This window comes from Brevibacterium sp. (genome assembly GCF_031179145.1).
Taxonomy (GTDB): Bacteria; Actinomycetota; Actinomycetes; order Actinomycetales; family Brevibacteriaceae; genus Brevibacterium.
Map to the genome: position 1 here is coordinate 56,602 of NZ_JAPSIB010000012.1, position 57,671 is coordinate 114,272.

The window sequence follows — 57,671 nt, forward strand, 5'->3', positions numbered from 1 at the left end:
CCCCGCGCTTCCAGAGAATCGAGCAGGGTTCCTTGCTGCGGCTCCCAGCCGAAGCCCGACCCGGACCGCTCAAGGGTCACCTCGGCGGGGGCGAATCGCGCGATCGCCTCACCGAGGTCCGGCCCAGGCGACGCGAACGTCTCCCGGTGGACGTGCTCCACTCCGGCCTCGACGGCGGCGGCGAGAACGGCACCGGTGAACCCGGCAGGCCCACAGACCATGACGCTGTCACAGCCGCGCAGCCATCCGACCAGGTCGGCATGCCTCGGCCGGCCCAGCTCTCCGGTGTCGTGGTGGTGCGCGTCGACCGGAACCCGGAGCTCTGCCCGTGCGCGATCGACCGCGCGGTCCCACAACGCTGCCGTGCGACTGCCGCGATCGACATGGAAGAGCCTGACCCCGCTGACCGCCTTGCCTGCAGTCCCCCGCAGCAGGCCGAGGCTGGGAGTGACGCCGATTCCGGCGGTGACCAGTGCGGTCATCCCCTGGAAGACGCGGTCCGCGGTCATCGTTCCGTGCGGTCCGGAGGCGAGGATTCGGTCCCCGATCTCCAGCCCGCTCATCACCTGCGAACCCCGCCCCTGGGTGCGCACCGCGATGGAGACGACGTCGCCTGTGACAGCGATGATCGTGTAGGTCCGCCAGAACAGGCCGTCGCGGTCGAGGTGGACGCGCAGGTTCGTTCCCGGCTCATCGAACTCGCCGATCCACCCCTGCTCATCGCGCAGGGAGATCTCGGCGATCTCCTCACCGCAGCGCGCGCTGCGCACGACGGTCATATACCTCGGCGTCCGGTCTCTGCGGACCAGGTCCGCTGGCGCGTCACCCTCGATCTCGATCTCGTCCCCCTCCCTGACGACGCCGGAGTCGAGGATCCGACCGTAGACCCCGCAATGCAGGTGCCCGCACGAGGCGGCGAGGAGCCGCGGGACGTTGACGTCAGCCTCGGCGGTGGTGGGATTGACGGTGGTGGCCGGGCACCGTTCGATCGCCTGGGTGATGGCGAGACGGACCTCGCCGAGGCGGACGATCTTCCCGATCAGGGCGAACTCCGCGTAGGGCTCAAGCCCGTCGACGAGGACGTTGCCGCGGAAGCGCAGGGGGTCGAGAGTGGGATCGAGCGCCGCGACCGTGGCCGGGTTGATGATCGAGATCCCGGCTCGCCGCGAATCGAACATGCCCTGGTCGGCGACCACCAGCGCCCGCGGGAAAGGGCCCTGGGCGGGTATGCGCCGGGCCAGGAACTCCGCCGAGGTGGTCCGTGCGCCCCGATCAGCGGTGCGAAACGTCGTGGACTCGCCGTCCGGGGCGGTGAGGGTGATGGTGACGGCCGAGTCTTCGCCCGAGTCGGAGCCTTCGCTCGAGTCGGAGTCCGTGCTCACCCGCCACCCCTGCAGCCCGGTGTCGTTCTTGAGCACGGTGAACGCCGAGTACTTCTGCCATCTGTCGTCGGGGACGGCGCTGCTGCCGTTGGAGAAGGCGGCGGCGCGGTCTCCGAGGATCCCCTGGTCTCGGCGGAGGTCTGCTGCGCCGATCCGCTCGGCGGGGAATCCTTTGACGGGGAAGCGGAAGAGACCGGCGATGCGCATGGTTCGATTGTAGGAGGGAGCCGCACATCCGGCATCGATCGCATCCCTTGACTCATACCCTCAGGGGGTATAGAGTATCGACATGACTGAGCATCATGGATACACCCCGCAGAAAGACGCCCTTGCTCGGCGGATGAAACGGATCGAAGGACAGGTCCGTGGGATAGCCAGGATGATCGATGACGACAAGTACTGCATCGACATCCTCACCCAGGTCTCCGCCGCAACGGCCGCACTGCACGCGGTCTCCATCAACCTCCTCGAAGAGCACATCGCGCATTGCGTGGTCGACGCCGCCTCCTCCGGTGGGGACGAGGCCCGCAAGAAGATCGAGGAGGCCTCAGCCGCCATCGCTCGACTCATCAAGAGCTGACAGGCCCTCGAGGTTCGCCGCCCCCTCCCCGGGCGCGGACCCACCCGGTCCTCGACTCTCAAGTCATGTGTCGGGCGACCTCGACCGCATCCCCGCGGCCGAGTGAGCTGAAGAAAGCAGGAGACATGACCACCACCACCACCATCACCGTTGCAGGAATGACCTGCGGCCACTGCGCAGGCTCCGTCAAGGAGGAGCTCAGCGCGCTTCCGGGAGTCACCGACGTCGAGGTCGACCTCGTCACCGGTGGAGACTCGCCCGTGACGATCACCTCGGCGGATGAACTCGACGACGCCGCGATCCGCGCCGCCGTCGACGAAGCAGGATACGAGGTCAAGTGATGACGCGCGAGGTCGAACTCGACATCACGGGAATGACCTGCGCGTCCTGCTCGGCACGGATCGAGAAGAAGCTCTCGCGGCTGGACGGGGTGAGCGCCGAGGTCAACCTCCCGCTCAACTCCGCCCACGTCATCGTCGAATCCGACCTCAGCGACGACGACCTCACCGCCGCCGTCGAGAAGGCCGGCTACGGCGCCATCGTCCGCACCGACTCGGCGCGGGGACCGGAGATCGTCGACTACGATCCCCGCCGGCTCCGTCCGCGCTTCATCGGCTCCCTGCTCCTGGCCATCCCGATCCTCGTGATCTCCATGATCATGGACCTGAAGTTCCCGGGCTGGCAGTGGATCGTCGCCGCGCTCGCGCTGCCCGTCGTGACGTGGGGTGCGTGGCCGTTCCACGCGGCGGCGTACAAAGCCGCGCGCGGAGGCTCGACGACCATGGACACCCTCGTCAGCGTCGGGATCATCGTCGCGGGCGGCTACTCCTACGCCACCCTGGTCCGCGCAGTCGTCGACGGACACCGGTGGGCGATCCCCGAGGATTACCACGTCTGGTTCGAGGCCGCGGCCGCGATCACGGTGTTCCTCCTCATCGGGAAGCTCACCGAGGACCGCGCGAAGACCCGAGCGACGGCGGCGCTCAAGGCGCTGCTCGACCTCGGCGCGAAGTCGGCGACCGTGCTGCGCGACGCTCCCGCTCAAGACGCAGGTGCCGAGCACGCACGTACCCAGGATTCGCGCTTCGAGACTCAGGTGCCGATCGACGAGCTGGTCGTCGGCGACGTCTTCCTCGTCCGCCCCGGTGAGAAGATCGCGACGGACGGCGAGGTGCTCGCCGGCCACTCCGCCGTGGACGAATCCATGCTCACCGGCGAATCCGTTCCCGTGGAGGTCTCCGCCGGCGACCACGTCACCGGGGCCACGATCAACACCTCCGGAGTCCTCGAGGTCCGGGCCACCCGGGTGGGAGCCGACACCACGCTGGCCGCGATGGCCGACCTGGTCACCCGCGCTCAGACCGGCAAACCCGCCGTCCAGCGCCTGGCCGACCGGATCTCCGCGGTGTTCGTGCCGATCGTCTTCGGCATCAGCATCCTCACACTCCTGGTCTGGGGGTTCGCCACCGGCGAGTGGGCGCTGGGCCTGCACTCGGCGCTCACGGTCCTCATCATCGCCTGCCCCTGCGCCCTGGGCCTGGCCACGCCCACCGCGCTGGCCGTGTCCTCGGGACGCGGGTCCCAGCTGGGAATCCTCGTCTCCGGGCCCGAAGCGCTCGAGTCCACCCGGTCCCTCGACACCGTGGTCCTCGACAAGACGGGCACCCTGACCACCGGGGTCATGAGCCTCCTCAACACGCAGCTGACAGGGCCGGACTTCGACGCCCTCGTCCGGCTGGAGTCGCAGAGCGAACATCCGGTCGCCCGAGCGATCGTGGCTGCCTCCGAGTCCCGGCTCCCGGCCGCTGACCGAACCGGCGAGCAGGCTGCGGCCCCCGGCGGTGCGCAGAGGCGTGATGGGGTCGAGGACTTCGTCAACATCCCCGGCGGCGGTCTGCAGGCGACGATCGACGGCGCCGAGGTGCTCGCCGGGCGGCCGGATCTGCTCCGCGAGCGGGGAATCGAGGTCTCGTTCTCCCCCGCCGAGGTACCGGCCGGAGCCACGATCGTGGCACTGGCGCTCGACTCGGAGTTCCGGGGCCTGACCTTCGTCTCCGACGAGATCAAGCCCGGCGCCGCCGAGGCGGTCTCCGAACTGCAGGCGCTGGGGCTGAACACTGTCCTCCTCACCGGGGACAACGCCCAAGCCGCCGAGGCGGTCGCGGGCAAAGTCGGCATCACCGAGGTCCGCGCCGACGTCCGCCCTGAGGGTAAGATCGCCGTCATCAACGATCTGCAGGCCGACGGGCAGGCCGTGGCGATGGTCGGCGACGGAATCAATGACGCGGCGGCTCTGGCCGGAGCGGACCTGGGCATCGCCATGGGATCGGGAACGGACGCCGCGATGGCTGCCTCCGACATCACGATGGTGCGCTCCGACCCGCGCCAGATCCCGCAGGCGATCCGGCTGTCCCGGAAGACGCTCGGACTGATCAAGGGCAACCTGTTCTGGGCCTTCGCCTACAACACGGCGGCCATTCCGATCGCGGCCCTCGGCCTGCTCAGCCCGATGATCGCCGGCGCGGCCATGGCATTCTCGTCGGTGTTCGTCGTCCTCAACAGCCTGCGCCTGCTCCGGTTCAAGTAGGAGCGACCGCACGGTCCGGGCCACCCGGACCGTGCGGGGCTTCAGCGGAATTGACACCGGCATTGCAACGCTGAGCGGAATTCATGACGCTGGCACTGTTGAGATGCGCATATTGTCGATACGGTCGTACATGTGACCAGATTTTCAGCGATGCCCAGCCCCGACAGCCGACGGCTGCACTACGACCGGATCGTCATCACCGACGTGCAACCCGTGGTCGAAGGCGGTGCCTTCCCTGCGAAAGCCACCGTGAACGAGGACATCCCGGTTGCCGCGACGGTGTTCCGCGAAGGCCACGACCTCATCGGCGTCAACGCGGTCCTGTTCGATGAGGCCGGAGACGAAGTCGACCGGATCCGGCTGGTGGAGCCGATCGCGGGCACCGACCGCTTCGTCGGAACCATCCGGCCGACGCAGGTCGGCCGCTGCAGCTTCGTCATCGAAGCCTGGGCGGACCTCTACGCGACCTGGGAGCATGCGGCATCGCTGAAGGTTCCGGCCGGCGTCGATGTCGACCTGATGCTGGCCGAAGGGCTGCAGCTGCTCTCTGCCGCGGAACAGCAGCGCGACCGGCCCGTCGAGCATCGAGCCGTCCTGACCGATGCGATCACCGCCCTCGGCTCCGCCGAACTGCCCGCCGCGGAGCGGCTTGCCGCCGCGACCACTGCGCAGGTGGGATCGGCGATCGCCGCACATCCGCTGCGCGAACTGGTCAGCGTCAGCGAGCGGATGCCGTTGAACGTCGAACGCGAGCTCGCCGGACGGGCCGCCTGGTACGAGTTCTTCCCCCGTTCGGAAGGTGCGCAGCAGGACGAGGAGACCGGCCGATGGATCTCCGGCACCTTCCGAACAGCGGCAGAACGGCTCCCCGCGGTCGCCGACATGGGCTTCGACGTCATCTACCTCCCGCCCATCCATCCGATCGGCGAAGTCAACCGCAAGGGGCCGAACAACACGCTGAGCCCCGGGCCTGAGGACCCGGGTTCACCGTGGGCGATCGGCTCTCGGCACGGCGGTCACGACGCAATCCACCCCGACCTCGGCGACTTCGCCGACTTCGACGACTTCGTCGCGCGCGCGAATCAGCTCGGCCTCGAAGTGGCCCTGGATCTCGCCCTGCAGGCCGCGCCCGACCACCCATGGGTCAAGAGTCATCCCGAGTGGTTCACCACCCAGCTCGACGGCACCATCGCCTACGCGGAGAATCCGCCGAAGAAGTACCAGGACATCTATCCGCTCAACTTCGACAACGACTTCGTGGGCCTCAGCCGCGAGGTGCTGCGGATCGTCGAACTCTGGATCGACCACGGCGTGAAGATCTTCCGGGTCGACAATCCGCACACCAAACCGGTGAGGTTTTGGGAATGGCTGATCGGGACCGTGAATGAACGGCATCCGGACGTCATCTTCCTAGCCGAGGCGTTCACCCGGCCGCCGATGATGCATGCGCTGGCCAAGCTCGGGTTCCAGCAGTCCTACACGTACTTCACCTGGCGCAACACCCGGGAGGAGCTCGAGGAATACCTGACCGAGCTCCGCGACGACTCCGGCGCGTTCCTGCGGCCGAACTTCTTCGTCAACACCCCGGACATCCTCACCGAGTACCTGCAGTTCAGCGGCCCGGCCGGGTTCAAGATCCGTGCCGTCCTGGCCGCCACGTCCAGCCCGCTGTGGGGCGTCTATGCCGGCTATGAGCTGTACGAACACGTGCCGCGTCCGGGCGCGGAGGAGTACATCGACAACGAGAAGTATGAGTACCGCCCTCGCGACTTCGATGCCGCAGAGGCAGAAGGGCGTTCCCTGGCGCCGTACCTCCGGCGGCTGAATGCGATCCGGAAGGAGCACCCGGCTCTCGGCGATCTTCGCAACATCCGGCTGCACAGCGCCGATGACGAATCGATCCTGGTGTATTCGAAGCGCAAGGATGACGATGCGCTGATCGTGGTCATCAACCTGGATCCGCACGCCACCCGGGAGACGACCGTGCACCTCGACCTCGAGGAGCTGTTTCCCGACGCAGGGTCCGAAGGCTCGGCCCCAACCGAGTTCGAGGTTCACGATCTGCTGTCCGAACAGACCTGGTCCTGGAGCGAACACAACTACGTGCGGCTCGACCCGCGCAGCGAGCCGGCGCACATCCTGCAGGTCAGGAGTCGTCCTTGAGCGTGCCGGCCGGCACCCAGCACACTGAGAAGGGACGAATATGACTGTCAGCGGAGAACTTCAGCGGCTTCTGCACTCCTGGCTGCCTGCGCAGCGCTGGTTTCCGGCGAAGGGACGTGGGATCTCGATCTCCGGATTGTCGTCGGTGCAGGTCTTCGATGAGCGCCGAGCCGACGACGCCGTCACCGGCAGGAACCACATCCTGATGCTCGATTCGGGCGACCGGGTCGACATCATCCAGGTACCGCTGACCTTTCGCGCCTCGAAGCTCGACGCTCCGGACTCCGCCTATCTCGGTGAAGTCAATGACATGATCCTGGGCCGGCGCCACGTCTACGACGGCGTTCACGATCCGGAATTCGTCCGGGCGATCGCCTCACTGATCACCGGCGAGCGCACCCATCCCGACCGGAGACTCGCAGGCCGCACCGTGGACGGGATCCGGCAGCCGGACGTCACCGGTGCGCCGACGAGAGTCTTCTCGGGTGAACAGTCGAACAGCTCCGTCGTCATCTCGGATCCCTCCGCACCCGCCATCCTGAAACTGTTCCGGGTGCTGTCAGCCGGAGCGAACCCCGACGTCGAGGTCACCGCAGCGCTCAGTGCCGCCAGCTGCACCGCCGTCCCGCAGACCATCGGATGGTTGGAGGGCATCTGGTCGAATCCGGTGTCGCTGACGGAGGAGTCCGGGCATTTCGCCGTGCTCTCCGAATTCATCGCCGACTCCACGGATGCCTGGGCCGCAGCCGTGCACGCTGCTCGGCATGACCTCGACTTCAGCGAACCTGCACACCAGCTCGGGACCGCGGTGGCACGCATCCACAGAACGCTCTCCGAAGTCTTCGGCGCCCATCATCCGGGCCCCGAGCAGACCGCTCATATCGTCGCTGATCTGCAGAAGCGAGTGCGGTGGGCGATCGCGGAGGCCCAGGATGTGCTGGCGCCCTACACGAAGGCGCTCGGCGAGCACATCGGCCGGCTGGAGGAGATCGACGACGTCGGTCCGGTGCAGAGGATCCACGGCGACCTGCATCTCGGCCAGGTGCTGCACTCCGACGAGCGCGGCTGGGTGGTGCTGGACTTCGAAGGCGAGCCGTTGCGGCCATTGTCGGAGCGCTCGCACCCGGACGTTGCGCTGCGCGACGTCGTCGGCATGCTTCGGTCCTTCGACTACGCGGCGAACTTCGCAGCGCTGGAGGACCCGGATCCCGCGTCACGGGACGCGGTGTCCGAACGAACGTCGGCGTGGTCTCGGAGCGCCACGGCGGCATTCCTCGACGGGTATGCTCGAGAGTCCGGTCAGCCGACGATCGGGTCCGACCCGCTGCTGCGGGTCTACTGGTTGGACAAGGCACTGTACGAAGTCGTCTATGAGCTGCGAAACCGGCCGAACTGGCTCCAAGTTCCATTCCGTTCACTAGGAGCGATATTGAATCACGAATCCGAAGTCACCGGTCCCGAGCAGGAATCCGACGCCACCGGCGGGCGCGAACCGGAATCCGCAGTCACCGGCGGTCCCGCGCAGGAATCCGCGGACGTCCCGGCGAAACCGGCGACGGCTCCCTCTGCCGGTTCGGTCGGCCCGCGCCCGGTCTCACAGGAAGTCCTGCAGCAGGTCTCCGACGGCAGCTATCACGACCCGCACTCCGTTCTGGGCGCGCACCAGGACGCCGACGGGACAGTCACGATCCGCGCATGCAGGCACTTGGCGAAGTCCGTTGTGGTCCGGACGGCCACTGACACGATCCCGCTCACGCATGAGTACGGCGGCATCTTCAGCGCCGCGTTCCGTCCCGCCGACGGGCTGATTCCGGAGTACCGTCTCGAAACCAGCTACACCGGCGACGACCTGCACGTCACGGACGATCCCTACCGGTTCCTGCCGACCCTGGGTGAAACAGACCTGCACCTGATCGGCGAAGGGCGCCATGAGGAGCTCTGGACCGTACTCGGCGCCCATCCGCGACGCTATCCCGGCGGTCAGGGCGACATCACCGGGACGAGCTTCGCGGTCTGGGCGCCGGATGCCCGGGCTGTCCGGGTGATCGGCAACTTCAACAGCTGGAACGGAGTCGGCCACTCGATGCGCTCCCTCGGCTCGTCCGGGGTCTGGGAGCTGTTCATCCCCGGCGTGGGCGAGGGTGAGGTCTACAAGTTCGAGATCCTCAGCCGCCACGGCCAGTGGCTGCAGAAGGCCGACCCGATGGCGTTCGGCACCGAGGTCTCGCCCGCCACCGGCTCGGTGGTCACCGAATCGCGGTACACGTTCCACGATGACGAGTGGATGGCCCGGCGCTCATCGACCGACCCGCACGACGCTCCGGTCAGCGCCTACGAGGTGCACCTCGGGTCGTGGCGACTCGGTCTCGGGTACCGTGAGCTCGCCACTGAGCTGGTCGACTACGTGGTGGAGCTCGGCTTCACCCACGTCGAATTCATGCCGGTGGCCGAACATCCCTTCGGCGGTTCCTGGGGCTACCAGGTCACGTCCTATTACGCGCCGACCTCGCGCTTCGGTCACCCGGACGAGTTCCGCTTCCTGGTCGACTCCCTGCACCAGGCCGGAATCGGAGTCATCCTCGACTGGGTGCCTGCGCACTTCCCGAAGGATGAGTTCGCTCTGGCGAAGTTCGACGGCGAGGCTCTCTACGAACATCCTGACCCGCAGCGCGGCGAGCACCCGGACTGGGGCACGCTGATCTTCGACTACGGGCGGCGGGAGGTCCGCAACTTCCTGGTCGCCAATGCCCTGTATTGGTTCGATCAGTTCCATATCGATGGGCTCCGGGTTGATGCCGTGGCGTCCATGCTCTATCTCGACTACTCGCGGGAAGACGGCCAATGGAGCCCCAATCAGGAAGGTGGCCGCGAGAATCTTGAGGCCATCGACTTCCTGCAGGAGGTCAACGCCACCGCCTACCGCCGATTCCCAGGCATCCTGATGATTGCCGAGGAGTCGACGGCCTTCCCTGGCGTCACCGCACCGACAAGCGGTGGTGGGCTGGGGTTCGGCCTCAAGTGGAACATGGGCTGGATGCACGATTCCCTCGGGTACATCTCCACCGATCCCCTGTTCCGTCAGTATCAGCACAATCAGCTGACGTTCTCCATCGTGTACGCATTCAGCGAGAACTACCTGCTGCCGATCAGCCACGACGAAGTCGTGCACGGCAAAGGATCGCTGCTGCGCAAGATGCCCGGCGACCGCTGGCAGCAGCTCGCGAACGTCCGGGCCTTCCTGGCCTACCAGTGGGCGCACCCGGGCAAGCAGCTGATCTTCATGGGCACCGAGTTCGGCCAGGAAGCCGAGTGGTCGCACGACCATGGCCTGGACTGGTGGCTGACCGATGATCCCCGGCATTCCGGTGTGCAGCGGCTGGTCAGTTCGCTCAACGACGTCTACCGGTCCACGCCGGCGCTGTTTGCGCGGGACAATGAGCCGGCCGGTTTCCAATGGCTCGATGGCGCGGACGCGGCACGCAACGTGGTGTCCTTCGTGCGCTGGGATCGCGACGGAAAACCTCTGGTCTGTGTGGCGAACTTCGCCGGGACGACGCAGGAAGACTACCGGCTGGCCCTGCCGTCCACGGGCATCTGGATCGAGCGGATCAACACCGATGCCGAGCAGTACGGCGGATCAGGCGTCGGAAACATGGGGCAGGTCACCGCGGTCGCCGGACACCATATGGGTCAGCCGGCGCACGCCGAGCTGCGTCTGCCGCCACTGGGCGTGCTCTACCTGACGCCGGAGGAGTGAGCCACCCCGGCAGCGCCTGCACAGAAGAACTGCCGGTCGGGCCAGGGCACATCTGCCCGGGCCCGGCCGGCAGTTCTCTCTGTCCTACTCCGGAGCTTTCTCGGTGCCGGCAGTCGGGCCAGCCGTCTGCTCCGCTTCGTCTTCGGCCGGTGGCGGCGACACCAGGAGTGCGGTCCCCTGATAGGCCGGCAGGCTGATGAAGAAGCTGTGCAGGTCGTCCACGACCCCGATCTCCTCGCCGGTGAAGGCATCGGTGACGAGGGCGCCGCACTCCAGGTGAGCCGAGTTGACGCTGCCGGTCACATCCTGCGATGAGAAGTTGAGCACCGTGAGCTGGATCGAGCCGGACTCCTGCCGATGCACCATGACCAGCAGACCCCGGTTGGAGACATCCGGCACGTCGATCAGGACGCTGGCCGCGATGCCGTGGGCGTCGCGGACTGCCAGGATGCCTGCCAGCCGACGTGCGAAGGAGTTCTCGTCCGCGAGCTGGTCCGGAACACTGCCGTACAGCGAACGGGCCGCAGGCATGCCGGATGCGGACACCTCGGTGCCGGGGTTCACCCCCATCAGGTCGTGGGCTCCACGGTTGATCCACCGGGTGTCTCCGCGGGCGATCAGCGTCGACACCTGTGACTTCTCCAACGGCAGGATGCCGCACAGGTCCCACCCGGAGAGCGCGAAGACACCGGGCTGCAGGGCGTTGTACATGGCAAGCAGCAGGTGCACCTGGCGGACCTGCTCGACCTGACCGTCGGTGATGGCGTCGAGATCCGTGATGCCCAGGGCCGCGGTGATCACGCTGGCCGTGGTGCACGCAATGCCATTCGTCGTGAAGACCAGGTTGTAGGGGGCGGCCTCCCCGGTGATTCCCCGGCGCAGGGTCTCCTGGACGTTCTCAGCCAGTTCGGCGCCGGTCAGCTCTTCGCCCCCGAGTTCGAAGACTTCGTCCTTGTGCCGGGTGGCGAAGTGCACGAGCTCGTAGGTGAGTTCGTCGTGGTTCTGCAGTGCGTGCACCAGGCTGGCCTGGTCGATGCCGATGTCCATGGCCAGACGCAGAGTGAGCCGGAGGAATTCGGTGTCGCCGGTGACGAGAGCGTGGTGGTACGCCGGTCGGGTGACGAAGTCGTAGGAGAGGTCGGGGCCCGCCTCGGAGGTGTCCTTGATGTCGTCGATGGTGAGGTTGAGTTCCTGGAAGGTGAACCCGCCGACCTTGCGCACCATCGAACCGATCAGCTGATTCGCCACCTCAGACAGCGGATGGCCCTCCGACCACCCTGCCATCTCCTCGGCGCCCTTCTCGACCCCGAGGAACCCGTTGGCGTCCAAGCGCAGCGCGCCCGTGCCGAGGTCCACGAGGGAGTGCAGTGCGTCGCCCATGACCAGGCGCATGCCGGAGAACGTGGGGTCGAGCCAGTTGAGCGAGGGCTGCCCGGCCTTGAAGTAGTGGAGGTAGACCCACCGGCGGAGCTGGCCGTTGGGATCCATCACGGCGCGGGTGGCACTCCAGTTGGTCTCCTTGACCATGGGCTCGTAGAAGATCACCCGCTGCAGCTGGCCGATGATGTAGCCGGCGTCCTGCAGAGCGCGTTCCGTCGCGGCATCGATGTTCACCGAGTCCTCGCCGTCGGGAACGTCAGGCAGAAGGTGCCAATCGGACTCGGGGATGTCGATCATGTGGTAGAGCCCCGGGTAGTCCCGGTAGTTCATCTCGGCCAGCCGGAAGTCGGCGCCCTTGCCGGTGTGCCCGGGGATGATGTCATCGATGATGATGCCGTCGTGGTCTTTGGCCACCGCGCACATCGAGCGGAACTCGTCCTCGGTGCCGAACAGCGGGTCGATGGCCATGCTGATCCGGTCGAAGTGACCGTCCACGCTCGGCGTGTACTCCCACCCGGTCAGCCCGCCGGCGCGCTTCACCGGACCGGTGTGGATGGCGTCGATGCCGATCTCCCGGAAGGCCTTCCACAGCTCCAGATCGCCCAGCGCCGCCAGGAATGACTGCCCGGGACGAGTGATGAGCGACAGCGGGTAGGCGGTGAACCAGACGGAGGCCGTGTCCAGGGCTGCTCTCGGATTGGGGTGGGCGTAGGGGTTCTGCCACATGCTCGCCTGGCCCGAGAGCTGCCGGCCCAGCGTTTTGGCATCTCCGAGCATCGACTGGTTGCGCAGCCACTCGACGTAGGCCTTGTTCCGCCCGTCTGGTTCGAACGGCGGTTTGGCGTTCCCGTACTCCTGGTTCCGTCGTGCCCGCGGCCGCAGGGCCCGCGGTCGGGCGGGGTAGAACGCCTCGTCGAAGGTGATGTCGGGGGCGGCAGCCTGGTCAGCGCCGGGTTCCGCCGTTTCGGATTCCTGACCGCTGCCGGAAGTGGAACGGATGTCGCCGCCGCTCTTCCGAGGGAGTGAGTCAGACATAAGTGGGCTCCTTCGTCGGTACCGTCAGGCGTGGTCGCGCTCTGTCACTCTATTTGATCATCCGCCGTGGCGGGGGCGAAGACCGCCGCGGAGCGAGCCGCCACAGTCACCAGCCGTCCAGCGGAACGTCGACCGCTGTCCGCCGGCGTCTCTGCCGGTTCGCCTGCGGTGGCCAGCAGCACGCCGCCGGAGGGCAGCGGCAGTGGCACGTCGACCGGTACGGTGCCGAAATTCAGCGCGATCTGCACTCCGCCCCGGCAGAGCACCAGCCAGCGCTCGTCCTCATCGAACCGGACGTCGACGGTCGAGAACCGCTGGTCGCGCAGTTCGGGAAGTTCCTTCCGCAGCCGGCCGAGCTGCCGGTAGAGATCGAGCAGTCGACTGTGGCCGTCGGCGTTCGTCTCCTCCCAGTTGAGCTTCGAGCCCGTGAAGGTCGTCTCGTCCTGCGGGTCCGGTACGAGCGATTCGTCCCAGCCCATGTCGGCGAATTCGCGCAGCCGGCCTTCGGCGGTGACTGCGCCGAGCTCCGGCTCGGGGTGGGAAGTGAAGAACTGCCAGGGGGTCGATGCCGCCCATTCCTCGCCCATGAACAGCATCGGTGTGAACGGCCCGAGCAGGTTGAGCGTCGCGGCGATGGCGAGTCCGCCCGGGTCGACCATCGCACTCAGCCGGTCGCCTGCTGCCCGGTTGCCGATCTGATCGTGGTTCTGGGTGCAGACGACCAGTTGCCAGGCCGGGGTGTGCGCCGTGTCGATCTCCCGGCCGTGGTGTCGGCGGCGGAAGGACGAGTAGGTGTTGTCGTGGAAGAAACCATGGGTGAGCACCTTGGCGAGCGCGGCCAGCGAATCGAAGTCGGCGTAGTAGCCCGCGGTTTCACCGGACACGGCCACGTGCACCGCATGGTGGAAGTCGTCGCTCCACTGCCCGGTCAGGCCATAGCCGCCGGCAGCGCGTGGGGTGAACAGCCGGGGGTTATTCATATCGGATTCCGCGATCAGGATATGCGGCTTCCCGAGGTGGGCCGACAGCTCGTCCGCGGCCGTCGCCAGCTCTTCGAGAATGTGGATCGCGCGGTTGTCGACGAGCGCGTGCACGGCATCCAGTCGCAGTCCGTCGACGTGGTAGTCGCGCAGCCACATCAGCGCATTGTCGACGATGTATCGGCGCACCTCATCCGAGTCCGGACCGTCGAGATTGACCGCTTCGCCCCACGTGTTCACGGCGGCGGTGTGCAGATAGGGCCCGAAGTTCGGCAGGTAGTTCCCGCTCGGTCCCAGGTGGTTGTAGACGACGTCCTGGATGACGCCGAGCCCGTTCCTATGGCAGGCGTCGACGAACCGCTGGTAGCCTTCCGGGCCGCCGTACTGCTCGTGGACGGCGTACCAGAGCACTCCGTCGTAGCCCCAGTTGTGGGTGCCGTTGAAGGCGTTGACCGGCAGCAGCTCGACGAAGTCGACGCCGACAGATCTCAGGTGTCCAAGCTTGTCGATGGCGGCGTCGAAGGTGCCCTCGGGGGTGAAGGTGCCGATATGCAGCTCGTAGATGAGGCCACCTTCGAGTTCGCGACCCGACCAGGCCGAGTCGGTCCAGGGGAATGCGGCGGCGTCGAAGGACCGGGAGAGCTCATGCACTCCTGCGGGCTGTCGTCGCGAGCGCGGATCGGGGAGCGGATCGGAAGCGCCGTCGAGCAGGTAGCCGTAGTCGACCTCGGGCAGCGCGAGCAGACGGGCGGCGGTCTCCGGGTCCTCAAGGCTCCACCAGCCGTCGGCGGCCTGCCGCATCGGGTGCGTCGTGCCATTGGCGAACAGCGACACCGTGTCGGGCTTCGGCGCCCAGACGGCGAACGGCGAATGGTCGGTGCGGTGGGTCATGGCGCCCCTTTCGGTTGCGGTCGGGTCTGGTTCGAAGATGCCGGTGGTCGGGAGGCCGATGGGTCGTGCCGGCCTAGGATCCGGCCGGTGCCAGCAGTGCGACCGGGTAGTCGGCGAACACCTCGGCGAGTGCGGCCCGACCGGCGAATGTGCGGCCGGTCAACGTGTCGATGAAGGTCCCTGGCGGCAGCGCCACGGTTGTGGTGCCCCAGGCATCGGCCACGCTCGCGGTGTCGGCCTCCGCGGTGCTCGCCCCCGGGGCCTGGATCCGCGCGGCGAGACCGGCGGGCAGCCGCGTTGCCAGGGTGAGGGCTCCGCCGCGGTCGAAGCCGATGAAGTGCTCGCGGGCAGGGCCCTCGGCCTCCAGTGGGCGGTAGCCGGAGAACAGCTCGGTCCGGTCGCGTCGCAGGCGCAGCGCCCGCGAGACGACGAGAAGCTTTGCCGCCCCGGTCTCGTCGATCGCCGGGAGTCTGCCCGCATCGATCTCGGCCAGCAGGGCGCGCCGTGCCTCGAAGTCGACGGCCCGGCGATTGTCCGGGTCGACCAGGGACGTCTCCCACAGCTCGCTTCCCTGGTACACGTCGGGCACGCCGGGGGCGGTGAGTTGGATCAGCTTGGCGCTCAGTGAGTTCGACCAGCCGAGAGGCTCGATGCGGTGCACGAACGCAGTGAGCGTGCTGTTCAGTTTCGGGTTGTCGTAGCAGGCGTCGATCAGGGCGTGCAGGGTGTCCTCGAATTCGGCGTCCGGCGCTGTCCAGGCGGTGGAATCTCCGGCTTCGCGGGCAGCCTTCTCCGCGTATGCGTGGAGGCGGTCGCGGCTGATCGGCCAGGCGCCGACGACTGCCTGCCACATCAGGTTCGAGAGCGGACCGTCCGGCAGCGGGGCGAGCTCCGAGAGCTCCGCGAGCACGCGGGCCCATTCCTCGGGCAGTTCGGCGAGCACGTCGATCCTCGCGCGCACGTCTTCGCCGCGTTTGGTGTCATGGGTGGACAGCGTCGTCATCGCCGCCGGAGTCTGCTGCTGACGTTCCCGTTGCCGCCGGTGGAACTCGGCGGGGGTGATCGCGAACTCGCCCGGGTCGCCGCCCACCTCGGTCAGCGAAGTCAGCCGCGTGTAACGGTAGAACGCGGTGTCCTCGACACCCTTGGCCATCACCATTCCCGACGTCTGCTGGAATCGCAGAGCGAGCGGATCTTCCGGGTCGGAGAGCCGAGGGACCAGGGCCTTGAGCGTCCCATCCAGCTCAGGCCGGCGCCGCAGCGTTTCCTCCACCGCCTCCTCCAGGTGCTGCGCACCGTCCGGGAGGTAGCTGCGGTAGACCGGGAAGTTCGCGATCACCTCGGCGAGCGCATCAGCTGCGTCATCGACCTCCGGGGCGAGCCGGGCGAGTCGCAGCACTTCGGAACGGAGAATCCCATCCGCGATCCCCCGCTTCGTGCCGTGGATGAGGTCCGCCCATGGCTCACGCTCGCCGCCGCAGAGCCGCGCGTCGAGCTCGTCGAGCGTCTGCTGCCCATTGCCGTCGATCAGCACCCGGTCGATGTCAGCCAGTGCATCGTAGCCGGTGGTTCCCGCCGTCGCCCAGCCAGACGGCAGGGCTTCGCCGGATTCCAGGATCTTCTCCACCAGCACGTAGGGTCCACCGGTCGCCTCGGCCAAGCGGTCGAGGTAGCCCTTGGGGTCCCGCAGACCGTCGGGGTGGTCGACGCGCAGCCCGTCGGCGAGGCCCTCGTCGAACCAGCGGACGATCTCCTGGTGGGACTCGTCGAAGACCCAGGGGACCTCGACCCGGATGCCGGCCAGGGTGTTGACGGCGAAGAAGCGCCTATAGTTGAGCTCGGCGTCGGCGCGCCGCCAGTTCATCAGCTCGTAGTTCTGCCTGGCGTGCACGGCGACCGGATCGATCTCGGCGCCGTCGCCGGGCAGGGTTCCGGCAGCGATCGGGAAGCGGTTGTCGTAGTAGCACAGAACCGGAGTGCCGTCGTCGAGAGTCTCGATGGTCAGCTTCGCCAGTTCACTGCCCGGGTCGTCATCATCGCCGAGGACCGGAACCCGGACCTTGCCGTTGCCGAACTCCCAGTCGACGTCGAAGGCTTGCGCATACCGGGAGTCTCGACCGTGCAGCAGCAGATCCCACCACCAGACGCTGAGCGCCGGCGTCTGGATCCCCACATGGTTGGGCACGATGTCGATGAGCACACCGAGACCGGCATCGTGTGCAGCCTCGGCCGCTGCGGCCAGGCCGTCCCGCCCTCCCCGGCTGGGATCGAGCCGGGAGTGGTCGATGACGTCATAGCCATGGTCGGAACCCGGTTCGGCCGCCAGCAGCGGGGAGAGATAGACCCAGTCCGCGCCGACGGCACGGAGGTAGTCCACCTGCCGGCTCACCTCATGCAGGTCGAACGACGGGCGGACCTGGATGCGATAGGTGGACTGGGGAATCTTCATGCGTGCTCCTCGAGACTGGCTATGCGTCGGAATCGATCGCGGCGAGGTTGACGGTCCGGCCCGCCAGCGATGCCTCCACCGAATGATCGGCCTCGGCGATCTCCTCGGCGTGTGCCCGGAGGACGACGAGCGACTTGGCATCGACCGTGAGCCCGCTTCCGGCTTCGCAGCGGTCCTCGTCGGTGTTCCGGCCGCCGGTGTCGATGACGACGGTCCAGGCCGGACCGTACTCCTCGTTCGGGAGGGTGAAATTCACCTCGTCGTCGTTGGCGTTGTAGAACATGATGAAGTGAACGTCGGTGATCGGTTCGCCCCGGTCGTCCACGCCTCGGATGCCTTCGCCGTTCAGCCAGACGCCGATCGAACGACCGAAACCGGAGTTCCAATCATCGGTGATCATCTCTTCGCCGTCATGGTTGAGCCAGACCAGATCGGGCAGCGGATCCTCAATCCCGGTGCGAACGGGATTCCCATCGAAGAAGCGGCTGCGCCGGAATGTCGGATGATCCTTGCGCAGTCTCCCGATGGCAGCGGTGAATTCGATCAGCGGCTCGTCGGCGTTCTCCCAATCGATCCAGGTCAGTTCGGAATCCTGGCAGTAGGTGTTGTTGTTGCCCTGCTGGGTGCGGCCCAGCTCATCACCGTGCAGCAGCATGGGCACGCCCTGGGAGAGCAACAGGGTGGCGATCAGGTTGCGCTGCTGCCGGGCCCGCAGGCCGAGCACCTCGGGGTCCTCGGTCGCGCCCTCAACTCCGCAGTTCCACGATCGATTGTGGGATTCGCCGTCGTTGTTGTCCTCGCCGTTGGCGTCGTTGTGCTTGTCGTTGTAGGACACCAGGTCGCGCATCGTGAAGCCGTCGTGAGCGGTGACGAAGTTGATCGAGGCGAAGGGACGGCGCCCGGAGGTCTCGTACAGGTCTGCGGAGCCGGAGATCCGGGAGGCGAATTCGCCGATCGTCGAGGGCTCGCCGCGCCAGAAGTCGCGGACGACGTCGCGGTACTTCCCGTTCCATTCGGTCCACTGCGGGGGGAAGTTCCCCACCTGGTAGCCGCCGGGGCCGACGTCCCAGGGCTCGGCGATGAGTTTGACCTGCGAGACCACCGGATCCTGCTGGACGAGCTCGAAGAACGTCGACAGCCGGTCGACGTCGTAGAACTCGCGGGCAAGGGCTGAGGCCAGGTCGAAGCGGAAGCCGTCGACATGCATCTCCTGCACCCAGTAGCGCAGCGAATCCATCAGGAGTTGCAGCGCGTGCGGCTGCCGGACGTTGAGGGTGTTGCCGGTGCCGGTGTAGTCCATGTAGTACTCGGGATCGTCCTCGACGAGACGGTAGTAGTGCGCGTTGTCAATCCCGCGGAACGACATCGTCGGGCCCAGGTGGTTGCCCTCCGCCGTGTGGTTGTAGACGACGTCGAGGATGACTTCGATGCCCGCGTTGTGCAGGGCGCGAACCATCGATTTGAATTCCTGAACCTGCTGACCGATCTCCCCGGTGGCCGCGTACTGGTTGTGCGGCGCGAAGAAGCCGATCGTGTTGTAGCCCCAATAGTTCGACAGGCCCTTCTGCAGCAGCGTGTGGTCGTGCACGAACTGGTGCACCGGCATCAGCTCGATCGCGGTGACGCCGAGACGCTGCAGATGGCTGATGATCGCCGGATGCGCGACGCCCGCGTAGGTTCCGCGCTGTTCCTCCGGCACCTCGGGATGCCGGGCGGTCAGTCCCTTGACGTGGGCTTCGTAGATGACGCTCTCATAATAGGGAGTCTTCGGGGCGCGGTCTCCCTGCCAGTCGAAGTACGGGTTGATGACGACGCCGTGCATCATGTGCTTGGCGGAATCGGCATCGTTGCGGGTCTCCGGCGAGCCGAACTCGTACGAGAACATCGCCTGGTCCCAGTCGATGTCGCCGGCAACCGCCTTCGCATAGGGGTCGAGCAGGAGCTTGTTCGGGTTGCAGCGCTGACCCTGTTTCGGATCGTAGGGACCGTGGACGCGGTAGCCGTAGCGCTGGCCCGGCTCCACCTGCGGAAGGTAGCAGTGCCAGACATAGGCATCGGCCTCGGTGACCGGGATGCGGGTCTCGGTGCCGTCTTCGTCGAACAGGCACAGCTCCACCGATTCGGCTGCTTCGCTGAAGAGCGCGAAATTCGTTCCTGAGCCGTCGTACGTCGCGCCCAGCGGATAGGGGTTGCCCGGCCAAACCTGCATAAATTCTCCTGTGTGGTGTTCGGCTCGAGGCCTCGTTCGTTCAACCCTACTGGGCATGTGCTCATGGGCAGGTGCTCACTGGTGCGTCACGTCCCTGCGGCCGGGACCGATGGTCACCGCCGCAGCGGGAGTCGCTCATCGGCTGCTGCCGGAGCTGCTCGCGTCGCAGGGACAGAAGCCGGTTCGCTCCAGTCGGAGCGAACCGGGTCCGTCACTTGAGGACTGGGAAACTCTGGTCGTTCTGCTTGTCGTTGCGCATGACCCAGTTGAGGACACAGGCGGTCAGGCTGACGGCGACGAAGGCGATCGCCGCGTAGAGGAAGCTGTGGCCGAACGCAGACGCGTCCTGCCAGGCCCGCGTGACGATGATGGAGAGGATCAGCACCGCGACGCCGCAGACCAATCCCACCCGCAGCGCGTCCTTGTATGACACCACGCTGGAGGACTTCTTGGATGATTTCGACGTAGCCATGACTCCAGCGTACCGAGTCCAGCTGAGAATCACTCCAGCGCACACCCAGTGCCTCACCCATCCCCGCGCAACTCGCCGCATCCGGCCCGCAGGTGGACTCCCTGCACGGGACAGGCGAAAATGGCAGCGTGACCCTCCCCTTCCGGCGGACCTCCGAGGAGGCGCCGCGTCCGCTCAAGACGCTCGTCGCCGCCTTCCTCATGGCCGCTTCGCTCCTGGTCCTGAGCCTGGTCCTGAGTTCGTGCGGTCCCGACGAGGGCCTGCGGGTCGAGCCGGTCGACGACACCTCTCCGACTGCCTTCGAACAGCCCTCCGGCAGCGCCGGCCCTCCCGACGAGCCGTTCAGTCTGAAGCAGATCCGCAAGGCGATCGAGCGGAGCTCGGGGAAAGCGGTGACCGGCAATGCGCCGGAGACCGAGACCGTCATCGCCGGCTGCAGCGATTGCCTGGCATTCGCCAAGCCGTTCACCGGCGGGGATCAGAAGTTCCAGGTCGTGACGGTGGCCAATCCGAAGCAGAGGAGTGAGACCATCGCCGCCGTCGTCGTCAGCGCCGACGACGACGAGCCGAAGCTCGAACTCATCGCGACCGGCAATCAGCTCACCCTGACTCCAGGAAGGAATGGGACACTGGTAGTGCAGGAGGCGATGTACGTCGACGGTGACGATTCCTGCTGCCCATCTGGCTGGTCGGTGCAGGTTTTCCGCCTCCATGACGGTAGGTTTGAATCGGGTCAACGCTTCACGCGTCTTAATGGAGAAACATAATGCATATTGTGCTGGTCGAGGATGACGAAGTCATCCGGGAGACAACCCAGATCGGGCTCGAACGGTTCGATTACACGGTGTCTGCATTTGCCGACGGCCGGGAGGGCTACGAGTTCGTCGCCGCCCACGGCGCCGACGTGCTGCTCCTCGACCTCATGCTGCCCACCATGAACGGCGCCTCGATCTGCCGCGCCATCCGTGAACGCTCGACCATCCCGATCATCATCATCTCCGCCCGCTCGGACTCGATCGACATCGTCCAGGCCCTCGAGGCCGGCGCCGACGACTATCTCACCAAGCCCTTCGACATGCAGGTGCTCAACGCCCGCATCCGCGCCGTGGTCCGGCGCTTCATCACCACCGGCACCGACTGGCTCGGCTACTCCCCGACGACGGGGACCTCCTCGGCCCACGAGACCGTGATCGGCCCCGGGGGAATGATCACCGGTGACGGAATCCCCGAGGTGCTCGGGCCCAGCCCCGGGATGGACAACCACGATCGCCTCCGCGCGCAGCTGAGCTCCGATGACACCTACCTCGGCGAGGGCGGGAGGTTCACCTCCGCACCCGAGCCCGATTCCGAGGAATACCTCGGCGATGTCAGCGTCCTGCCGCGCACCGAGGACCCGGTCGGCGGTCCCGCTCACCGCGGGCAGGCGTATCAGAGGCCCCGGCATGGTGCCGCGGTGCCCGGCAGGTCCACCGGGGCGACCGCCGGTGGAGCCTCCCACCAGGCGGCGGACAGCGGAGAGCTGGGACCGTTCCGGACCCGTCTGGGCTCCCTCGTCCTCGATACCGGCCGCCTCACCGTCGAAGTCGACGGCGAAGAGGTCCACCTGACCCCGACCGAGCTGCGCGTGCTGCTCCTGTTGACCGAACAGCCCGAGCACGTCTACTCCCGCGAGAAGATCGCCTTCACCGTCTGGGGCTACGAGTGGGCCGGGGACTCGCGGGTCGTCGACGTCCACATCCAGCGCCTGCGGAAGAAGATCGGTGCCCACATGATCGAAACCGTGCGCGGATTCGGATACCGATTCGCGGGCTGATCCGATGTCACTGCGCTGGAAGATCTCCCTCCTCATCGTCGCCTCCGTGATCATCGCGGTGCTCTCCTGCAGCATCATCCTGCGCCAATCGGCCGCCCGCGCCGAGGACGACAGGATGCGCGAAACCGTGACGGAGCAACTGAGCAACGCGGTGACGATCTTCTCCGAGACCGGGGTGCTCACGCTCAACGCCCGCATCGACGACCCGGAGCTGCCCGCCGACGCGCGCGCCGCCGCGCTCAAGGGCCAGAGCGTGACGATCCGGTCCGAGGTCGACGGGGAGGAGATCGTGTGGGCGGCCGCCCCGATCGAGGTCGGCACCTACACCGAGGTGATCTCGGTGCGCGCGTCGACCGAGGACAGCCAGGAGCTCATCGGCCGCATCGACCAGGCGCTTCTGGTCGGGATGATCGGCTCCGCCCTCGTCGTCGGCGGCATCGGCTCGCTGGTCGCCGGGCGGATCTCGCGGAGGCTGACCCTCGGCGCGCAGGCCGCACGGAAGATCGCCGCCGGTGACACCTCGATCCGGATCGCCGACGTCGTCGACGAATCCGACCAGGAGGTCGCGGCCTTCGCCTCGGCGGTCGACACCGCCGTCAGCCGCCTGACCGAGCGCATCGACTCCGAACAGCGCTTCACCGCCGACCTCGCGCACGAGATGCGCACGCCGCTGACCGGGCTGGTCAATGCCGCGAACCTGCTGCAGGAGGACTCGCGTCCGGCCGAGCTCGTCAAGGACCGGGTGCAGCGGATGCAGGTCCTCGTCGAGGATCTGCTCGAGGTCTCCCGCCTCGACGCCGGCCGGGCGAACCCGGAGTTCACCCGCGTCGACATCGATCAGACTATCCGCTCCCTGCTCGGGACCATGACCGCCTCCGGGGCACTGGCCGGGCACCGGATCGACACCCACCTGGCGGCGCTCAACTCGACCCTCGTCACGGATGTCCGCCGCTTCGAACGCATCGTGTCCAACCTGCTGGTCAACGCGATCAAACACGGCGCGGACCCGATCCGGTTGGAGACGAGCACCCGCAGCCTCACCGTCACGGACTCGGGACCCGGCTACCCTGCCGACATCGTCGACACCGGACCGACCCGCTTCGTGTCCGCCGGCGGAGGCGGAATGGGGCTGGGCCTGGTCATCGCTCAGGGCCAGGCCAGGCTGCTCGGCATCCGCCTCGTGTTCAGCAACGACCCGATCACTTCAGGTGCCCGCACCGAGGTGATCTTCCCCGATCAGGAAGCCCAGGAGCAGGCGCTGCGGCAGTACCTAGAATCGCGCTGAGGACGAGGGACCCAGCCGCCGAGGAGGCTGAACCGCGCCGCTGAGGACGACGAACGCCCGCTCAGGACGGGCGGTGAGCGTCGAGGAGCTGCGCGGCGCGGATGTAGCCCAGATGCGAGTACGCCTGCGGGTGATTGCCCAGGTGCATCTCGGCGACCGGGTCGTACTCCTCGGCCAGCAGACCGGTCGGTCCCAGCAGGTTGTCGAGCTGCCGGAACAGGTCCCAGGCGTCGTCGATCCGACCCACCTTGATGAATGCCTCGATCAGCCACGTGGTGCAGATGTGGAACCCGCCCTCGAGCCCGGGCAGACCGTCGTCGTAGCGATAGCGGAACACGGTCGGCCCGACCCGCAGGTCCCGCTCGATCGCGTCGACGGTGGAGATGAAGCGGGGATCGTCGGGCTCGAGGAGCCCGCTCAGGCCCACGAACAGGCATGCCGCGTCGAGGTCCTTCTCCCCATAGGCGACGGTGAAGGCCCCGACCTCTTCGTCGTACCCGTTGGTGAGCACATCGTGCGCGATCTCCTCGCGCAGCTGCCGCCACGCCCCGATGGGCTCCCGATCGAAGCGCTCGGCGATCCGCAGTGCCCGGTTCACGGTCACCCAGCACATCACCCGGGTGTAGACGTTGTGCTTGGGCGGGCGCCTGGCCTCCCAGATCCCGTGATCGGCCTCCAGCCACCGCTTGCTCACGGCTTCGACCATCTGACAGGTCAGGGTCCAGTAGTCCTCGGGCAGTTCGCCGAGGTGTTCGGTGATTTCGTCGAGGAGCTCGGTGATCGGTCCGAAGACGTCGAGCTGGACCTGGTGCTCAGCGGCGTTGCCCACCCGCACCGGGCGGGACCCGGCGTACCCGGGCAGATGCGCGAGCACCGCCTCGGTGGTCAGCGCCGAGCCGTCCACCGCGTAGAGGGGATGGAGCTGTTCGGGAGCCGCGGTGTGGGCGAGGATGCCGGTGAGCCAGGACAGGAATCCCTCCGCCTCGGCGGTGGATCCGAGCGAGAGCAGCGCCCGCGCGGTCATCGAGCCGTCCCGCAGCCAGGTGTAGCGGTAGTCCCAGTTGCGGACGCCGCCGATTCCCTCCGGCAGCGAGGTCGTGGGGGCGGCGAGGATGCCGCCGGTCGGTTCGTGGCACAGCGCACGCAGGGTGATCGCCGACCGGATCACCTCCTCGCGGTGGTGGCCCGGGAGGGCCAGGGTGTCGACCCAGTTGCTCCAGAAGCTCAAGGCGCGCTCACGGATGAAACGCTCCCCGCCGGTGGCCATGTACCGGGCGTCTCCGGAGGCGTTGCCGCAGGCGAGGACGAGCACGACCACTCCGCCCGGCTGCTCCGAGGGGACGACGACCGCCTCGGTGGTGTGGGACTCCCCCGCCTCCTGAAGGTCGAACGTCAGCCCCGGGGCGTAGAGCTGGATCGGCTCGGAGGTCCCGAGGACGCTGACGCCGTCGGGCGTGGTCACCATCCGCGTCGACACGGTCCCGTAGTCGAGGCGCGGCGCGAACTGGATCCGTGCTTCAGCGTCGCCGGTGAGCACACGCACGAGGATCGTGTCGTCGCTGTTCGACTCGACCGGAGCCAGGTAGTCGATGCAGCTCAATCCCGCCCACCGGGTCTCGAGCATCGTCGAGTGGGTGATGTAGCGCTGGGTCAGCGGCGCGGCGCCGGACGCGGCTTCGACGGCGAAGTAGCCGGCCGCCTCGGATCCGAGGATCTCGGAGAACATCGATGCCGAATGGGGCAGCGGATGCGGCATCCAGCAGATGCTGCCATAGGGGTCGACGAGGGCCGTGGACTGGCCGTTGCCGAGCAGGCTGTGCCGGTGGATCGGCGTCGCCTCCCGTCCGAACAGCCACGCCTTGCGCATCTCGAAGATCGCGGACAGGACGATCGAGACCTCTTCGGGGGAGCTCAGACGGAATTCGGCATGAGTCTGCACCGGCTCGGGCCCGACCTTGAGACCCAGGTCGAGTTCGCCGAGTGTCTCCAGCGCCTTCTCATCGGCGATATCGTCGCCGATGAAGACGACCACCTCGGCGCCGACCTGCTCCCGCAGACGCATCAGCGCCTCAGCCTTCGACGACGGCACGACGGCGAGGTCGATGACCTGCTTTCCACGGGTGACGTAGATCCTGTGCCGGTCCGCGAGGTCGTCGACGACGCCTTCGATGCGGTGCTGTTCGTCGACCGGCAGGCCGCGCAGGTGCACGGCCGCACCCGTCGTCTTGTGCTCGATCAGCCCCAGCGGCAGCGCGTCGACGAGGTCCCGGCGGAAGTCGGTGAGGACAGAGAGCTGAGCCGGGCTCAGCGCATCGAGGGCAGCCGTGTCCGTCTCACCGCCGTGCGACCCGAACAGGTGGACCTCCCGGGGCAGCCGCGACATGGCCGCGAGGTCGCGGAGACTGCGGCCGGAGATGACCCCCGCCGAGGTGGACGGCAGGGTCGCGAGCGCCCGCATCGAATCGACGGAGGCGTCGAGCGGGTAGGCCTGGCTCGGGTGATCGACGATCGGGGCGATGGTGCCGTCGTAGTCGGTGGCGACGAGCAGGGACGGTGAGCGTGAGACTTCGAAGAGCCTCCGGAACAGTTCGGAGGGGAGTTCGCGGCTGGCTTCGGCCAGATCGCCGAGGAGTCCCGACGCGGGGACCGAAGCGGCCACGGGGATGAGCGGGGAAACGTGATCGTAGTCGTGCTCGACAGTACTCATGTCACCTCGGGCTTCTTGTCTCAGGAGTCTTCTTCGGTTCGGGGTGTGGAGTCCGGGTCGGTCTCGGAGGAGCCGGCGTCGGCGGTCACGGCCTGCTTCGCCCGGCTCAGTCGGGAGTAGCCGCCGATGATGAAGATGACGCCGGCGATGAGTGTGGCGGCCCCGGTGAACCCGAGGATCGCCAGCGCCTGGAAGTCATCGCCGAAGATCAGGATGACGCCGAGCAGGCCATGGCATCCGGCCGAGATGAGGAAGTCCGACGCCATCGGATGGTCTTTCAGCTGCCGGTGGTTCCACAGCTCGATGAGTCCGTGCAGCAGCGCCCAGATGCTCAGCGCCGCCCGCAGCTCGGAGGGCTGATCCGCGAGGAACAGGAAGACGATCGCCGGGATCGTGATCACCGCCTGCCCGAACATCGCCGTGCGCACGCTCAGCGGTGCGCGCAGGGCCTGGTAGACGAGGGCGAGCGCGAACAGCACCAGGTAACTGATGCTCAGCAGGTCGACGACGTCGACGCGCAGGGACAGCTGGGTGGGATTGTGGGAGTCCCGCGGCCAGAAGACGGTCGCGAAGCCGAAGAGCACGCCGAGGACTCCACGGATGATCATGGGCGTCCCGAGTGCCCTCGCTTCGGCGAGGGGCCGGGTGAGCGCTGTGCGCGGTTCGTCGGTACTCATCACGGGTTCAGTCTAGTGACTTCCCGGCAGCTCTGTCCGACACGCTCGGGCCCAGAGTTGCGAATTTCACGCCGAACGACAAGGCGCCTTTCTTCTGTTGCGGCGCCCTCGTGCCCGATCGGTCAGGAGATCGTCAGGGTCCCGCCCGACTCCTCCACGGTGAACTTCTGCAGGGGATCGGTCGCCGGCCCGGTGATCACCTCACCGGAAGTGGTCGAGAACTGCGAACCATGGCACGGGCAGGTGATCTTGTCCTCTGTCACGGTGCGCACCTGGCAGCCCTGGTGGGTGCACACCGAGGTGAACGCGTGGAACTCCCCCGCCTTGGGCTGGGTCACGACGTAGGTCTCGTCGACGACGGTGCCGGAGCCGACCGGGACATCGTCTGCCGGGACGCTCGCCCCAGCCCCTCCGGACTCCTGCCCCGAGCCCTGCTTCTGGTCGTCGGTCCCGCACGCCGAGGTGAACGCCGCCGTGCCGCCGATCACGCCGGCCGCGCCCGCTCCCTTGATGATGGTGCGTCGATTCGCTTCCATACCCGCTCCTGAGTTCTGGTCGGCAGTCCCTGCTTCACAGACTAGCGCGTCCGGCAGCGCTCCAGCGGGGTCAATCGCGCCTGCGCCGGGTCGGGGGCTTGGGGGCGTGTCAGCTGCGTCCACTAGGCTGAAGGCATGACCACAGCCGCCACGACCTCCCCGCTCGACGTGCTCCGCGATGTCTTCGGTTATGAGGAGTTCCGCGGGCAGCAGGCGGCCGTCGTCGACCACCTCGTAGGGGGCGGGGACGCCGTGGTCCTCATGCCCACCGGCGGAGGCAAGTCCCTGTGCTATCAGATCCCGAGCCTCGTGCGCCCCGGGACGGGCGTCGTCATCTCCCCGCTCATCGCGCTCATGGCCGATCAGGTCGCTGCCCTGGACAACCTCGGCGTCCGGGCCGCCTACCTCAACTCGACCCTCGACTTCGAGCAGGCGCAGGATGTCGAGCGCAAGCTCCTCGAGGGAGAGCTCGACCTGCTCTACCTCGCACCCGAACGACTCGTGCTGCCGCGGACGATGGCGCTGCTCGAGCGCGCCGAGGTCGCACTGTTCGCCATCGACGAGGCGCACTGCGTCTCCCAGTGGGGCCACGACTTCCGCAGCGACTACCTCGGCCTCGGGGTGCTGGCGCAGCGGTTCCCGACCGTCCCGCGCATCGCCCTGACCGCCACGGCGACCCCGGCCACCCACGCCGAGCTGACCGCCCGCCTGCATCTCGCGGACGCTGAGCATTTCGTCGCGAGCTTCGACCGACCAAACATCACGTACCGGATCGAACCGAAGAACTCCGCCCGTACGCAGCTGCTCAATTTCATCACCACTGAGCATCCCGGGGACTCGGGGATCGTCTACTGCCTCTCCCGCCGTGGGGTCGATCAGCTCGCCGAGGCGCTCGTGGCCAGGGGCATCCCCGCACTGCCCTATCATGCGGGTCTGCCCGCCGGGGTGCGCGCCGACCACCAGGCCAGGTTCCTCCGCGAGGACGGCCTGGTCATGGTTGCGACGATCGCCTTCGGCATGGGCATCGACAAGCCGGATGTCCGCTTCGTCGCCCACCTCGACCTGCCCCGCAGCGTCGAGGGCTACTACCAGGAGACCGGCCGCGCCGGGCGGGATGGGCTGCCGGCGGATGCGTGGATGGTCTACGGGCTCGGCGACGTCGTGTCCCAGCGTCGGCTGATCGAATCCGGTGAGGGCGATCAGGTGTTCAAGCGCCGGGCGATGTCCCACCTCGACTCGATGCTCGCCCTCTGCGAGACCGTCGACTGCCGACGAGTGCAGCTGCTGCGCTACTTCGATGAGGAGTCGGGGCCGTGCGGCAACTGCGACACCTGCGCCACCCCGCCGGCGACCTGGGATGCGACGGTCGCGGTGCAGAAGCTGCTCTCGGCCGTCATCCGTCTCGACCGCGAACGAGGCCAGCGTTTCGGCGCGGGTCAGATCATCGACGTCCTGCGCGGCAACGACAATGAGCGGTCGCGGGCGAGCGCGCACCAAGAGCTCAGTGTCTGGGGCATCGGCGACGACCTCAGCGAAGCCGAATGGAAGACCGTGATCAGGCAGGTGCTCGCGCGCGGGCTCCTCGAATCGCATGGGGACTACGGAGTGCTCGTCCTCGGCGAGGACACCGGTCCCGTCCTGCGGGGAGAGTCAGCGGTGTTCCTGCGGGTGGATCCGGTCCGGAAGCCGGGATCGAGCGCGAGGAAGAACGGCTCGAAGCTCCGAGGTGACCCGGCTGAGTCGCTCGACGCCGCGGACTCCGCCCTGTTCGAGTCGCTGCGCACATGGCGTGCGGAGCAGGCGAAGGAACAGGGCGTGCCCGCCTATGTCGTCTTCCCCGATGCCACGCTCTACGGGATCGTCGAGGCCAGGCCGTCGTCGATCGCGGAACTCGGTGGAGTCAGCGGTGTGGGGCTGAAGAAGCTCGAGCGCTACGGGCCTGGCGTCCTCGAGATCATCGCCGGCCGGGGCTGAGCCCTGGGCGCTCAGCCCTGGACGCTCAGCCCTGGGCGCTCAGCCCTGCACGGTCCTCAGCCCTGCGCGGTCCTCAACCCTGGGCCTGCTCGGCCATGAAGGCCTCGGGGCCCTGCTCGGCAGCCTTCGGGTCCATCCACATGAACTCGAGGATGTTCCCGTCCGGATCGGTCATGCTGATCGAGTACATGAAACCGTAGTCCTGCGGCTCCTTGTTCTCTCCTCCACCGGAATCGAGGATGGTCCGGCGCATGGCGTCGACCTCCTCCCGGGACTGTCGGCTCAGTGCGGTGAGCACCTGAGCGGTCGACTGGGGATCGGCGATCGGCTTGTCGGTGAACGACCCGAGGTACTCCTTCGTGAGGATCATGAAGAAGATGTTCTCGTCCCACTTCACACAGGCAGCATTGTCATCGGTGAATTCGGGCACGATCTCGGTGCCCAGCGCGGTGTAGAAGGACTTCGCCTTCTCCAGGTCGGTGGTCGGCAGATTGACGAAGATCTCGGTCATGATGGCCTTTCACAGAGTGCGCGGAGGCGCAGGGATGGGGATTGGATGAGAATCGACCTCGACCGCGAGACCGATGTGACTCATATCACTACCATCGTCCCAGGGAGACCGCTTGTCAACGGTGCCCTTGACGGACCGAGCCCCCGCACCGGAACAGCAGACCGAGATTTCCCAGGGAGAAGATGGTCGATTTTCGGTATCGAGTTCGACCATCTCCTCCCTGGAAATCCTCACAGGTCCTGCCGAGGCCGGCTTCATTACGCGCACGATCCCTGACACGATGAGCACATGAGTGAAGACACATACGGCATCGAGCTGACCAGAATCGCAGAGAACCACTATCGCGCAGCCGCCCCGAGCGGTGCCAGCATCGAGTTCGGGCGGGGCGAGGGCCTGATGACTCCCGTCGAGCTGCTGCTCGCTGCAGTCGCCGGCTGCTCCTCGATCGACGTCGACACCGTGACCAGCAGGCACACCGAGCCCCTCCGGTTCGACGTCTCGGCGACCGCGAAGAAGCTCGACGAGGATGGCGCCTCACGTCTCGACGACGTCCACCTCGACTTCGATCTCGAATTCCCAGACGACGAGGCCGGCCGTCGCGCTGACTCGCGAGTGGAGAAGCTCGTCGGCCTCTCGCACGACAAGTACTGCACCGTGTCCCGCACAGTCGAGCACGAGACGGGAGTCGACTTCACCATCCGGCGCTGACAGAAGCACACAGCGCTGATCCTCAGGTGGCGATCCTCAGGTGGCGAGCAGTCGCCTCTTCTCCGCCTCGACGTCGAAGTCGGCCTCCGGCCACTGAGGGCCGATGTCCTCAAGAGCCTCCTGCAGCAACCGCTGGACTGCCAGTCGCGAGTACCATTTCCGGTCCGCGGGCACGACGAACCAGGGAGCCGCCTCGGTGGACGTGCGGTCGAACACCGTCTGGTAGGCCTCCATATAGTCCGGCCACAGTCGGCGTTCGTCAACGTCCCCGGGGTTGTACTTCCAGTGTTTGTCCGGGCGGTTCAAGCGTTTGAGCAGACGGTCACGCTGTTCGTCTGGAGAGATGTGGAGCATGACCTTGACGATCCGCACACCCGCCTCGGCGAGTTCGGCTTCGAAGTCGTTGATGGCCTGAAACCGCTGCTCGATCTCCTCGGGGTTGGCCAGTTCGCGGACCTTGCCGATGAGCACGTCCTCATAGTGGGACCGGTCGAAGACGCCGATCATTCCCGGGCCGGGCACCCGGCGACGGATCCGCCACAGGAAGTCGTGGGCGAGCTCCTCGGCAGTCGGCTTCTTGAACGCCGCCAGCTCGATCCCCTGCGGGTCGACCGCACCCACGACGTGGCGGACGATCCCGCCCTTGCCCGCCGTGTCCATGGCTTGGAGCACGAGGAGCACTGAGGGTCCAGAATCAGCTTCATGGTGAGCGGCGTAGAGGCGCTCCTGGAGGTCGCCGAGCTCGCGAGCACAGGCAGCCAGCCCATGATTCGCTGCCCTCTTGTCGCCCTGATAGCCGGGAGTAGCTCGAGTGTCGACGGCGTCGAGTCGGAACCCCTTCTCCACTCGCAGCAGACCTGTCGGATTCTGCGTCCATCGACCGCTGCTCGGTGCTTCGTCGGTCCTTGTCTGTGTCATGCGTTCATACTCGCAGTCACGCATCGGCTCGTCCAGAGCCGCCGATCACTCACACCGCCGCGGTCAGGGTTTCTTCAACGCGGCGCGGGCAGTGCGACGCGCGACCGCCGACAGCTCGCCGCCATGCTGGTCGAGGAAGCGGGCCAGCCGCTGCGGATCGACTCTCCCGATCTCACGGAGCGCCACGCCGACATTGGTCTGCACGAGGTGCTCCGGATCGGCGGCCAGGAGTTCGCACAGGAGCATCGGGTCGTCGAGGTCCCCCTGCCGGATGATCCAGAACGCCGCAGTGATCGCCAGGCGTCGTCGCCACCGATCGCCGGAGTCGGCGAGCTCGAAGAGTACGTCTCTGGGCTTGTCCAAGAGGTACCACCCGACGACACGTGGAGCGGCGCGGTCAATGAGATCCCACGTGTCGAACCTGTCGATGCGAGAGATCATGACGTCGAAGAGACGCCGCCGGTCGCCGTCCGTCAGCCCTTTCGCGCGCGCCTTGAAGTCGAGCACGGCGGCCGCGACCATGCGCACCTCGTAGGTGTCGGAGTCGAGGAGACGATGAACCTGGTCGACGTCCATCGCCTGTGCCTGTCGAGCGATGTCGAAGACGGCGCCCATCCGCACGCCCAGGACCTGGAGGCCTGGATCTGAAACGCGTTTGCGCGTCCGCGGGCGTTCCGATTCGTCGGCGGCATCTTCCAAGCGCCGGGCGATGTCTTCCGCTGTCGTGCTCTCGGTCATCGGTTCGTCCCATCAGAAGCGGGCGTCATGGTGGCCCCTCTGCCCTCTCGGTGTGGAGAGTGAAGACAGCCGCCTGCTGCGCGAGTGGCGCTGCAGGCGGCTGTCCCTGACGTCCTAGCTGAACTGCGGGAAGTTCGCCGGGTCTCCCGCGACGGGGGTCAGGCGTCGCAACTGGGTGACGTGACGGGGTTCGAGCTCGTCGAGTGAGGCCACGCCCAGCAGGGTCATCGTGCGACGGATCTCGCCGCTGAGGATCTCGATCATGCGATCGACGCCTTCACGGCCTCCGGCCATGAGCCCATAGAGGTACGCGCGGCCGACCAGGGTGAACTTCGCACCGAGGGCCACCGCGGCGACGATGTCCGCGCCATTCATGATGCCGGTGTCGACGATCACCGTCGCGTCCCGGCCGACCTCGCGCACCACCTGCGGCAGCAGGTGGAAGGGCACAGGGGCCCGGTCCAGCTGACGTCCGCCGTGGTTCGACAGGATGATGCCGTCGACGCCGGCCTCGATGAGCTTCACCGCATCGGGGACGTTCTGCACTCCCTTGATCACGAGCTTGCCCGGCCACATCTCGCGGATCACCTTGAGGTCCTCGTACGAGATGGTGGGATCCATCGCAGCGTTGAGCAGGTCTCCGACGGTGCCGCCGGTCGACGACAGTGAGGCGAACTCGAGCTTCGGCGTCGTCAGGAAGTCATACCACCACCAGGGGCGGGGAATCGCGTTCGCGACTGTCTTCAGCGACAGCTGCGGCGGGATCGAGAAGCCGTTGCGGGTGTCGCGCAGGCGGGCGCCGGCGATCGGGGTGTCGACGGTGAACATGAGAGTGTCGAACCCGGCTGCCGCAGCCCGCTCGACCAGGCCGTATGAGATCTCCCGGTCGCGCATCACGTAGAGCTGGAACCAGTTGCGGCTGTGCGGATTCGCCGCCTTCACGTCCTCGATCGAGGTGGTGCCCAGAGTCGAGAGGGTGAAGGGGATGCCTGCGGCGCCTGCCGCACCGGCCCCGGCCACTTCTCCTTCGGTCTGCATGAGTCGGGTGAACCCGGTGGGCGCGATGCCGAACGGCAGAGCGGACCGATCGCCGAGGATCTCCAGGCTGGTGTCGACGTGCTCGGCCGGCTTGAGGATGTCAGGGTGGAACTCGATGTCCTCGAACGCCTGCCGGGCACGATTCATCGACAGCTCTGCATCGGCGGCGCCGTCGGTGTAGTCGAACGCGGCTGCCGGAGTACGGCGCTTGGCGATGTCGCGCAGGTCGTGGACGGTGAGCGCCGACTCCAATCGTCGCTTCTTGCCGTTGAGCTGCGGCTTCTTGAACTGCATGAGCTCGAAGAGTTCGGATGGGCGAGGCAACTGTCGCTGGACCATGGTGTTCCTAACTGTGAGGAGATGGGACAAGTCTATTGAAAGGAACCGGCGAATTCCGGAGCCGGGCCGGCTTCTTCGCGATGGGCGACTCGCTTGATGAAGAGAGAGGCGATGATGGAGATGGCGGCGCAGACGGCGACGTAGACCGCGATCGGCCACCACTGACCGCCGCTGATCTCGAGCAGCCAGGCCCCGATCAGGGGTGCGGTGCCGCCGAACACCGCTGCACCGAGCTGGTACCCCAGGGATGCTCCGGTGTAGCGGACCTCGGGTGCGAAGCTCTCTGCGATGACCGTTCCGAGGATCGCGTTCACGCTGCCCCACAGCAGACCGAAGCCGAGGATCGTGGCGGCGAACAGCGCCCAGGTCTCACCGGTGTTGAGGATCAGGTAGTAGGGGACCACGAGCACGATCGTGGCGCCCGCGGACCAGCGGTACAGGAGTGAACGGGAGACGCGATCGGAGAGGCTGCCGAAGATCGGCATCCAGATCGTGGCGACGAGCGCGGCCGCGGCGACTGCCAGCAGGACGACGTTGTCGCGAGCTCCGAGGACATCGGTGGCATAGGCGACGACATAGGTGCCGAAGATGTAGAACGGTCCGGTTTCGGCCGCCTTCGAACCGATCGAGACGAGCACGGCGCCCCAGTGCTTGGTCACGACCTCCTTGATCGGCAGTTTCAGCTGAGCACCGGTCTCTCGGATGCGCTTGAACTCCGGCGTCTCGTCGAGGCCGTTGCGGATCCACAGTCCGACGAACACGAGCACGATGCTGCCGACGAACGGCACTCGCCATCCCCAGGTCATGAACTGGTCCTCGGGCAGCTGGGTGAGCAGGGCGACGACGGCCGCCGCCAGCAGCATGCCGAGGCTGATTCCCATCTGCGGCACGGCGCCGTACAGTCCCCGCCGGTTCTTCGGGGCATATTCGTAGGCCAGCAGCAGGGCCCCTCCCCATTCACCGCCGATCCCGAGGCCCTGGAGGATGCGGAAGCAGATGAGCAGGATCGGGGCGGCGATCCCGATGGCCGCGTAATCGGGCAGCAGCCCGATCGCGACCGTGCCCCCGCCCATGAGCATCAGCGTGATGAAGAGGGTTTTCTTGCGGCCGATCCGGTCACCGATGTGGGAGAAGATGATGCCGCCCAAGGGACGGAAGAAGAAGGTCAGTGAGAATGAGACGAAGGCGAGCATCGTCGAGATGAACTCGCTGTCGGTGGGGAAGAACAGCTTGTTGAAGACGAGCGCGGCGACGGTGCCGTAGATGAGGAAATCGAACCACTCGATCACGCTGCCGCTGAGGCTGCCCAACAGCACGCGGTAGTTGAGCTTGTGCGGTTCTTCCATGGAGGTGGCGGTCAAAGTTCTCTCCCTTGAGAAGGCAACTGTGATGGTCGTACGGGATCAATGTGGTCCGACCATATGGTCCGACCACATAGAAGTGTAAGACGCACCACTCGACCACGTCAATGGAACGTCCGGAGCGGGGCTGGGATTCCGCGGTCGAGCCGCGCGCTTCAGTCCCCCGAGTCCTCCGGCTCACCCGAGGTCTCCAGATAGTAGCCCTGGATGTGTTCGCGCAGCAGACGCGCCGCGGTCCGTGAGTCCCCCGCTCGGAGCGCTTCGTAGATCGCACGGTGCTCGGCGCGCAGCCGCGTCGCCGTCGTGGCCCAGTCGGGCAGTGCGCGGGCACGAGTCAGGGTGTGGTCGGCGATCGACGTGCGCAGAGCTTCCATGAGGGTGCTGATGAGCGGGTTGCCCGCAGCCCGAGAGAGCGTCACATGGAACTCGGCGTCGAGCGACAGGAAGTCCTCGAGCGGCATCGCGGGATCGTCCATGAGGTCGAGCAGCCGTTCCGCGGAGTCCCACGGCGCATCCTGGGTGGCGTGCTCAGCGGCCCAGGTCTCGAGGAGCTGACGCATCTCGTAGACGTGGGAGGCTTCGACGTGGCTGGTCGCCAGCTGCATGTTCAGCGCCAGAGTCAGCGCCTGTTCGGGGGCTGCTGTGATGATCGTCCCCGACCGCGGCCCGGAGCCGGTGGAAGTGCCGATGGTTCCGAGCGCCTCGAGCACTCGCAGAGCCTCGCGGATCGACCCGCGCGAGACCTGCAGCTCCTCCGCAAGCGCTCTCTCCCCGGGCAGGTGGTCACCGATTCGCAGGCGGCCGCTCCTCAGCTCGTCGGTCACCCAGTCCATCACCTTCTCGTGCGCCTTCATAGGCACCCATTATCCCGGTTGCGAAGAGCACCGAGATCCGCGCTGCTCACCGCGGCCGGGGCTGATGGACTCTCGGCACGTAGACGAGCTCCTGGATGTCAGCGTCCAGCCTCGTCGACTCCAGCAGCTCCAGATCGAAGTCTGCGGCTCCCCGGAGGACCGGATCGAGCCCGGTGTTCCCGGTGATCACCGGGAACACCGTCACCTGCAGACGGTCGACGAGGCCCGCAGCCATCAGCGACCAGTTCATCTTCAGGCTGCCGTGCGAGCGCAGCGGGAGAGCGGAGGTCTCCTTGAGCTCACCCACGACTTCCACGGCGTCTCTCCGGTGCAGAGTGGTCTCGCCCCAGTCCAGCGCCTCACTCGGATCCATGGATCGCGACACGACGACCTTCGGTGCGGCGCTCATCTTCTGCACCCACGGATCCATCGCCTCGGGCACACTGCTGACGATCTGGGACATCATGCGGTATGTGTTCGGACCGAACACCATGAGCTGGTCCTCGTCGAAGATCGTCGCTCGATGGTCGAGCAGCTCCGGGCCCTGCTTGCCCCAGTAGCCGGACCACTCATCGGTCCCGGCGCCATAGCCGTCGAGGCTGGAGAAGACATCGAATGTGTATGTCGTGGACATGGCTTCACTCTCTTCGTCGAGAAGATCGCCGCGGTGGATGGGCGATGGTCGCACACTACTCCTCGTCACTGAACAGGCCCTGTCAGTGCACCGGCTCAGTCCGGGCGACGGAAGGCCGAGGACCGCTTCCGCGACTTCCCGTCCTTGCCGCGGAACGACCACTGGCGCATCGGCTGCGGGACCCGCCACTGCTTCGTCCAGGCGAGCATCCGGAACCCGAAGGCAAGCGACGCGATCAACACCGAGGTGACGATGTTGAGCCATCCGGTCACCTCGGCGAGGATCGTCAGCCCGGATCCGAGGAGGGCCGGGATCAGGTAGAGGTCGGTGCCGCGGAAGATCGCCGGATCCTCATTGGCGACGACGTCGCGCAGCAGTCCTCCGCCGCATGCGGTCAGTGCGCCCATCAGCAGCGCGGCGGGCCAGTTCGCTCCGACGTCGAGCGCGATGGCGGTGCCCGTGAGGCTGAACAGCCCGAGCCCCATCGCGTCGAAGGTGACGATCCAGATGCGGGCACGTGTGGCATGGCGACCGACCAGGTAGACGAGGAGGGTGGCGACCAGCGGCGGGACGAGGTAGATCGGGTGGGCGAGCGCGTTGGGCACCCGATCGAGGAAGACATCGCGGATGAGGCCGCCGCCGATGCCCGCGAGCAGACCGAGCACCAGACCCCCGGTGATGTCGAAGTTGCGTCGAGCGGCGAGGAGGACTCCCGAGATCGCGAAGACGAAGGTGCCCGTCAGGTCGAGGACCAGCACGACTGTTTCCTGAAACGTCACCACAACTCCTGAATCTTGACGAAGCGCAGTTCATCACCTCCGACGTATCGGGCTGCGCGATGCGATCTCCACTGTAGTGTCAGCAGGTCGGGCTAGGGTGAGCCCATGACTCCTTCAACGATGAACGGTCAGACCGCTCCGACGATCGTGCTGGTCCACGGGGCCTTCGCCAATTCCTTCACCTTCGCGCCGCTGCAGGCCGAGCTGGCGCTGCGCGGAATCCGCTCCGCCGCCGTCGATCTGCCCGGCCACGGATTCGCGGCGACGTTTCCGGACAGCTATCAGGCGCCGCAGGATCTCGCGGCCCTCGCCGCCACCCCCGGTTCGCTGCGCGGGGTGACCCTGGCCGACAACGTCGCCCACCTCGCCGAGGTGCTGGCGCGGGCGAAGGAGAACGGCCCGGTCATCGCTCTGGCGCACAGTCGCGGCGGCATCACGCTGACGGCGACGGCGAACGCCCATCCGGAGCTCATCGATCATATGGTCTATGTCTCGGCCTGGGCCCCTGTGACCCTCGACGCCGCTGCCTACAACTCCGAACCCGAGATGGCGGACGTCGACACCGCCGCCATCGGCGCCGCACTGGTCGGCGACCCGCGGGAACTCGGGCTGCTGCGCTGCAACTTCCGCTCCAGCGATCCGGAGCTGCTCGAGGGCTTCCGCACCCTCTTCTTCGCCGATGGCAGCCCCGACGAGTTCCGGGCGTTCCTCAGCACCTTCCAGCCCGATGAGAACCTCGATGCCGGAACTGCGGCGGACCGAACCCAGCCGGCGACATGGGGAACGATCCCCCGGACCTACATCCGCCTCGGCGAGGACCGCAGCCTGCCACCGGCGATGCAGGACCGCCTCATCCGCGAGGCCGACGAGCTCATGCCCGACAATCCCTACCGGGTCCACACACTCGACTCATCGCACTGGGGTTGGCTGGTCCGGCCCACGGCCGCGGCCGAGCTGCTGAGGCGGATCGCCGCCGAGGCGGCCGGCAGCTGAGGCGGTCAGTGAGGTGAGCGCCGGCTGCCCCGGTGAGGGCTGAATCCGGTGAGGGCTGAATCCGGTCAGCTGAGTTCGAAGTTGTCGGGGTTCTTGTACGTCTCGACCTCGACGATCGGTGTGCCCTGGCCCTTGAGCAGCTTGGAGATCGGGCAGCGCGCATGGGCACGTCCCGCGTACTTCTCCATCTCCTCGGTGGAGAGGCCGTCGATGGAGATGTAGGCGCGGGGAACGAAGTAGTACCCGCCCGTCTTCTCCTTGTGCAACTCGACTTCGACCCTCACTCGAGACAGCGCGTCGATCTCGGCGACGGCCAGCACCACCTTGAGAGTCTCGCCGAGGCAGGTGCTCCACGCCATCGCGAGGAACTGCTCGGGGTTGTTGCCCCGCTCGGTGTGGGACGTCGGGGCCGTGGCGAGCTTCTGCCCGTCCCTGACCCGCACCTCCCCCGAGGTTCCGCCGATATTCTCAACGGCGGCGGTGTAGATGGGAGCGCTTGCGCTGCGTGGTTCGTCCGAGTCTCGGTTGCGCACCTGGGGCTCGGCGTATCCGGGGTTCGTCGTCATTGCCCCATGCTACGTCAGGGCTCCGCCCGATTGGCTGAATGTTACGTGAACGCAATCCGCACCGCGGAAAGTGCCGGGACGGGTCGTGCCCGACTGGTCACAGCTCCCGAGGAAACACCGTCACACGGGCCCTGAGCTGCCGGCGACATAGTCGCGCAGGGGAACGGAGCCGTCGGTGAAGGACGCGAGGATCTCCTCGGTGATCCGCCACCCCTCTTCCGCGGCGTCCCCGCGCACGGTCAACGTCGGGTCTCCATCGAGGATTCCGCGCAGGACGCTTCCGTACGCCGACAGCTCCGGTTCGGCTGTGTCCGTCTGCGCAGTCACCCGCGTCATTCCACGCGAGTCGAACGGCCCGCCCATATTCAGCTCGAGCAGAACCTGATCCTCTTCGAACTTCAGCCGCAGGATGTTCTCGGGCACATCCCCATCCCGCGGGAACTGCGGATACTCGTGCGGAGGCTGCCGGAACTTCACGGCGATCTCCTGCCGCGGCTTGCCGATCGCCTTTCCTGATCGCAGGGTCACCGGGACCCCGTTCCATCGCCAGGTGTCGACCTCGAGCTTCACCTGGACGAAGGTCTCTGTCTCATTGGTGGGATCGACTCCCTCTTCGGCGATGTAGTCGGGCAGGCTCACACTGCCGACTGTCCCCGCCGTGTAGCGGCCGCGAACGATGGAGGCAGCGGGATCCTCGCCCCAGATCTTGGTCGCCCGAAGGATGTGGGTGGTCAGTGCGGGCAGCTCCACATGGTCGAAGCGCGCGGGAGGATCCATCATCATCAGCGCCATCACCTGGAGGAGATGCGACTGGATCATGTCACGAGTGGCACCGGTGGGGTCGTAGAACCCCGCTCGGCCCTCCAGTCCGAGGGTCTCGTCGAAGACGATCTCGATCGATTCGACGTGGTCCCGGTTGAGGAGCGGTTCGAAGATGCGGTTGGCGAAGCGCATGCCGAGGAAGTTGAGGACCGCCGGCATTCCGAGGAAGTGATCGACCCGGAAGATCTGGTCTTCCGGGAGCAGGCGGGAGGCGAGCAGATTGAGCTCCCGCGCCGACCCGAAGTCGGTGCCGATCGGCTTCTCCAGCGCCAGCAGCAGGCCCTGAGGAAGCTCGAGATCGGCCAGAACGTCCAGGGACTTGATGGTCACCGACGGCGGGAGCGCGAAGTACAGGCAGGTCTGTCCCTCGAGTGAGCCGAGCAGCTTCTCCATGTCGGCCTTCTTCGTCACGTCGCACTGCACGTACTTCGTCGTGTTCGTGACGTGGTCGACCGCGGGGCCGGCGGCATCGACGGAGGCGAACGCCTCGGCGACGGTCTGCGGCCAGGAGTCGTTCGCTCTCTGTGACGAGCCGATGACACTCACCCGTGTGTCGGGACGATCCGTCAGCAGGGTTCCGAGGCCGGGCAGCAGCAGTCGTGAGGTCAGATCCCCGGTCGCGCCGAGGATGACGAGGTTCGATATGGCTGTCATGGGCACACCCTACAAGGGAAGAATTTCGATTTCGAGGGGACCGGGCCACCCGCCGGTGCCTCGGTGAACCGGCCGCGCGCCCACGGAATCGGACGCGGGGTCCCTCCCTTCGCCAGTGTCACCACATCTGTTAGATTCGACGGATGGGAGACCGATGCACCGAAAGCACTCCGCTCGAAGACTATGCCCTCCTCTCGGATCTGCGGACCGGGCCTCTGCTGTCCCGGGACGGAAGCGTCGACTGGCTCTGCCTGCCGAGGTTCGACTCCCCGGCCGTGTTCTCCGCCCTGCTCGGCACTGAAGACGACGGACGCTGGCTGCTGCGCGCCGTCGACGGCGAAGTCGTCTCGCGCCGGTACCTCGATCGCACGTTCGTCGTCGAGACGGTGTGGCAGACACCGACCGGTCGGCTCCAGGTTCTCGACTTCCTTCCCCTCAGCGGCGAGAACTCGGACCTCATCCGCAGCGTCAAGTGCCTCGAGGGCACGGTCTCGGTCGAGCACGATCTGCGGATTCGCTTCGACTACAACCGGGCCAAACCCTGGACTCGCAAGGTCCGCCTCGACGACTCCGGGAGATCGGGCCTGCTGTCGGTCTCCGGACCCAACGCCCTGCTCCTCACCGGTCCCGAACTGCACCCGGACAGAGCCTGGCAGGAACGCCACAACTGCGCCGACCCCTCGGACGCCGACTGCGCAAGCGACGCCTATCCCGACGATGACGGCAGCTCCGACCTCGACGACGCGGCCGTCGACGGCGGGCCGTCCGACAACCCGCACGTTCGCACCGACCAGGACGAGCAGGGCCGCCCCGACTCCTTCCAAGGAGCCGTCCCCGATCGTCTGATCGGAGCGTTCGAACTCGGCGCCGGCGAGTCCCTCGACTGGGTGCTGACCTGGCATCCGTCCTACCACCAGCTCCCGGAACCCGCCGAGCCTCGCCGGGCCCTCGACCAGACCATCGGGTACTGGCAGAACTGGTCGGAGAAGGTCGAGGTCCGGCACAAGCACGACGGTCTCGTCCTGCGGTCACTGCTGGTGCTGCGGGCCCTGACCAACAGTGCGACCGGGGGAATCGTCGCCGCGCCCACCACCTCGCTGCCGGAGGAGTTCGGCGGCGAGCGGAACTGGGACTACCGGTTCACCTGGCTGCGTGACGCTTCGCTGACGATCGACACCTTGATCTCACATGGGTTCACGGACGGGGCTCTGCACTGGCGCAACTGGCTGCTGCGCGCAGTGGCGGGCGACCCCGACGATGTGCAGATCATGTACGGCGTCGCCGGTGAACGCCAGCTTCCCGAACACGAGCTGGACCACCTCGGCGGCTATGCCGGTTCCCGGCCGGTGCGCATCGGAAACGGCGCACATCGCCAGTATCAGGCCGACGTGGTCGGTGAGGTGATGATCGCACTCGCGGCGCTGCGCGACGCCGGCAAGAAGGAGGACGAGTACTCGTGGGCTCTGCAGAAGAACCTGCTGACCTTCCTCGAGCACAACTTCAACCGGAAGGGCCATGGGATCTGGGAGATGCGCGGCAAAGCCGACTTCTTCACCCATGGCCGGGCGATGATGTTCGCCGCATTCGATCAAGGTGTGCGCGCGGTCGAGGAGCACGGGCTGCCGGGACCGGTGCGGAAATGGCGGGAGCTGCGCACCCGTCTGCGCGATGAGATCTTCGACCACGGCTTCGACCCCGATCTCAACTCCTTCACACAGACCTACTCCAATCAGGAGGCCGACGCCTCACTCCTGCAGCTGCCCTTCACCGGACTCGTCAGGCCCGACGATCCAGCGATGCTCGGAACCGTGGCCACGATCGAACAGGACCTGGTCGACAGCGCCGGAATGGTCCGCCGGTATCGGACCGAATCAGGCCTCGACGGTCTCCCCGGACATGAGTACTCCTTCCTCATGTGCACGTTCTGGCTGATCGAGCAGTACGCTCTCTCCGGCCGTCAGGCGGAGGCCGAGGCGCTCCTCGATCGGACCGCCGGCTACGCCACCGACCTCGGTCTTCTCTCCGAGGAGTACGACGAGGCAGGTGGTCGATTGGCCGGCAACTTCCCACAGGCCTTCAGCCATCTGGGCCTGATCCGGGCGGTCGACGCCGTCACCGGCATCGACCGGTGCCCCAAGACGGCACAGGATTGAGCCGCCGGGAACCGACCGAATCGCACTCCCTCATCCCTGCGGAGCGTGCGACGTTGTTCGGTTGGATGAGCCGCGCCGCCTCGGGGAAACTGACCGCGCGCGACGAGGAGTGAGCACGAACCGCCCCAGCAGCAGGGCCAGACCGACTCCGACGAGCACCAGCGCGGTCGGCCAAGCGGCGCCGCTCATGACCAGCACGGGCAGCAGGGCGATGGTGGCGATGTCGACGAAGCCGATCGGGACGTAGGCGATCCCGTAGTAGTCGAGCGTCTTCGACTTCATGTTCGGGTCAACGATCCGCAGCAGGGCGATGCCCATGGCCACGGTTCCCGTGTTCCAGCCCCAGAGGAAGAGCGACTGCTCGACGGGGTGATCGGAGAATCCGCGCTTGGCGACGAAGAAGTAGAAGGCAAGGACGACCAGTGCCCCGAAGGCAAGCAGCAGAGCCAGCGGAGCAGCGTAGTCGACGACGACGGCGGGGTCGATCGCTGCGATGCCGAAGGCGACGAGGAGGTCGGTCGCCGATCCGGACGTCCGTTCGATGAGCCTCGGGTCGAAGTTCTGCCACACCCGCAGGGCTCTGAGCAGGAAGAGGACTGCGAAGCCGATGAGGAATGACACAGAGAACGTGGGAATGCTCAGCCCGCCCAGCCACTCTCCCAGCCTCGTCGCGACCAAGGCGGAGACGCCGCCGATCCCGATGACGAGTCCGGCGTGGTAGATGAGCGGGTCGATCGACATCGACGACACGGGAGCGTCTCCCACCGACTCACGCCGCTCTTCGGGGACGATCCCGGTCCGCATCGGGGTGGGCAGGTCGGCGAAGCTGCGCAGGTATGCGGTCCCGCCGCGCTGCGATTCGAGTTTGATCAGCAGGATGCCTCCGATCACGGAGACGACGATCCCGAGCGTGGCCGCCGTCATGCCCAGGGACTGCGCGGCCGGCCATTGGTCGCCGAAGACCTCGGCCAAGGCCGCCGCGGTGCCGTGTCCTCCCATGAACCCGGCGGCCAGCATCAGCCCGAATCCGTCGGGGATGTCGAGGTTGACGAAGATCAGAGCGATGACGGACAGGGAGAAGAGGAGTCCGAGACCCCATTGCAGGAGCACGATCGATTGGGACAGCGCCCATGTCGTGGCGACGTGCTTGGCGGCCTTCGCGAAGCCGTCGAGCTGCGAGGTGAATGGCAATGCGGCGAAGACAATGGCGATGAGGATGCCCGAGTACCCGCTCAGGCTCTCCGAGAAGGGGATCCACCCCAGACCGTTGGGCCCGAACACCAGGCCGAGGATCCCGGCGATGAGACTCGCGGGGAGGAACAGTGCCTGGAGGGCGCGGACCTTCGCCCGCAGCAGCGTTCCGATCAGCAGCAGAAGACTGATGAAACCCAGATCCGTGAAGACATCGCCTGCGCTCACAACCACCTCTTATCTTCGCATCGCGTTCATGCTCGGCGAACTCCGCCGGCAGGGCGCGGTCCGTCCGCAGGGCCCAGGACATACTACCGGCCACAGCGACCGACGGTGCCTTTCCCCCTGCAGGTGGATGTGGTCGGCCGCCGCCACTGTCTAAGCTGATGGGATGGCAGAGAACACGGCAGCCTCGAGCTCCCTCCTGGAACAGGCTCAGGACCCGGCCATCCCCACCGAAGACGAGCGCCGCGTCCACCGCAGCGACTGGTACCTGACGTTCGGCCTCGCCCTGTCCTCGGTGGTCTTCGCCGTCCTCTACTTCACTGCCGGCAACTGGCCGTTCGAAGCTCCCCTGTGGGTCACGTGCCTCACCTCCGTCCTCATCTCACTGCCGCTGCTCTGCCGCCGCCGCTTCCCGAGCCTGGTGGCCTGGATCCAGTCGATCATCTACGGCATCGCGATGATCTTCAGCGCGATGGAGCCCGGCGTCTCCCAGATCATCGTGTTCATGGGCATCTACTCGATCGGCGCCTGGCAGATCGACCGTCGAGCCGCCTTCGTCTCCCGCGTCTTCCTCTACATCGCGATGTTCGTCCTGTTCATCATCGGAATGGTCATCCAGTTCAACGACACGGACACGATGACCGTCCTGCAGTACGCCGCCAGCGTCGGCGTCGCGTTCCTCATCAACATCGCGTTCTTCGGCGGCGCGTGGATCTTCGGTGACCGGGCGTGGAATCAGCGGCGGCTCGTCAACGACCTGAGACGGGCCAACGAGGAAGTTCACGCGCAGGAGCGCCAGCTCGCTCAACAGGCCCTCGACCTCGAGCGGGTCCGCATCGCCCGTGAGCTCCACGACGGCGTCGCCCACCACATCGCCGGAGTCGGGATCCACGCGGCCGCCGCCCGGAGGAGCCTGGAGAAGAACCCTGCGAAGGCCGGCGAGTCCCTCAAGATCATCGAGAACTCGACCCGGCAGACCATCGACGAGCTCCGCACCCTCGTCTACACCCTGCGCGAGCCGGGCACCGGCGACGCGGAGCCGAGCGAAGATCCGACCACGCCCGGCGATCCCAGTGGCCCCGCGTCCGGCGGTGACTCCCCGAGCGGCAAGGACTCCGCTTCCAGGGGTGACTCGGCGAGCGCGAGCGTCTCCGCGATGGGGCAGCGCGGTGACGCACACCGGGTCCCCTGCCTCGGCGACCTTCCCGAACTCATCGCCGCCGCACAAGCGACCGGCCGGACGGTCGAGCTGACCACGATCGGTGAACCTCGCTGTCTGTCACCGGTCACGGAAACCTCGATCTTCCGCATCGTGCAGGAATCGCTGACCAACAGCCAGCGGTACGCGGACCCGCACGCCGAGGTCCAGGTGCGGCTGCGCTACGGAGACCGGGCGGTCGAGGTCGAGATCAGCGACTCCGGCTCAGCCGGGAGAGCGCAGCCGTCGAAGGGAACCGGCATGGGCATCATCGGAATGCGTGAGCGCATCACCGCGCTTGACGGCACTCTGCGCGCGGGTCCGAAATCGCGCGGCGGCTGGCTGGTCAGTGCGAGCATCCCCTACCCCCGCGTGAGCGCCGAGGTGAACGCCGGCAGCCCTTCACCCGCCGCATCCGCGTCCGCCGCCCCCTCCACCACCAACCCGACGAATCGAACCGAAGGACACCAACCATGATCCGAGTCCTCCTCGTCGACGACCAGTCCATGGTCCGCACCGGCTTCCGCACAATTCTCGAAAGCGAGGACGGCATCGCCGTCGTCGGCGAGGCCGAGAACGGGCAGCAGGCGATCGACCAGGCGCTCGCGCTCTCCCCCGACGTCATCTGCATGGATGTCCAGATGCCCGTCATGGATGGGCTCGTCGCCACGGCCGAGATCGTGCGCCGCGGCGCCGCCGGGGCCGTTCTCATGCTCACGACCTTCGACCGCGACGACTTCCTGTTCCGCGCCCTGTCCGCCGGAGCCGGCGGCTTTCTCCTCAAGACCGCCGAGGCGGAACAGCTCATCGCCGCGGTCACGGCCCTGGCCAACGGAGACGGTCTGCTGTCCCCCGAGGTGACGAAGAGGGTGATCGAACGATCCGTTCGGACGCCCGAGGCCGCGGCGCCGCCGGATCCGAAGTTCGACCTGCTCACCGACCGTGAGGTCGAGGTCCTCCACCTCGTGGCCTCGGGTCTGAGCAACTCGGAGATCGCGACGGAGCTCTTCCTGGGCGAGGCGACCGTGAAGACTCATGTGTCGAACCTGCTCACCAAGCTCGAGATTCGCGACCGCACCCATGCCGTGATCTGGGCGTACGAGAATGGAATCGTCAGGCCTCAGGCGCAGGACGCCGACTCGAGCCCGTCGAAGACGCGCGCGAGGCGCTGACTCGTCCGCACTGCTGAGGTCGAAATAGGCCGTGCGGCTGAGGCGTTCCCATCGGCCCGCGCATAGCGTGGATGCATGATCACCCTGGACAGCATCACACGCAGCTTCGGCTCAACGACGGTCCTGCACGACCTCAGCTTCACGATCGGCGCGGGCCGGATGACAGGGTTCGTCGGCTCCAACGGCTCGGGCAAGACGACGACGATGCGGATCATCCTCGGCGTCCTCGCCGCGGACTCGGGGCGCATCACCGTCGACGGCCACGACATCACGCCCGCGCACCGCAGCGCGATCGGCTACATGCCCGAGGAACGCGGCCTCTACCCCAAGATGCCGATCATCGATCAGCTCATCTACCTCGCCCGCTTCCACGGGCTCAGCCGCACCACGGCGCGCAGGCGCGGACTCGAGCTGCTCGAGCGGCTCGACTTGAACGGCGAACCGACCGACACCCTGGAATCAGTCAGCCTCGGCAACCAGCAGAAGGTCCAGATCGCGGCGGCCCTCATCCATGAGCCGCAGGCCCTCGTCCTCGACGAGCCGTTCTCCGGCCTCGACCCCGCTGCGGTCGAACGCACCCTCGACGTTCTCAAGGGGGTTGCCGCGACCGGTGCCCCGGTTCTCTTCTCCAGTCATCAGCTCGACCTGGTCGAACGCCTCGTCGACGACCTCGTCATCATCAACCGCGGTCGGCTCGTCGCCACCGGCACCACCGACGAACTCCGCCGCCTGCGGAGCCGACCGGAGTGGACCGTGGAGGGCCATGCCGATATGGCCTGGGTGCGGACCGTCCCCGACGTCGACGTCATCGAGCTCGACGGCAGCTGGGTGCGCTTCGCCGCCGCGGGCTCCGACGCCGCCGAGGCGGTGCTGCGTGAGGCTCTGACCCGCGGATCCGTCTCCTCCTTCGCTCCCCATCACCTCCCCCTCAACCGTCTCTTCCAGGAGGTCACGCAGTCATGACCGCGCAGACGAAACAGACCCCGGCCACGCAGCCGAACCCCACGATGACCGTAGCCCGCGCCGGCCTCATGGCGGCAATGGGTCTTGTCATCGAACGGGAGATCATGGTGCGCCTGAGATCGAAGGCCTTCATGATCTCGACGATCCTGAGCATCGTCCTCTTCGGCGCCCTCGTCGCCTTCTCCGGGACGCTTCCCTCCCTGTTCTCCTCGACGGACAAGGTGGCGGTCACCTCGGCGGGCACACAAGCGGTCGAGGGCATCGACGATGTCGAACCCGTCGACGTCGGCAGCGTCGCCGAGGCGAAAGAGCTGGTGAGAAGCGACAAGGTCGCGGCAGCGGTCGTCGATGACTCCGAGTCGCCCGTCGGCCTGAGAGTCATCGCCCAGCGCTCGGCACCGGATTCGATCGTCAGCGCACTCAGCCAGGTGCCGACCGTCGAGATCCTCGATCCCGATGCGCCCGACCCGGGCCTGACCTCGCTGATGGGCCTGGGCCTGGGGCTGGTGTTCTTCATGTCGGCGGTGACCTTCGGCTCGACGATCGCCTCGTCCGTGGTGGAGGAGAAGCAGTCCCGGATCGTCGAGATCCTGCTCGCGTCCACCTCCGCGCGCGCCCTGATGTTCGGCAAGGTCATCGCCTGCACGGTCCTCGCCTTCGGCCAGATCGCTCTCACCGCCGTCGCCGTCCTCGTCGGGGCCGCGATCAGCGGAAACGACCTCGTACTCGGGAAGATCGCTGAGCCGATCGCCTGGTTCGTCCCGCTCTTCGTCATCGGCTTCGTCATGGTCGCGGCACTCTACGCGGCTGCCGCGTCGATGGTCTCGCGCACCGAGGATCTGGGATCGACGGCCACGCCGATCATGATGACGATCTTCCTGCCCTACATGGCGGTCATCATGTTCTCCGACAACGAATCGGTGATGGCGGTGATGTCCTACATTCCGTTCTCGGCCGCGGTCGCGGTCCCGATGCGAGTCTTCCTCGGCACGATCGAATGGTGGGAGCCGCTGGTGTCCCTGCTCATCCTCGCCGTCACCACTCTGGGCGCCCTGCTGCTCGCCACCCGGATCTTCGAACGCTCCATCCTGCGGTCGGGGCCGAAGCTGTCGTGGAAGCAGGCCCTGACCGGGGGTGGTTTAGGGTAATGGCATGCATCCCCTGACACTTCCCCTGGCGACACTCATCTACGCGATGCTCCGAGGTGACCGAGCATGACTTCACGATCGTCAGCCGCACGAACATCAGCGCTGTCGACGGCTCGCGCCGAAGACTTCCGCGACGAGCAGCCGCTGAATCGGCGGGACTGCGCGGCGCTGGGTGTGCTGCTCGGGTTCCTGCTCTTCCTGGCCTTCAACTTCTTCGTCGACACCAGTGAGCTCATCATGACGATTGTGAGCTTTGCGGTGCCTGCCGCGCTCAGCGTCGTCTTGTTCCTCGTCTATCGCCCGCTGCTGCACCGGCATTGGGCGGCCTTCCGCAGCCACCTCGGGAAGAACCTGCTGATCGTCCTCGGCTGTTTCATCGGACTGCATCTCGTCCTGTTCCTCGTCAGACTGCCGTTCGGAGAGCTGTTCACGGCGGGGCCGCTCACACCTGTGACCGCCACGATCGAGCTGCAGGACGCGACTTCATGGCTCACTCTCGTCGTCGGCTTTCTGGCCACGACCAGTCCGGTCTTCGTCGCGTTCGTCGAGGACACGGTCTTCCGCCACACCCTGCTGGCCAAGATTCCGGTGTGGAATCGTGGCCTGTTCCTGCAGGTCATCCTTGTCCTTGTGAATTCGTTCCTGTTCGGCGCGATGCACATCTGGGCGTTCGGGGGAAGCCTTCCGGCCACCATCCCCTATATGGTCATCGGGCTGCTGATGAATGTCCTCTACCTCTGGACGAGGAATCTCTGGTTCGTCCTGGGCACGCACATCCTCTTCAACTCGGTGGCGCTCCTCGGCGCGGTCGCTCTGTTCATCTTCAAAGTCCTCGGACTGTGATTCGCGGCCCTCGGCTCACCGTGAACCGAGCAGCTCCTCGATGAGTCCCTCGATGCGGACCCTGATGTCATCGCGGATGGGACGAACGGCGTCGAGACCCTGACCCGCCGGGTCGTCGAGCTGCCAATCCTCGTAGCGCTTGCCCGGGAAGATCGGGCAGGCATCGCCGCACCCCATCGTGATGACCACGTCGGAGGCCTGCACGGCATCGGTGGTGAGAACCTTCGGCTGCTCATCGGTGATGTCGACGCCCACCTCTCGCATCGCCTCGACGGCAACGGGGTTGATCTGCTCCGCAGGCATGGACCCGGCCGAGCGCACCTCGATGGCGTCACCGGCCAAGTGGCGCAGGAAGCCTGCGGCCATTTGGGACCGGCCAGCATTGTGGATGCAGACGAAGAGGACGGTGGGGGTCATGGTGTCAGCCATTGCTCGGCTCCTGAAATCGTGATGCTAGCAGCTCGGACACGGCGCTGCGCCGTGACTCGGGAATTCGGTACCACACCCAGGTTCCACGCCGGTCCGCATCGAGCAGACCTGCTTCCCTGAGCTTCTTGAGATGGTGCGAGACGGTCGGCTGAGAGACATCGGCGAGCGCCGACAGATCGCACACACACGCCTCACCGCGCGGGTTCGCGGCGATCGCGGAGAGCATCCGCAGGCGAAGGGGATCCGCGAGCGCCTTGAGGACTCCGGCGAGCGCGACCGCAGCCTCGGAGTCGATCGCCGAGGAGGGAGTCGGCAGGCACTCAGCAGCGACCGAGTCGGCAGCGGTTTCCTTCATCGTGTCGCCGTTTCGCTCGTGAAGGGAGCCGTTTCGCTCCTGAAGGGATCGGTGTGGAACCAGCGGCGCGCGGCCCACAGGGAGACGTAGACGAGGCCGACGAGCACCGGCACCTCGATGAGCGGGCCGACGACCCCGGCCAGGGCCTGGCCGCTGGTGGCTCCGAAGGTGCCGATCGCGACGGCGATCGCGAGTTCGAAGTTGTTGCCGGCTGCGGTGAAGGCCAGCGTCGTCGAGCGGGCATAGCCGAGTCCGATTCCGCGCCCGAGCAGGAGGCCGGCGAACCACATGAGTCCGAAGTAGACGAGCAGGGGCAGTGCGATCCGCGCGACGTCGAGCGGATTGGCGATGATCGCGTCGCCCTGGAGGGCGAAGAGCAGGACGATCGTGAACAGCAGCCCGTAGAGCGCCCAGGGGCCGATCACGGGCAGGAACTTCTCCTCGTACCACTCCCGGCCCTGGCGCTTCTCACCGATCCAGCGGGAGGCGAACCCGGCGATCAGCGGCACGCCGAGGAACACGAGGACGTTGAGTGCGATCTGCCACACAGACACCTCCAGGCCCTGAGTGTCGAGGCCGAGCCAACCGGGCAGCACGGTGAGGTAGAACCAGCCCAGCACGGAGAACATCACCACTTGGAACACGGAGTTGATCGCCACCAGCACCGCGGTCGCTTCGCGGTCACCGCAGGCGAGGTCGTTCCAGATCACGACCATGGCGATGCAGCGGGCCAGACCGACGATGATGAGTCCGGTGCGGAATTCCGGGAGGTCGGGCAGGAACAGCCAGGCGAGGGCGAACATGACCGCGGGACCGGCCAGCCAGTTGAGGACCAGCGAGGAGATGAGGAGCTTCTTGTCACCGGTGACCGCGGCGACCTTGTCGTAGCGAACCTTCGCGAGCACGGGGTACATCATCACCAGCAGACCCAGGCCGATGGGCACCGAGATGCCGCCGACCTCCATCCGGCCCAGCAGCTCGGACACTGCTGGAACGAACCGCCCCACGAGCAGTCCGGCGACCATCGCCAGCCCGATCCAGGCGGGCAGCCACTTGTCGAGGGTGGACAGCCGCTTCGGGCCGGCAGGTGCGGAGGCAGAGGTCAGTTGTGACACGGAAGACTGATTCGACATGCTTCTATATTGACAGTCATCGATGCAATGCGGCAAATCCGCGTCGCCCGGGGGACAAAGGTCTCCGAAACGTGCCTCTCACAGCTTGGGACCGGCTCGGAGCAGAACATAGCGTAGAGATCGGAAGCACCGTCACGAAAGGTCCCACGATTCCCATGTTCAGGCAGTCCTCCAAATTGGCCAACGTTCTCTACGACATTCGGGGACCCGTCCTCGAAGAGGCGGAGGCCATGGAGGCGGCGGGCCACTCCATCCTCAAGCTCAACATCGGCAACCCCGCACCCTTCGGCTTCGAAGCCCCGGAGGCCATCGTCGTCGACATGGTCAAGCAGCTGCCCGAAGCGCGGGGCTACTCGGATTCGCGCGGCATCCTCTCCGGTCGCCGCGCCGTCGTCCAGTACTACGAGACCCGGGGGATCACGAATCTCGATCCCCAGGAGGTGTTCCTCGGCAACGGGGTCAGCGAGCTCATCACCCTGTCCCTGCAGGCCCTGTGCAACCCGGGCGACGAGATCCTCGTCCCGACTCCCGACTACCCGCTGTGGACCGCCTCGGTGGCGCTGTCCGGCGGGACTCCCGTCCATTACCGGTGCGACGACGAGAACGGCTGGCTGCCGGACCTCGAGGATCTGGAGGCGCGGATCACCGACCGCACCCGCGGCATCGTCGTCATCAACCCGAACAACCCGACCGGCGCGGTCTACCCGAAGGAGACGCTCCAGGCGATCGCCGACATCGCCGCTCGTCACGGGCTGATGGTCTTCGCCGACGAGATCTACGAGAAGATCACCTACAACGGCGTCGAGATGGTCAACATGGCCACCCTCACCGGCGACGACGTCCTGTGCCTGACATTCTCGGGACTGTCCAAGGCCTACCGGATCGCGGGCTACCGCTCGGGCTGGCTCGCGATCACCGGGCCCCTGACTGCGGCCCGCAGCTACCTCGAGGGCATCACCCTGCTGGCGAACATGCGCATGTGCGCGAACGTGCCCGCTCAGTACGCCATCCAGGCGGCCCTCGGCGGGAAGCAGTCGATCGAGGACCTGGTCCTGCCGCAGGGTCGGCTGGGTGCGCAGATGGAGCTCGCGCATGCAGGCCTCAACGCCATCGACGGCGTCTCGGCCAACCGTGCCGACGGCGCTCTCTACCTGTTCGCGAAGCTCGACGTCGAGAAGTTCGGGATCGTCGACGACGAGCAGTTCGCCCTCGACCTGCTGCGCGAGCAGAAGATCCTCATCTCCCACGGCACCGCCTTCAACTGGTCGCGCCCGGACCACTTCCGGCTCGTCACCCTCCCCTCGACCGAGGTGCTCAGCGAGGCGATCGACCGCCTCGGCGAGTTCCTCTCCGGGTACCAGCAGCAGGCGAAGAGCGCCTGCTCGCTGACGGCCGCCGCGGGCTGACTCGCGCGTGAACGCCCCAGGGCGGATTTGGTGGTCACAGACCTGAGGGAGAACCCCGCAATGAGCCGCTTCCGGCTCGGTTCTGTGACCACCAAATCAACGTGACCACGAGTCCCGCGCCACCGCGTCAGCGCCACTGCGCGGTGACGGCGCCGACGTCGGCGATCACCTCGGCGATGGCGGCATCGTGGGCGGCGACGATCGGGTCACGCCTCCTCGCCTGAGCCCGCGCGCCGGGCGTCTGCCGCCGGGACACGAGGAGCACGTCGCGGCGGCAGGCGCTCAGGGGCATGGGAATGACGTCGATCGCGGAGTCGTCGGGCAGGGAGGACTCGGGGATCATCGCGACCGCCAGGCCGGCGGCGATCATCCGGATGATCGCCGCGTAGTCGTCCATCCGCATGCCGACGCGGGGCTCGAAGCCGGCGGCCAGGCAGAAGGACCGGACCACCTCGTCGATGGCGTCCCCGGGATCGATGCTGAACGCCCAGGTCTGGGCGTGGACGGCGGTGAAGTCCGGCAGCCCGTGCTCGTCGATCGGGACCGGCCCCACGGACCTCGGCACGCAGAGGAAGAGCTGCTCGGAGTAGAGGTGCCGGGCCGTCAGGGTGGCCGGGATCCACGCGCGGTCGACGTCGGTCGATACGAGCAGCGCGAGGTCGAGCTCCCCGGACTCCAACCTCGCCACCAGCTTCGCGTGCTCGTCCATCGTCACATCGAGTGCGGCGACGACGCCGGATCTGCCTGTCTCATCGGGCTCGTCGGGAACCTTCCAGCGGGGCCTCCTCTGCAGCTGATGGTGGAGCTTCGGGATCACGCGTGCACCGACAGTGGGCACGGCGCCGATTCTCACCGGCACCGCCTGCGCCTCTCTCCACAGCGCGACCTCATCGCCGAGGCGCTCGCACAGACCGAGGATCTCGACCGCCCGGGACACGACGAGGTTCCCGACAGCCGTGGGCTGTGACCCGCGCGGACTCTTCTCGATCAAGGTGCCGCCGAGGTGGCGCTCGAGGTTGCGCAGGTGATGGTTGACGGTGGGCTGGCTCCACCCGAGAGCGGCCGCGGCGGCGGAGACGGAGCCGGACTCGGCGATCGCGGTCAATGCCAACAGGCCGCGAGTATCGAGAGCTTCCATGATCCTCCGTGCAGCAGCTGAATAGTGAGTATTCATCACTGTAGGAAACTTGCTGTTCTGCGGCAAGGGCGTCTTCTCTAGTCTGAAGGCATGACTGTGCACCAGGACTTTCCCATGCCTTCCCCGTCCGACCCCTCGGAATCCCACACCTCCCGCCCGGTGGGGGCCTCACGCGCCCCCTACGCGGACGCGTTGCGCGCTGCCGCGGCGCGCGATTCGCAGTTCCTCTGCACCCCTGGTCATGCGGGCACCGACAGCGGTGTCTCTGCCGGCCTCGCCGACTACTTCGGCGACGACATGCTCGCCCTGGACATCCCCCCGCTCTTCGACGGCATCGACCTGGGGGTCGACACCCCGAAGGACGAGGCACTGCAGCTGGCCGCCGAGGCCTGGGGCGCCCGGCGCACCTGGTTCCTCACCAACGGCTCGTCCCAGGGGAACCGGATGGCCGCCCTGGCCGTCGGCACCCTGGGCACCGGGGTCGTGACCCAGCGCAGCGCCCATTCGAGCTTCATCGACGGCATCGTGCTCGCCGGCCTCCATCCCGGATTCGTCTCCCCCAGCGTCGACGAGATCAACGGCATCGCCCACGGCGTCACTCCGGATTCCCTGCGAAGCGCGATCGCCGCCCATCCCGAAGAGGTCACCGCGGTCTATCTGGTGACCCCGAGCTACTTCGGCGCGGTGGCCGACGTCAGAGCCCTCGCCGACGTGGCGCACGAAGCCGGCGCATTCCTCATCGTCGACGCCGCCTGGGGCGCCCACTTCGGTTTCCACCCCGACCTGCCGGCCTCTCCCGTCACCGAGGGAGCCGACGTCGTCATCATGAGCACCCACAAGCTGGCCGGGTCCTTCACCCAGTCCGCTCTCCTGCACCTCGGCGACACCGAGTTCGCCGATCGCATCGAGCCGGCCCTCGAGCGCGCCTTCATGATGACGGCCTCGACCAGCGAGAACGCTCACCTCATGGCCTCGATCGACATCGCCCGCCGAGAGCTCGTCGATTCGCATGACGAGATCGCGGACTCCCTCGACAACATCCGCCACCTGCGGGCCCAGATCGAAGGCAGCGAGCACTATCACCTGCTCTCCGGCGACTTCATGAACTTCAGTGACGTCATCGACATCGATCCATTCCGGCTGCCCATCGACATCACCGCCACCGGGCTCGACGGCCATGCCGTGCGCAAGCGCCTGGCCCAGGACTTCGGGATCTTCGTGGAGATGGCAACGGCCACCACGATCGTCGTCCTCATCGGCCTGGGCAAGTCACCTGAGATCACCCGCCTCCTGACCGCCCTCGACCAGATCCGCCGCGAGCAGGGAGAGTCTGCCGCGGCGGCAGCGCTGACGTGGGACAAGTCCGCTGCGACGCAGGGATCGACCGCGCCGGAGATCCCGGCGCTGCCGCAGGCGGGAGACCTCGTCATGCTTCCGCGCGATGCCTTCTTCTCGGAGTCCGAACTGGTCCCCGCCGCCGAGGCGGTCGGCCGCATCAGCGTCAGCTCCCTGGCCGCCTACCCTCCCGGCATCCCGAACGTCCTCCCCGGTGAGGAGATCACCGCCGAAACCGTCAATTTCCTCCAGGCGGTGGCGGCCAGCCCCTCGGGTCACGTGCGCGGCAGCGCCGACTCCGGAGTCACCATGTTCCGGGTGGCGAAGAACCACGACTGACTCATTCAGGGCACCCTCTCTGATCCGTGATTTGCCTCACGGCAGATTTTTTTGCTCGACACCTCCCTCGGCAAAGCGGGCTATGGGATTGCGCCGTCTCCGACCAGATTGGTTCGGTGCACCGAAACTGTGACCTGCGCCACCTGCGCCGTTGACACTACTTGCGAGTAACGCAAGGATATTTGACATTGTCTCGCCGTCTGGACAGCATGCGGCGAGTGTTTCGCAGTCAACGTGAGGAATCAGCAGTGGCATCCGGCACCAGCGAACCGACGACGAAGAGCGCCAAGCTCCCCCGCCGCAAACGGAAGAGGAAGCGGCTCGAAGCCGACGACATCATCGTCGTCAGACCGAAGTCGATCCGGACCGCGATCGGCGGAACCACGGTCGGCAACTTCATGGAATGGTTCGACTTCGGCGTCTACGGCTACCTCGCCGTCACCATGACCACGGTGTTCACCGAGGGTATGGACAGGCAGATGGGACTGCTCGTCACGCTTCTCGGATTCGCCGTCTCCTTCCTCGTTCGTCCTCTCGGCGGAATGGTGCTCGGCCCTCTTGGCGACAAGATCGGGCGCCAGAAGGTCCTGTTCTTCACGATGGCGACGATGGCGACCTCGACGGCGCTCATCGGCGTGCTTCCCACCGCCGCACAGGTCGGCCTGTGGGTGATCATTCCGCTCTATCTGCTCAAAATGATCCAGGGCTTCTCCACCGGCGGGGAGTACGCCGGAGCCACGACTTACGTTTCGGAGTTCTCTCCCGACAAGGATCGCGGCTATTGGTCGTCGTGGCTCGACGTCGGTTCGTATCTGGGATTCGCCTTCGGCGCCGGCACCGTCGCCATCACCAGCGTGATCGCGACAGCTGTCTGGGGCGAGACGGCGATGATCGACGGCGGCTGGAGGGTGCCGTTCCTCATCGCCATTCCCCTGGGAATCGTCGCCATCTGGTTCCGGACGAAGATCCCCGAGACCCCCGGGTTCGAATCCTCACAGTCCAGCGGTCAGGCGGCGAAAGACGTCGATGACCCCTATGCCCGGCACGGACTCATCGGGGTGATCCGACATTTCTGGAAAGAGATCCTCATCGGCATCGCCATCGTCGCCGGTTCGCAGACAGTCGGGTATGCGCTGACCAGTTTCATGCCGACCTACCTCGAAGAGACGGTGAAGGTCTCGAACATCGAAGCGGCCGTGGCCACCATTCCTGTGCTCGTCATCATGTCCGCCTGCCTGCCCCTCATCGGTCGTCTCTCCGACAGGCGCGGACGCAAGTTCGTCTTCCTGGTCGCGGCGGGACTGACGATCGTGCTCATCGTCCCGGCCTTCGCCATCATGCAGATCGGGCAGATGTGGGCGGTTCTCGTGGCACTGTTCATGGTCGCGCTTCCGGCGGCCTTCTACATCGCCTGCCTGGCCTCCACGCTGCCGGCGCTGTTCCCGACCGCCTCGCGCTACGGGGCCATGGGATTGACCTTCAACCTCGGTGTGTCGCTGTTCGGCGGTACCACGCCGCTGGTCAGCCAGGCGCTCATCGACCTCACGGGGAACTCCTACATGCCGGCGTTCTACATCATGTTCTTCTCGATCATCGCCTTCGTCGCGGTGTGCCTGATGAAGGAATCCGCGCAGCGACCACTGCTCGGCTCGTTCCCCACGGTGGCCTCCCAGGCGGAAGCCGTCGAACTCGCTCGCACCCAGGACGAGAACCCGGACATCGACACCAAGACGATGCCGCTCGAGACCGGGAAGTGACCCCTCGGACCTGAAGTCTGCCTGCTTCGACCATCGCCCCTTCCGCGCACTTGGCGGGAGGGGCGATGGTCGAAGCAGCTGGGTCGAGTACACTTGCTCCGGCAGGATCAATCCCCCCACTGGACCGCGAGGCCGGTGTCCGTGCCGCCGGATCTTTCCGGCAGACAGACGATCACGATCGAAACAGGACCGGATGGACGCGCATCTTCATCAGCCCGGGGACAACCTGGCCGAAATCAGAGACGAAGACCTGCTGTCACTCATCGACGCCGGGACCTCCGGAGCCTTCGCTGAGCTCTATCGCCGCCACCGTGACCAGGCCCTCACCGTCGCGTCGGACACTCTCGGCGCCGGTGTCGCACGGACCGTGGTCGATGACTCGTTCCTCACCGTGCTCAAGACTCTCCTGCTCGATGAGACCCTGACCAGCGGCGCTGAGCGGGGCCCTGACTTCTCGACCAGGCTGATGCAGGCCCTGCGGGAGGAGATCAGCGGTCGCCAGGCGGCACCGACCGGCCAGGTCGGTGCAGCGCACGCCGAGGCCGCGGCCCTGGATCCCATCCTCACAGCCGCCGCACTCTCCGCACTGCCGGACAATTGGCAGCGCATCCTATGGCTGCGGGAGGTCGAGCGGCTGTCCCCGCGCGCGGTCGCCGCTCACCTTGATATCACTCCCACCGCCGTGACCCAGCTCGGTGTGCGTGCACGTCGCGGTCTTCAGGAGGCCTGGCTCGCACTCCAGCCGTCCCCGGCGGCCTCGGAGTGCCGCAGTGCGGGGAGCAGACTGGCAGAGTACGCCATAGGGAGGATGAGCCCTCCCCGCCGACGATCGGTCCGCGACCATCTGGAGAACTGCACCGACTGCAGCGCCATCGTCGCCCAGATCAACGAATTCTCCATCCGGTGTCGCTCAGTGCTCGTTCCGGCCCTGCTCATCTCCCCGGTCGTCATCGAACGGCTGGCCGACACTGTCAGCGCCGCCCCGGTCGGTGCCGCTGCGGCACCGGCAATCACGACCGAAGCACCGACCGTCACGGTCGAGCAGCCAGCAGCCCCGCAGCCCACCTCTTCGAGGCGGAAGAGAGTCCTGCCGA

At 66.7% G+C, this 57,671-nt stretch carries 45 protein-coding genes (2 of these 45 only partly in view); 21 read left to right on the top strand and 24 right to left on the bottom strand.

Features of this window, described 5'->3' with window-relative positions:
- Positions 1-1,589, bottom strand: partial view of an MOSC domain-containing protein gene (locus tag RIT73_RS10290; protein WP_309131981.1) — the 5' portion only. The gene continues 166 nt to the left of window position 1, outside the view; 1,589 of the gene's 1,755 nt are visible here — the first part of the coding sequence; its start codon is at positions 1,587-1,589; the stop codon falls past the left edge of the window.
- Positions 1,590-1,671: 82 nt separating this feature from the next.
- Here RIT73_RS10290 and RIT73_RS10295 point away from each other — a divergent pair, with 82 nt between their 5' ends.
- From RIT73_RS10295 to glgB, 5 genes are all read left to right on the top strand, one after another.
- Positions 1,672-1,962 carry a metal-sensitive transcriptional regulator gene (locus RIT73_RS10295; RefSeq protein ID WP_309131982.1) on the top strand — a complete coding sequence of 97 codons (291 nt, stop codon included), beginning with the start codon at positions 1,672-1,674 and terminating at the stop codon, positions 1,960-1,962.
- Positions 1,963-2,087: 125 nt separating this feature from the next.
- A complete protein-coding gene (locus tag RIT73_RS10300; RefSeq protein WP_309131983.1) occupies positions 2,088-2,303 on the top strand; it encodes a heavy metal-associated domain-containing protein in 216 nt (71 codons plus the stop codon).
- Entirely contained in the window at positions 2,303-4,549 is a 2,247-nt protein-coding gene (locus tag RIT73_RS10305) for a heavy metal translocating P-type ATPase (RefSeq protein WP_309131984.1), read from the top strand. The genes RIT73_RS10300 and RIT73_RS10305 overlap by 1 nt, the downstream gene beginning before the upstream one ends.
- Positions 4,550-4,699: 150 nt before the next feature.
- Positions 4,700-6,712 carry an alpha-1,4-glucan--maltose-1-phosphate maltosyltransferase gene (locus tag RIT73_RS10310; RefSeq protein ID WP_309132029.1) on the top strand — a complete coding sequence of 671 codons (2,013 nt, stop codon included), beginning with the start codon at positions 4,700-4,702 and terminating at the stop codon, positions 6,710-6,712.
- A gap of 40 nt (positions 6,713-6,752) precedes the next feature.
- On the top strand, positions 6,753-10,469 hold the full coding sequence (glgB, locus tag RIT73_RS10315; protein ID WP_309131985.1) for a 1,4-alpha-glucan branching protein GlgB: 3,717 nt from the start codon (positions 6,753-6,755) through the stop codon (positions 10,467-10,469).
- An 84-nt stretch (positions 10,470-10,553) separates the two neighbouring features.
- Here glgB and treS read toward each other — a convergent pair whose 3' ends face one another.
- From treS to RIT73_RS10340, 5 genes are all read right to left on the bottom strand, one after another.
- Complete coding sequence (gene treS, locus RIT73_RS10320; RefSeq protein WP_309131986.1) at positions 10,554-12,884, bottom strand: maltose alpha-D-glucosyltransferase; 2,331 nt, start codon at positions 12,882-12,884, stop codon at positions 10,554-10,556.
- A gap of 44 nt (positions 12,885-12,928) precedes the next feature.
- The gene (treZ, locus tag RIT73_RS10325; protein ID WP_309131987.1) at positions 12,929-14,755 is read right to left on the bottom strand and encodes a malto-oligosyltrehalose trehalohydrolase; all 1,827 of its coding nucleotides are present in this window, start codon (positions 14,753-14,755) and stop codon (positions 12,929-12,931) included.
- A gap of 73 nt (positions 14,756-14,828) precedes the next feature.
- Positions 14,829-17,204, bottom strand: coding sequence for a malto-oligosyltrehalose synthase (treY, locus tag RIT73_RS10330; protein ID WP_309131988.1), 2,376 nt, complete (start codon positions 17,202-17,204; stop codon positions 14,829-14,831).
- Between the two features lie 19 nt (positions 17,205-17,223).
- Positions 17,224-19,413, bottom strand: a complete 2,190-nt coding sequence (gene glgX / locus RIT73_RS10335) for a glycogen debranching protein GlgX (protein ID WP_309131989.1) — start codon at positions 19,411-19,413, stop codon at positions 17,224-17,226.
- A gap of 211 nt (positions 19,414-19,624) precedes the next feature.
- On the bottom strand, positions 19,625-19,885 hold the full coding sequence (locus RIT73_RS10340) for a hypothetical protein (RefSeq protein ID WP_309131990.1): 261 nt from the start codon (positions 19,883-19,885) through the stop codon (positions 19,625-19,627).
- A gap of 128 nt (positions 19,886-20,013) precedes the next feature.
- On the opposite strand from RIT73_RS10340, the gene RIT73_RS10345 reads away from it, so the two are divergent.
- The 3 genes from RIT73_RS10345 to RIT73_RS10355 are packed head-to-tail and all read left to right on the top strand — an operon-like array spanning position 20,014 to position 22,983.
- Complete coding sequence (locus RIT73_RS10345; RefSeq protein WP_309131991.1) at positions 20,014-20,652, top strand: hypothetical protein; 639 nt, start codon at positions 20,014-20,016, stop codon at positions 20,650-20,652.
- Positions 20,652-21,698 (top strand): response regulator transcription factor, encoded by a 1,047-nt coding sequence (locus RIT73_RS10350; RefSeq protein WP_309131992.1) that lies wholly within the window; start codon positions 20,652-20,654, stop codon positions 21,696-21,698. Before RIT73_RS10345 ends, RIT73_RS10350 begins: the two co-directional genes overlap by 1 nt.
- A 4-nt stretch (positions 21,699-21,702) precedes the next feature.
- Positions 21,703-22,983 carry a HAMP domain-containing sensor histidine kinase gene (locus RIT73_RS10355; protein WP_309131993.1) on the top strand — a complete coding sequence of 427 codons (1,281 nt, stop codon included), beginning with the start codon at positions 21,703-21,705 and terminating at the stop codon, positions 22,981-22,983.
- Positions 22,984-23,044: 61 nt separating this feature from the next.
- On the opposite strand, the gene otsB is transcribed toward RIT73_RS10355, so the two are convergent.
- The 3 genes from otsB to RIT73_RS10370 form a co-directional block, all read right to left on the bottom strand.
- Positions 23,045-25,690, bottom strand: a complete 2,646-nt coding sequence (otsB, locus tag RIT73_RS10360) for a trehalose-phosphatase (protein WP_309131994.1) — start codon at positions 25,688-25,690, stop codon at positions 23,045-23,047.
- Between the two features lie 20 nt (positions 25,691-25,710).
- Positions 25,711-26,367, bottom strand: coding sequence for a hypothetical protein (locus RIT73_RS10365; protein WP_309131995.1), 657 nt, complete (start codon positions 26,365-26,367; stop codon positions 25,711-25,713).
- Positions 26,368-26,489: 122 nt separating this feature from the next.
- Positions 26,490-26,903 (bottom strand): Rieske (2Fe-2S) protein, encoded by a 414-nt coding sequence (locus tag RIT73_RS10370; RefSeq protein ID WP_309131996.1) that lies wholly within the window; start codon positions 26,901-26,903, stop codon positions 26,490-26,492.
- 135 nt (positions 26,904-27,038) lie between these two features.
- Here RIT73_RS10370 and recQ point away from each other — a divergent pair, with 135 nt between their 5' ends.
- The gene (recQ, locus tag RIT73_RS10375; RefSeq protein WP_309131997.1) at positions 27,039-28,877 is read left to right on the top strand and encodes a DNA helicase RecQ; all 1,839 of its coding nucleotides are present in this window, start codon (positions 27,039-27,041) and stop codon (positions 28,875-28,877) included.
- A 73-nt stretch (positions 28,878-28,950) separates the two neighbouring features.
- Here the strand turns inward: recQ and RIT73_RS10380 are convergent, their stop codons facing one another.
- Positions 28,951-29,388: a VOC family protein gene (locus tag RIT73_RS10380; protein WP_309131998.1), complete on the bottom strand. Its 438-nt coding sequence runs from the start codon at positions 29,386-29,388 to the stop codon at positions 28,951-28,953.
- Between the two features lie 288 nt (positions 29,389-29,676).
- Here RIT73_RS10380 and RIT73_RS10385 point away from each other — a divergent pair, with 288 nt between their 5' ends.
- Complete coding sequence (locus RIT73_RS10385) at positions 29,677-30,096, top strand: OsmC family protein (protein WP_309131999.1); 420 nt, start codon at positions 29,677-29,679, stop codon at positions 30,094-30,096.
- Between the two features lie 36 nt (positions 30,097-30,132).
- Here RIT73_RS10385 and RIT73_RS10390 read toward each other — a convergent pair whose 3' ends face one another.
- From RIT73_RS10390 to RIT73_RS10420, 7 genes are all read right to left on the bottom strand, one after another.
- Entirely contained in the window at positions 30,133-31,014 is an 882-nt protein-coding gene (locus tag RIT73_RS10390; protein ID WP_309132000.1) for a PPK2 family polyphosphate kinase, read from the bottom strand.
- A gap of 63 nt (positions 31,015-31,077) precedes the next feature.
- Positions 31,078-31,752, bottom strand: coding sequence for a DNA alkylation repair protein (locus RIT73_RS10395; protein ID WP_309132001.1), 675 nt, complete (start codon positions 31,750-31,752; stop codon positions 31,078-31,080).
- Positions 31,753-31,866: 114 nt separating this feature from the next.
- Entirely contained in the window at positions 31,867-33,129 is a 1,263-nt protein-coding gene (locus RIT73_RS10400) for an alpha-hydroxy acid oxidase (protein WP_309132002.1), read from the bottom strand.
- A gap of 32 nt (positions 33,130-33,161) precedes the next feature.
- Positions 33,162-34,490, bottom strand: coding sequence for an MFS transporter (locus tag RIT73_RS10405; protein WP_309132003.1), 1,329 nt, complete (start codon positions 34,488-34,490; stop codon positions 33,162-33,164).
- Between the two features lie 155 nt (positions 34,491-34,645).
- Positions 34,646-35,344, bottom strand: coding sequence for a FadR/GntR family transcriptional regulator (locus RIT73_RS10410; RefSeq protein ID WP_309132004.1), 699 nt, complete (start codon positions 35,342-35,344; stop codon positions 34,646-34,648).
- A gap of 46 nt (positions 35,345-35,390) precedes the next feature.
- The gene (locus RIT73_RS10415) at positions 35,391-35,978 is read right to left on the bottom strand and encodes a dihydrofolate reductase family protein (protein WP_309132005.1); all 588 of its coding nucleotides are present in this window, start codon (positions 35,976-35,978) and stop codon (positions 35,391-35,393) included.
- A 95-nt stretch (positions 35,979-36,073) separates the two neighbouring features.
- Positions 36,074-36,757, bottom strand: coding sequence for a TRIC cation channel family protein (locus RIT73_RS10420; protein WP_309132006.1), 684 nt, complete (start codon positions 36,755-36,757; stop codon positions 36,074-36,076).
- Positions 36,758-36,862: 105 nt separating this feature from the next.
- Between RIT73_RS10420 and RIT73_RS10425 the strand changes: the two genes are divergently transcribed.
- Positions 36,863-37,750 carry an alpha/beta hydrolase gene (locus RIT73_RS10425; protein ID WP_309132007.1) on the top strand — a complete coding sequence of 296 codons (888 nt, stop codon included), beginning with the start codon at positions 36,863-36,865 and terminating at the stop codon, positions 37,748-37,750.
- 65 nt (positions 37,751-37,815) lie between these two features.
- Here RIT73_RS10425 and RIT73_RS10430 read toward each other — a convergent pair whose 3' ends face one another.
- Positions 37,816-38,316 carry an OsmC family protein gene (locus RIT73_RS10430; RefSeq protein WP_309132008.1) on the bottom strand — a complete coding sequence of 167 codons (501 nt, stop codon included), beginning with the start codon at positions 38,314-38,316 and terminating at the stop codon, positions 37,816-37,818.
- Positions 38,317-38,436: 120 nt separating this feature from the next.
- On the bottom strand, positions 38,437-39,792 hold the full coding sequence (locus tag RIT73_RS10435) for a glucose-6-phosphate dehydrogenase (RefSeq protein WP_309132009.1): 1,356 nt from the start codon (positions 39,790-39,792) through the stop codon (positions 38,437-38,439).
- A gap of 143 nt (positions 39,793-39,935) precedes the next feature.
- Here RIT73_RS10435 and RIT73_RS10440 point away from each other — a divergent pair, with 143 nt between their 5' ends.
- A complete protein-coding gene (locus RIT73_RS10440; RefSeq protein WP_309132010.1) occupies positions 39,936-41,945 on the top strand; it encodes a glycoside hydrolase family 15 protein in 2,010 nt (669 codons plus the stop codon).
- A gap of 30 nt (positions 41,946-41,975) precedes the next feature.
- Here RIT73_RS10440 and RIT73_RS10445 read toward each other — a convergent pair whose 3' ends face one another.
- The gene (locus RIT73_RS10445) at positions 41,976-43,364 is read right to left on the bottom strand and encodes a sodium/glutamate symporter (RefSeq protein ID WP_309132011.1); all 1,389 of its coding nucleotides are present in this window, start codon (positions 43,362-43,364) and stop codon (positions 41,976-41,978) included.
- A 163-nt stretch (positions 43,365-43,527) separates the two neighbouring features.
- Between RIT73_RS10445 and RIT73_RS10450 the strand changes: the two genes are divergently transcribed.
- From RIT73_RS10450 to RIT73_RS10470, 5 genes are all read left to right on the top strand, one after another.
- Positions 43,528-45,036 (top strand): histidine kinase, encoded by a 1,509-nt coding sequence (locus RIT73_RS10450; protein ID WP_309132012.1) that lies wholly within the window; start codon positions 43,528-43,530, stop codon positions 45,034-45,036.
- On the top strand, positions 45,033-45,731 hold the full coding sequence (locus RIT73_RS10455) for a response regulator transcription factor (protein WP_309132013.1): 699 nt from the start codon (positions 45,033-45,035) through the stop codon (positions 45,729-45,731). The genes RIT73_RS10450 and RIT73_RS10455 overlap by 4 nt, the downstream gene beginning before the upstream one ends.
- A gap of 75 nt (positions 45,732-45,806) precedes the next feature.
- Positions 45,807-46,694, top strand: a complete 888-nt coding sequence (locus tag RIT73_RS10460; RefSeq protein WP_309132014.1) for an ATP-binding cassette domain-containing protein — start codon at positions 45,807-45,809, stop codon at positions 46,692-46,694.
- A complete protein-coding gene (locus RIT73_RS10465) occupies positions 46,691-47,842 on the top strand; it encodes an ABC transporter permease (RefSeq protein ID WP_309132015.1) in 1,152 nt (383 codons plus the stop codon). The genes RIT73_RS10460 and RIT73_RS10465 overlap by 4 nt, the downstream gene beginning before the upstream one ends.
- Positions 47,843-47,908: 66 nt before the next feature.
- Positions 47,909-48,685 carry a type II CAAX endopeptidase family protein gene (locus RIT73_RS10470; RefSeq protein WP_309132016.1) on the top strand — a complete coding sequence of 259 codons (777 nt, stop codon included), beginning with the start codon at positions 47,909-47,911 and terminating at the stop codon, positions 48,683-48,685.
- A gap of 15 nt (positions 48,686-48,700) precedes the next feature.
- Here RIT73_RS10470 and RIT73_RS10475 read toward each other — a convergent pair whose 3' ends face one another.
- The 3 genes from RIT73_RS10475 to arsB are packed head-to-tail and all read right to left on the bottom strand — an operon-like array spanning position 48,701 to position 50,602.
- Positions 48,701-49,114 carry an arsenate reductase ArsC gene (locus tag RIT73_RS10475; RefSeq protein WP_309132017.1) on the bottom strand — a complete coding sequence of 138 codons (414 nt, stop codon included), beginning with the start codon at positions 49,112-49,114 and terminating at the stop codon, positions 48,701-48,703.
- Positions 49,107-49,469 (bottom strand): metalloregulator ArsR/SmtB family transcription factor, encoded by a 363-nt coding sequence (locus RIT73_RS10480; protein WP_309132018.1) that lies wholly within the window; start codon positions 49,467-49,469, stop codon positions 49,107-49,109. The genes RIT73_RS10475 and RIT73_RS10480 overlap by 8 nt, the downstream gene beginning before the upstream one ends.
- Complete coding sequence (gene arsB, locus RIT73_RS10485) at positions 49,466-50,602, bottom strand: ACR3 family arsenite efflux transporter (RefSeq protein ID WP_309132019.1); 1,137 nt, start codon at positions 50,600-50,602, stop codon at positions 49,466-49,468. The genes RIT73_RS10480 and arsB overlap by 4 nt, the downstream gene beginning before the upstream one ends.
- Positions 50,603-50,757: 155 nt before the next feature.
- On the opposite strand from arsB, the gene RIT73_RS10490 reads away from it, so the two are divergent.
- Positions 50,758-52,008: a pyridoxal phosphate-dependent aminotransferase gene (locus tag RIT73_RS10490; protein ID WP_375294996.1), complete on the top strand. Its 1,251-nt coding sequence runs from the start codon at positions 50,758-50,760 to the stop codon at positions 52,006-52,008.
- Positions 52,009-52,135: 127 nt separating this feature from the next.
- Here the strand turns inward: RIT73_RS10490 and RIT73_RS10495 are convergent, their stop codons facing one another.
- Positions 52,136-53,146, bottom strand: coding sequence for a LysR family transcriptional regulator (locus tag RIT73_RS10495; protein ID WP_309132020.1), 1,011 nt, complete (start codon positions 53,144-53,146; stop codon positions 52,136-52,138).
- Between the two features lie 90 nt (positions 53,147-53,236).
- Between RIT73_RS10495 and RIT73_RS10500 the strand changes: the two genes are divergently transcribed.
- The 3 genes from RIT73_RS10500 to RIT73_RS10510 form a co-directional block, all read left to right on the top strand.
- Positions 53,237-54,820 carry an amino acid decarboxylase gene (locus tag RIT73_RS10500; protein ID WP_309132021.1) on the top strand — a complete coding sequence of 528 codons (1,584 nt, stop codon included), beginning with the start codon at positions 53,237-53,239 and terminating at the stop codon, positions 54,818-54,820.
- A gap of 209 nt (positions 54,821-55,029) precedes the next feature.
- Positions 55,030-56,577 carry an MFS transporter gene (locus RIT73_RS10505; RefSeq protein WP_375294997.1) on the top strand — a complete coding sequence of 516 codons (1,548 nt, stop codon included), beginning with the start codon at positions 55,030-55,032 and terminating at the stop codon, positions 56,575-56,577.
- Positions 56,578-56,770: 193 nt separating this feature from the next.
- Positions 56,771-57,671 carry the 5' portion of a hypothetical protein gene (locus RIT73_RS10510; protein ID WP_309132023.1) on the top strand. The gene runs 611 nt beyond the window's last position, so 901 of the gene's 1,512 nt are visible here — the first part of the coding sequence; the start codon lies at positions 56,771-56,773; the stop codon falls past the right edge of the window.

Excerpts from the sequence above, each read along its gene's own strand:
- RIT73_RS10350 (WP_309131992.1), top strand. The coding sequence starts at position 20,652 with ATGCATATTGTGCTGGTCGAGGATGACGAAGTCATCCGGGAGACAACC.
- RIT73_RS10490 (WP_375294996.1), top strand. The coding sequence starts at position 50,758 with ATGTTCAGGCAGTCCTCCAAATTGGCCAACGTTCTCTACGACATTCGG.
- RIT73_RS10305 (WP_309131984.1), top strand. The coding sequence starts at position 2,303 with ATGACGCGCGAGGTCGAACTCGACATCACGGGAATGACCTGCGCGTCC.
- RIT73_RS10460 (WP_309132014.1), top strand. The coding sequence starts at position 45,807 with ATGATCACCCTGGACAGCATCACACGCAGCTTCGGCTCAACGACGGTC.
- RIT73_RS10450 (WP_309132012.1), top strand. The coding sequence starts at position 43,528 with ATGGCAGAGAACACGGCAGCCTCGAGCTCCCTCCTGGAACAGGCTCAG.
- treY (WP_309131988.1), bottom strand. The coding sequence starts at position 17,204 with ATGAAGATTCCCCAGTCCACCTATCGCATCCAGGTCCGCCCGTCGTTC.
- RIT73_RS10435 (WP_309132009.1), bottom strand. The coding sequence starts at position 39,792 with ATGACAGCCATATCGAACCTCGTCATCCTCGGCGCGACCGGGGATCTG.
- RIT73_RS10355 (WP_309131993.1), top strand. The coding sequence starts at position 21,703 with ATGTCACTGCGCTGGAAGATCTCCCTCCTCATCGTCGCCTCCGTGATC.
- RIT73_RS10395 (WP_309132001.1), bottom strand. The coding sequence starts at position 31,752 with ATGACCGAGAGCACGACAGCGGAAGACATCGCCCGGCGCTTGGAAGAT.
- RIT73_RS10465 (WP_309132015.1), top strand. The coding sequence starts at position 46,691 with ATGACCGCGCAGACGAAACAGACCCCGGCCACGCAGCCGAACCCCACG.
- RIT73_RS10475 (WP_309132017.1), bottom strand. The coding sequence starts at position 49,114 with ATGGCTGACACCATGACCCCCACCGTCCTCTTCGTCTGCATCCACAAT.
- RIT73_RS10430 (WP_309132008.1), bottom strand. The coding sequence starts at position 38,316 with ATGACGACGAACCCCGGATACGCCGAGCCCCAGGTGCGCAACCGAGAC.
- RIT73_RS10340 (WP_309131990.1), bottom strand. The coding sequence starts at position 19,885 with ATGGCTACGTCGAAATCATCCAAGAAGTCCTCCAGCGTGGTGTCATAC.
- arsB (WP_309132019.1), bottom strand. The coding sequence starts at position 50,602 with ATGTCGAATCAGTCTTCCGTGTCACAACTGACCTCTGCCTCCGCACCT.
- RIT73_RS10440 (WP_309132010.1), top strand. The coding sequence starts at position 39,936 with ATGGGAGACCGATGCACCGAAAGCACTCCGCTCGAAGACTATGCCCTC.
- treS (WP_309131986.1), bottom strand. The coding sequence starts at position 12,884 with ATGTCTGACTCACTCCCTCGGAAGAGCGGCGGCGACATCCGTTCCACT.
- RIT73_RS10480 (WP_309132018.1), bottom strand. The coding sequence starts at position 49,469 with ATGAAGGAAACCGCTGCCGACTCGGTCGCTGCTGAGTGCCTGCCGACT.
- RIT73_RS10425 (WP_309132007.1), top strand. The coding sequence starts at position 36,863 with ATGACTCCTTCAACGATGAACGGTCAGACCGCTCCGACGATCGTGCTG.
- RIT73_RS10365 (WP_309131995.1), bottom strand. The coding sequence starts at position 26,367 with ATGAGTACCGACGAACCGCGCACAGCGCTCACCCGGCCCCTCGCCGAA.
- RIT73_RS10410 (WP_309132004.1), bottom strand. The coding sequence starts at position 35,344 with ATGAAGGCGCACGAGAAGGTGATGGACTGGGTGACCGACGAGCTGAGG.
- RIT73_RS10380 (WP_309131998.1), bottom strand. The coding sequence starts at position 29,388 with ATGACCGAGATCTTCGTCAATCTGCCGACCACCGACCTGGAGAAGGCG.
- treZ (WP_309131987.1), bottom strand. The coding sequence starts at position 14,755 with ATGACCCACCGCACCGACCATTCGCCGTTCGCCGTCTGGGCGCCGAAG.
- otsB (WP_309131994.1), bottom strand. The coding sequence starts at position 25,690 with ATGAGTACTGTCGAGCACGACTACGATCACGTTTCCCCGCTCATCCCC.
- glgB (WP_309131985.1), top strand. The coding sequence starts at position 6,753 with ATGACTGTCAGCGGAGAACTTCAGCGGCTTCTGCACTCCTGGCTGCCT.
- recQ (WP_309131997.1), top strand. The coding sequence starts at position 27,039 with ATGACCACAGCCGCCACGACCTCCCCGCTCGACGTGCTCCGCGATGTC.
- RIT73_RS10400 (WP_309132002.1), bottom strand. The coding sequence starts at position 33,129 with ATGGTCCAGCGACAGTTGCCTCGCCCATCCGAACTCTTCGAGCTCATG.
- RIT73_RS10415 (WP_309132005.1), bottom strand. The coding sequence starts at position 35,978 with ATGTCCACGACATACACATTCGATGTCTTCTCCAGCCTCGACGGCTAT.
- RIT73_RS10500 (WP_309132021.1), top strand. The coding sequence starts at position 53,237 with ATGACTGTGCACCAGGACTTTCCCATGCCTTCCCCGTCCGACCCCTCG.
- RIT73_RS10390 (WP_309132000.1), bottom strand. The coding sequence starts at position 31,014 with ATGACACAGACAAGGACCGACGAAGCACCGAGCAGCGGTCGATGGACG.
- RIT73_RS10310 (WP_309132029.1), top strand. The coding sequence starts at position 4,700 with ATGCCCAGCCCCGACAGCCGACGGCTGCACTACGACCGGATCGTCATC.
- RIT73_RS10385 (WP_309131999.1), top strand. The coding sequence starts at position 29,677 with ATGAGTGAAGACACATACGGCATCGAGCTGACCAGAATCGCAGAGAAC.
- glgX (WP_309131989.1), bottom strand. The coding sequence starts at position 19,413 with ATGCAGGTTTGGCCGGGCAACCCCTATCCGCTGGGCGCGACGTACGAC.
- RIT73_RS10300 (WP_309131983.1), top strand. The coding sequence starts at position 2,088 with ATGACCACCACCACCACCATCACCGTTGCAGGAATGACCTGCGGCCAC.
- RIT73_RS10495 (WP_309132020.1), bottom strand. The coding sequence starts at position 53,146 with ATGGAAGCTCTCGATACTCGCGGCCTGTTGGCATTGACCGCGATCGCC.
- RIT73_RS10295 (WP_309131982.1), top strand. The coding sequence starts at position 1,672 with ATGACTGAGCATCATGGATACACCCCGCAGAAAGACGCCCTTGCTCGG.
- RIT73_RS10470 (WP_309132016.1), top strand. The coding sequence starts at position 47,909 with ATGACTTCACGATCGTCAGCCGCACGAACATCAGCGCTGTCGACGGCT.
- RIT73_RS10455 (WP_309132013.1), top strand. The coding sequence starts at position 45,033 with ATGATCCGAGTCCTCCTCGTCGACGACCAGTCCATGGTCCGCACCGGC.
- RIT73_RS10370 (WP_309131996.1), bottom strand. The coding sequence starts at position 26,903 with ATGGAAGCGAATCGACGCACCATCATCAAGGGAGCGGGCGCGGCCGGC.
- RIT73_RS10505 (WP_375294997.1), top strand. The coding sequence starts at position 55,030 with ATGCGGCGAGTGTTTCGCAGTCAACGTGAGGAATCAGCAGTGGCATCC.